Annotated in this window: 37 protein-coding genes (2 of these 37 cut by a window edge); 4 read left to right on the top strand and 33 right to left on the bottom strand. The window is 40.9% G+C overall.

What is annotated here, in order from left to right:
- The 21 genes from BQ7997_RS16260 to aroQ all read right to left on the bottom strand — a co-directional run.
- A protein-coding gene (locus tag BQ7997_RS16260; RefSeq protein WP_073347237.1) for a DUF4832 domain-containing protein crosses the window boundary here: on the bottom strand, positions 1-1,220 show its 5' portion. 382 nt of this gene lie to the left of the window's left edge; the window shows 1,220 of its 1,602 coding nt (coding positions 1-1,220); it begins with the start codon at positions 1,218-1,220; the stop codon falls past the left edge of the window.
- Between the two features lie 91 nt (positions 1,221-1,311).
- Positions 1,312-2,955 (bottom strand): SusE domain-containing protein, encoded by a 1,644-nt coding sequence (locus BQ7997_RS16255; RefSeq protein WP_073347236.1) that lies wholly within the window; start codon positions 2,953-2,955, stop codon positions 1,312-1,314.
- Between the two features lie 20 nt (positions 2,956-2,975).
- The gene (locus BQ7997_RS16250) at positions 2,976-4,700 is read right to left on the bottom strand and encodes a RagB/SusD family nutrient uptake outer membrane protein (RefSeq protein ID WP_073347235.1); all 1,725 of its coding nucleotides are present in this window, start codon (positions 4,698-4,700) and stop codon (positions 2,976-2,978) included.
- 17 nt (positions 4,701-4,717) lie between these two features.
- Complete coding sequence (locus tag BQ7997_RS16245) at positions 4,718-8,107, bottom strand: SusC/RagA family TonB-linked outer membrane protein (protein ID WP_073347234.1); 3,390 nt, start codon at positions 8,105-8,107, stop codon at positions 4,718-4,720.
- 56 nt (positions 8,108-8,163) lie between these two features.
- Positions 8,164-9,720, bottom strand: a complete 1,557-nt coding sequence (locus tag BQ7997_RS16240) for a DUF4832 domain-containing protein (protein WP_073347233.1) — start codon at positions 9,718-9,720, stop codon at positions 8,164-8,166.
- Between the two features lie 147 nt (positions 9,721-9,867).
- Entirely contained in the window at positions 9,868-10,794 is a 927-nt protein-coding gene (locus tag BQ7997_RS16235; protein WP_073347232.1) for a FecR family protein, read from the bottom strand.
- A gap of 147 nt (positions 10,795-10,941) precedes the next feature.
- The gene (locus tag BQ7997_RS16230) at positions 10,942-11,484 is read right to left on the bottom strand and encodes an RNA polymerase sigma factor (protein WP_022136872.1); all 543 of its coding nucleotides are present in this window, start codon (positions 11,482-11,484) and stop codon (positions 10,942-10,944) included.
- Between the two features lie 217 nt (positions 11,485-11,701).
- A complete protein-coding gene (locus tag BQ7997_RS16225; protein WP_073347231.1) occupies positions 11,702-12,814 on the bottom strand; it encodes a glycoside hydrolase family 88/105 protein in 1,113 nt (370 codons plus the stop codon).
- Positions 12,815-12,898: 84 nt separating this feature from the next.
- Positions 12,899-15,106 carry a glycoside hydrolase family 3 N-terminal domain-containing protein gene (locus tag BQ7997_RS16220; RefSeq protein ID WP_073347230.1) on the bottom strand — a complete coding sequence of 736 codons (2,208 nt, stop codon included), beginning with the start codon at positions 15,104-15,106 and terminating at the stop codon, positions 12,899-12,901.
- Positions 15,107-15,301: 195 nt separating this feature from the next.
- Positions 15,302-16,507: a DUF4886 domain-containing protein gene (locus BQ7997_RS16215; protein ID WP_083589267.1), complete on the bottom strand. Its 1,206-nt coding sequence runs from the start codon at positions 16,505-16,507 to the stop codon at positions 15,302-15,304.
- A 66-nt stretch (positions 16,508-16,573) separates the two neighbouring features.
- Positions 16,574-18,166 (bottom strand): DUF4832 domain-containing protein, encoded by a 1,593-nt coding sequence (locus BQ7997_RS16210; protein WP_073347478.1) that lies wholly within the window; start codon positions 18,164-18,166, stop codon positions 16,574-16,576.
- 117 nt (positions 18,167-18,283) lie between these two features.
- Complete coding sequence (locus BQ7997_RS16205) at positions 18,284-19,519, bottom strand: SusE domain-containing protein (protein ID WP_073347229.1); 1,236 nt, start codon at positions 19,517-19,519, stop codon at positions 18,284-18,286.
- Between the two features lie 24 nt (positions 19,520-19,543).
- A complete protein-coding gene (locus BQ7997_RS16200; protein ID WP_073347228.1) occupies positions 19,544-21,478 on the bottom strand; it encodes a RagB/SusD family nutrient uptake outer membrane protein in 1,935 nt (644 codons plus the stop codon).
- Positions 21,479-21,490: 12 nt separating this feature from the next.
- Positions 21,491-24,877: a TonB-dependent receptor gene (locus tag BQ7997_RS16195; protein WP_073347227.1), complete on the bottom strand. Its 3,387-nt coding sequence runs from the start codon at positions 24,875-24,877 to the stop codon at positions 21,491-21,493.
- A 158-nt stretch (positions 24,878-25,035) separates the two neighbouring features.
- Positions 25,036-26,151: a FecR family protein gene (locus BQ7997_RS16190; protein WP_022139160.1), complete on the bottom strand. Its 1,116-nt coding sequence runs from the start codon at positions 26,149-26,151 to the stop codon at positions 25,036-25,038.
- Between the two features lie 161 nt (positions 26,152-26,312).
- The gene (locus BQ7997_RS16185) at positions 26,313-26,861 is read right to left on the bottom strand and encodes an RNA polymerase sigma factor (RefSeq protein WP_073347226.1); all 549 of its coding nucleotides are present in this window, start codon (positions 26,859-26,861) and stop codon (positions 26,313-26,315) included.
- A gap of 124 nt (positions 26,862-26,985) precedes the next feature.
- Positions 26,986-28,212, bottom strand: coding sequence for an FtsX-like permease family protein (locus BQ7997_RS16180; RefSeq protein ID WP_073347225.1), 1,227 nt, complete (start codon positions 28,210-28,212; stop codon positions 26,986-26,988).
- A gap of 17 nt (positions 28,213-28,229) precedes the next feature.
- Positions 28,230-28,562 carry a 30S ribosome-binding factor RbfA gene (rbfA, locus tag BQ7997_RS16175; RefSeq protein WP_022139163.1) on the bottom strand — a complete coding sequence of 111 codons (333 nt, stop codon included), beginning with the start codon at positions 28,560-28,562 and terminating at the stop codon, positions 28,230-28,232.
- A gap of 12 nt (positions 28,563-28,574) precedes the next feature.
- Entirely contained in the window at positions 28,575-29,213 is a 639-nt protein-coding gene (locus BQ7997_RS16170; protein ID WP_022139164.1) for an O-methyltransferase, read from the bottom strand.
- 12 nt (positions 29,214-29,225) lie between these two features.
- Entirely contained in the window at positions 29,226-30,683 is a 1,458-nt protein-coding gene (gene pyk / locus BQ7997_RS16165) for a pyruvate kinase (protein WP_022139165.1), read from the bottom strand.
- Between the two features lie 29 nt (positions 30,684-30,712).
- The gene (gene aroQ / locus BQ7997_RS16160; protein ID WP_022139166.1) at positions 30,713-31,135 is read right to left on the bottom strand and encodes a type II 3-dehydroquinate dehydratase; all 423 of its coding nucleotides are present in this window, start codon (positions 31,133-31,135) and stop codon (positions 30,713-30,715) included.
- A gap of 72 nt (positions 31,136-31,207) precedes the next feature.
- Here aroQ and xerD point away from each other — a divergent pair, with 72 nt between their 5' ends.
- The 4 genes from xerD (at position 31,208) to BQ7997_RS16135 (ending at position 36,736) form a co-directional block, all read left to right on the top strand.
- Complete coding sequence (xerD, locus tag BQ7997_RS16150; protein WP_022139167.1) at positions 31,208-32,167, top strand: site-specific tyrosine recombinase XerD; 960 nt, start codon at positions 31,208-31,210, stop codon at positions 32,165-32,167.
- A 136-nt stretch (positions 32,168-32,303) separates the two neighbouring features.
- Positions 32,304-33,998 (top strand): tetratricopeptide repeat protein, encoded by a 1,695-nt coding sequence (locus tag BQ7997_RS16145; protein ID WP_022139168.1) that lies wholly within the window; start codon positions 32,304-32,306, stop codon positions 33,996-33,998.
- Between the two features lie 112 nt (positions 33,999-34,110).
- Positions 34,111-35,184: a DUF4369 domain-containing protein gene (locus BQ7997_RS16140; protein WP_073347223.1), complete on the top strand. Its 1,074-nt coding sequence runs from the start codon at positions 34,111-34,113 to the stop codon at positions 35,182-35,184.
- Positions 35,185-35,197: 13 nt separating this feature from the next.
- The gene (locus tag BQ7997_RS16135) at positions 35,198-36,736 is read left to right on the top strand and encodes a YifB family Mg chelatase-like AAA ATPase (RefSeq protein WP_073347222.1); all 1,539 of its coding nucleotides are present in this window, start codon (positions 35,198-35,200) and stop codon (positions 36,734-36,736) included.
- A 479-nt stretch (positions 36,737-37,215) separates the two neighbouring features.
- On the opposite strand, the gene BQ7997_RS16130 is transcribed toward BQ7997_RS16135, so the two are convergent.
- From BQ7997_RS16130 to BQ7997_RS16075, 12 genes are all read right to left on the bottom strand, one after another.
- On the bottom strand, positions 37,216-39,027 hold the full coding sequence (locus tag BQ7997_RS16130) for a glycoside hydrolase family 2 protein (RefSeq protein ID WP_073347221.1): 1,812 nt from the start codon (positions 39,025-39,027) through the stop codon (positions 37,216-37,218).
- A gap of 92 nt (positions 39,028-39,119) precedes the next feature.
- Positions 39,120-41,159 carry a glycoside hydrolase family protein gene (locus BQ7997_RS16125; protein WP_083589266.1) on the bottom strand — a complete coding sequence of 680 codons (2,040 nt, stop codon included), beginning with the start codon at positions 41,157-41,159 and terminating at the stop codon, positions 39,120-39,122.
- 44 nt (positions 41,160-41,203) lie between these two features.
- On the bottom strand, positions 41,204-43,102 hold the full coding sequence (locus tag BQ7997_RS16120) for a glycoside hydrolase family 127 protein (RefSeq protein WP_235817319.1): 1,899 nt from the start codon (positions 43,100-43,102) through the stop codon (positions 41,204-41,206).
- Positions 43,103-43,178: 76 nt separating this feature from the next.
- On the bottom strand, positions 43,179-44,156 hold the full coding sequence (locus BQ7997_RS16115; RefSeq protein ID WP_073347477.1) for a family 43 glycosylhydrolase: 978 nt from the start codon (positions 44,154-44,156) through the stop codon (positions 43,179-43,181).
- A gap of 4 nt (positions 44,157-44,160) precedes the next feature.
- Entirely contained in the window at positions 44,161-45,471 is a 1,311-nt protein-coding gene (locus BQ7997_RS16110) for a glycosyltransferase WbsX family protein (protein WP_073347218.1), read from the bottom strand.
- Positions 45,472-45,513: 42 nt separating this feature from the next.
- Complete coding sequence (locus BQ7997_RS16105) at positions 45,514-46,875, bottom strand: glycosyltransferase WbsX family protein (protein WP_235817309.1); 1,362 nt, start codon at positions 46,873-46,875, stop codon at positions 45,514-45,516.
- Between the two features lie 168 nt (positions 46,876-47,043).
- Entirely contained in the window at positions 47,044-48,537 is a 1,494-nt protein-coding gene (locus tag BQ7997_RS16100; RefSeq protein WP_235817308.1) for a sulfatase, read from the bottom strand.
- A gap of 22 nt (positions 48,538-48,559) precedes the next feature.
- The gene (locus BQ7997_RS16095) at positions 48,560-49,987 is read right to left on the bottom strand and encodes a family 43 glycosylhydrolase (protein WP_073347216.1); all 1,428 of its coding nucleotides are present in this window, start codon (positions 49,985-49,987) and stop codon (positions 48,560-48,562) included.
- An 82-nt stretch (positions 49,988-50,069) separates the two neighbouring features.
- A complete protein-coding gene (locus tag BQ7997_RS25790; RefSeq protein ID WP_083589265.1) occupies positions 50,070-51,908 on the bottom strand; it encodes a formylglycine-generating enzyme family protein in 1,839 nt (612 codons plus the stop codon).
- A gap of 22 nt (positions 51,909-51,930) precedes the next feature.
- Complete coding sequence (locus BQ7997_RS16085) at positions 51,931-53,748, bottom strand: RagB/SusD family nutrient uptake outer membrane protein (RefSeq protein WP_073347214.1); 1,818 nt, start codon at positions 53,746-53,748, stop codon at positions 51,931-51,933.
- Positions 53,749-53,760: 12 nt separating this feature from the next.
- A complete protein-coding gene (locus BQ7997_RS16080; protein ID WP_073347213.1) occupies positions 53,761-56,769 on the bottom strand; it encodes a SusC/RagA family TonB-linked outer membrane protein in 3,009 nt (1,002 codons plus the stop codon).
- Between the two features lie 34 nt (positions 56,770-56,803).
- Positions 56,804-57,671, bottom strand: partial view of a RagB/SusD family nutrient uptake outer membrane protein gene (locus tag BQ7997_RS16075; RefSeq protein WP_073347475.1) — the 3' portion only. 848 nt of this gene lie beyond the right edge of the window; the window shows 868 of its 1,716 coding nt (coding positions 849-1,716); its start codon lies off the right edge, out of view — the gene reads right to left on this strand; it ends in the stop codon at positions 56,804-56,806.

Genomic DNA, 57,671 nt, shown 5'->3' with positions numbered 1-57,671 from the left:
GACAGACGGTCGGGGTAGAGACGGTAACCGCCTTCGGATATAAATTCCTTTACCAGGTGGAAAGCGGTGTTAAACCAAGAGTGCGTTTCACCGGTGTTCACGTTGGTATCAAAGCGAAGGTCCATCATATTGACATAACCACCCTTAGCTTCATCATATTCTCCCTGACGTACTTCTGCAAAATTCTTGTAACCGTCGCCGGCAATAGAACCACCATGGGATGATTCCACCCAACCACCTTCCATAGTAACAGGTACGATACCACGATAAGTAGTAGCGATGCCACGCTCCCAATCCTTATAATATTGCTTCATACCAAAAGCATCATGACGCAGGCAGAAGCCTTTAGCTACGGCACGTTTCACCATATCAGCGGATATATCGGTATCAACATCACTAAACTCTTTGGTAGCAAGCAGGCATCGGTGATAGTTTATCATGATAGGCACTTTGGTGAAGAGACGTGACATTACGTCGGTAATCCATTCGAATACAGCTTGTCTGGGACTCTCATCCCCTGTAGAATATTTCAGTGTGTGAGTCTCACCCCATTTACCCAATCCAAAACCGCTTACAAATTGAGTGACATCGGGGTCATTGTATTTGGCTGCAAAAGCGGTGAGGAACGCTTCATACTCCCTCTGGAAAATGGGGTCGTCGGGATAAGGAGTCCATACGTCCACACTACCGGTAGTGGTGGTAAAGCCTTCGGCACCAGCTTCCTTTACATACTCGGGGCAGGCATTCTCATGCTTGTCACGGCTGTCGCACACAAAGGTGAAGGCAAGCTTCAAGTTGCGTTCTTTGGCGCCTTTCACCAGCATTTGGAAACGCTTCGCCGGTTCAGTCTGTAAAGTTTCATCCCATACATATTTACCTCTTTCAGGATTGAAATGACTCCAAAGTCCACGTACATAGAGGGTATTTCCATAGTCGGATACTTTCACGGTGCCTTCGGACGACTCGAAATTGTCGTAGAGTTCCCAGAAATCCATCATCATGCCACTTCCGATACCTGAGTAGATAACCCATCCACTCATAGGATTACGCAGCAGTTTGTAGCGTTCGGGCTTAATGCTGACGGTAGTGTTGCCTTCGATGTTCCAACTGTAGTCGGTTGTAAGGTCATCATCGTCTGAACAAGCAGTACCTATGAAAGCCGTAGCAGCCAGCAGGCACATCGACAAGGTCTTGATGCTGTTTTTTATTATTTTGTTCATAGAATATATGTCGTTAATTGTTATTGTTTAAAAGGTAGAATAAGAAGTGAAGTGATTGAAGCTTCACCCCTTATTCTGTTCAATTTTGGATTTATTTAATATCAAAGAGTACAGTGTTATTCTCTATATCCACTACTACATAGTTACAGCCTTCGGGGATGAGGAAATAAGCGTAGCGGTTATCAGCTTGACCTGTTACAGCCTTTTCTACCTTGCCTGCTATTACTTCAGTATATCCATTGTGATCATTACGTTTAGCGTCAGCTGTAGATCCAACAAACCATCCGTTATTAGCATATCGTAAAGTGCTGAAGTTCACCCAACCTCTATATGTCTTCTTATAATTATCTGTATATTCATTACGAGGCAATACATCACCTTTATAAACAAAGACTTTCGGATTGGCAAGACTCTGAATGAGATTATACTTCACTTGACAGTACCTATAAGCCTTTCCAGTCTCTTCGTCAGTACCCGCATCGTAAGCAAAGCTGTTGAAACCACCATACATGTGCAGTACATTGACATCTTGCTTCCATGGGTTTATCCCCAGTTCAGTATTATTGAACGATACGTTAAGCGGTTTCAAGTCAGTAGCAGCCGAATAGATAGCAATGGTCTTCTCCTCCTTATTCAGCACAATACGATAAGTGCCGTCAGCCGGAATAGTCCAATACTGCCTGTCTACTTTACTGATAAGTGCTTGCCCGAACGTTGCCAACTGACCATCTTCGATGTCATGGTTATCTGCTACTTCCGGCACAATAGCCATCGCTTGTTCTCCTTCGAAAGTAAGCGGTATGTAAAGGCTACCGGCTTTCAATTCACCGCGCCAAGCATAAAGTTGATCATTTTCGAGAGTTTGAGCTATCTCAATTTGCTCTTCACCTACAGCAGTACCCGCCAGGAACATTTGCTCGGCTTCAACTACCGCACCAGCTTCTACTATCTTCACAGTCTTTTTGCTCATATTCACAGTGACGCGATAGGTAGCGGCAGACGGAATCACCCACGAATTAGCTTCGGCACGGTCAAATATGACACCTGGCATCTCACCTGTGGTAATAGGAGTATCGGCAGTTTCCGGCCCGATGGCATTCAACTCATCGGCATAATCAACAGGGAAGTTTATCTTACCGGCTGCCAAAGCACCTTCGTAACTATAAATCTTGTTTATCTCGTCTTTCAACGTCAACTTGATATTGTCTTCGCCCACAGCGGAACCTCCGATATAGAGATTATCGGCTTTGTACTGTTTAGGACCATACGTTTTTATCTTTAATGTAGCTGTAGCAATATCAGGCACCATCAGACGGGGACCTTCAAAATTGGCTGTTACAGTAAACAGTACTTCGCCAATGGTACTGGTGGTGAGTCCGAAATGGTCAATCAGTATCTTCTGCATCTCCTCGTTGGTGTACGAGCGAAAGAATTCTCCATCGTCATCAAACTCCTTGATGTTCGTGGCCTCACTACCGATAAGCTGCATCTCATATTTATAAGTCGTGATATAATCTTCACCAAAATCGTGAGCGGTACTCCACTTCAGAGTGACAGCCGTTTCGTTGGGTTTGCTCTCATCGAGCCTAATAAATTCACCCGAAGGAGCCAGTTCAATCTCCGACTGATTGCGTGAGGCAGTATTGTCTATATCCTCTTCGCACGAGGTGGCAAGCATGCTCATCATTCCCACGGCCACCACACCAAGGCTTCTATATAAATGCATTGTTTTCATGTTCGTAATAGTTTATAGGATTAATAACCCGGATTGTTGGGCAATAAGTTGGGACACAATTCCACATCATGTGTAGGCAGCGGCCACAAGTATTCGCGTTCGGGGAAAATGCGCTTGGCACCCTGCGAGCAATAACCGGCATTAAAGAGAGCTGAAAAGTCTGCCAGACCATCTTCGTCGATTTGCGGGGTCATTCCCCAGAACCAGAGGTTCTTGTTCACTACATTGTTCAACAAATCCGTAGGATTGATTAGCATGATATAGTTGTAACCGTTCAATGCTTTTCCTGCCAATTTCCAACGCATCAAGTCTTGCAGACGTTGGTTCTCCATGGCAAACTCCATACGGCGTTCTATTCGCAGGGCACGGCGCAACTCTGTCTGGTCGGTAGTGGTCACGGCAGGATAGCTGTCGGTTGCCGTTACATTTACGCCATAAGCGCGGGCACGTACCATATTGATAGCTTTCAATACACTGTCGTCAATCCGGTTCAGTTCGATCATAGCTTCGGCATAAATCAACAGTACGTCTGCGTAGCGCATGATGATATAGTCTTGCTCTACCTTCTGGTCTACAGTCCAACTGGCATCAATACCTTTCTTCCATAGTAAGCCCGTATATGAGCTATATTGATTTACGATACGGGTATCCTGATTGCTCTGCGCCTTGCCTGTAGTGTAGTTCATCACAGTTTTAGCAGCGGGGCTGGGATCGTATTCGAAGCCACAGTGCTCGGTGTTGAACTCAACAATGGTCATCGCACAGCGGGGGTCGCGGTTCTTAAACGGATTGCGGGGGTCGAACAACTGAGACTCGTCGATAGGCAGTCCGTCGGTACAAAGGTATGAAGCGAAGAGATCCCATGAAGGATTATATGAACCATATCCTCCGGCATTACGGGGAAGACCGTTCTTCACAATCCAAGAGTCGAGTATCACACTGTTTTCAATAGAGCGAGGTATCACAAACACTTTCTCATCATTCAGTTTGGTGCTCTGCTTGAAAAGCTTGGCATAGTCGGGCTCCAAAGAATAAAGCTTGAGATCCATACAAGCTTTGGCAGCTTGGGCAGCTATTTCATAGTCACCCATATAGAGGGCAAAACGTGCTTTCATAGCCAGCGCCGCACCCTTGGTAGCATGTATATTCTCACCCTGTCCATAACTTTCGGGCAAACCGGCTATCGCTTTATCAAAATCAGCGTACACCAAAGGAATCACTTCTGCTTTAGGCTTGCGACCACGCTGCAAAGCTTCGGAAATGGTAATTGTTTCCTCTTGCCAGGGTACATCACCATAGAAGAAAATCAATTCGGCATATTTGCAGGCACGGCAGAAGTAAGCCTCACCGGCATAGCGGTCGTACACTTCCTGGGACACAGAGCCCTGTGCCTTGTGAATATTCTCGAGCATTGTGTTGGCGCGGGCAATGAGTTTGAATGATTGTTGCCACAAGGCATATACTTCGTACTGCTGGCCGTTCATGGTTCCATCAAGTATGGTTCCGCCACTTCCCGGATTACGGTTCGTCTGACGATAGGTAGTGTTATCCGACCATTGTTCGGACGAACTAAGAGGTTCTTGCCAATAACCCAAAATGTAAAAGTCATTGGAAGCCAGGCGCAATTCTGTTTCGGTCGTGTACCATGACTCGGTATTACCTTGTGATCTGGGTACCAGGTCCATGCTCTCACAAGCAGCAAGCCCCAGGCACATTCCGGCAAATAATAATATCTTTGTTTTCATATTCTACTCCTATTTATTTAAAAGTTAACTTGCAGACCCATTACTAAAGAAGTGGTAATCGGATAAGCTTTGTAGCTCATTTCAGGATCCCAACCATCGGGGAAATTACTCAGACAGAAAAGGTCACTACCGCTCACATAGAAACGGACACGATTTATGCCTGCCTTTTGCGTCCAAGTTTCAGGCAGGGTATAACCCAATGTGAGGTTTTTCAAACGGAAATATGAACCGTTGAACATCCAAAAGCTAGATGTGGCGTAGTTATTGTTCTTCGATACGTTCGAAAGGCGGGGATATTTGGCCGACAGATTCTCTTCAGCGGTATTGAAGGGACTCCAATAGTTACCTTCGAGAATTGACGGCACGTTACCAAAGTTATCACGCAAAGGTTGTACCATGGCAGTTGAAAGGTACGAATTCTGCTTGCCGATACCTTGGAAAGCAATGCTGAAGTCAATCCCCTTGTAGGAAGCATTGAATGTACCGCCATACTGGAAACGAGGAAGTGAGTTACCCAAGGGGACACGGTCGTACTCGGGGCTGATGATTCCATCGGGCACACCATCAGGACCACTGATATCACGATATTTCAAGTCACCCACCGTTACGGTAGTGCTGGTACGGGCCGAATTGTTCACTTCTTCCTGAGTCTGATAGATGCCATCGCACACATAACCATAATATTCATTGAAAAGAACACCGGCACGCTTAATCTTACCACCGCTGATTTGCTCGCCATCATTCATATAGTCAATTTTTGAGAGGAAGTCAGAGAAATTCACATTCACGCCATACTTGAAGTCTCCTATCCGGTCGTTCCATGCCAGTTCGATATCATAACCATGGGTAGACATCTTGCCCGCATTTGTACTGGGATTGTTGTATCCCATGAAGTAAGGGATCTCGATATTCAGCAACATATCCTTAGTCTGCTTCCAATAATAGTCAAAGTGGAACTGTAGACGGTTATTGAAGAAGTTGGCATCCAAACCGATGTCGGTACTGGTAGTGGTTTCCCAAGTAATATCTTCTACAGCCAACACGGCAGGGCGGGCTGTCTTATCAGAAACAACGCTTCCGTCGGCCATATAGAATAGTGAATTACCAAAACTCATCAAAGCAATGTAGGGGAAATAGTTATCACCGATACGTTCGTTACCTAACTTACCCCACGAGCCACGCAACTTCAAGAATGAAAGCCAGTCCCAATTGAGGTTCTTCATGAATTTTTCTTCGCTCATTACCCAACCTGCCGAGAATGAAGGAAAGGTACCCCAACGATAACCTTTGGCAAAACGTGAACTACCATCGTGGCGTACATTGGCCTGAAACAGGTAACGATCGGCGTATGAATAGATAACACGGCCGAAAACTGAATTAGAAGTATACTCATTGCCTTTACCGCTATTGGTCTGGAAATCTTCCGAACCGATATTGAGGTAAGGATAACCGGTAAGTTCGTATTTATCACGGGCAGCAGTCAATTCTTCGTCCTTCATGTAGTAGTTCTCAAAACCTGCCATCACTGTAAGATTATGCTTGCCAAAGGTTCCCATATAATTAGCAATAAGCTGGCTGGTAACGTGATAATTATCCTTACGGGTTTCCTCAAGCGAATTGGTAGTCCATGTGCTGCCGGAGTCGAAATAACCGCCAAAAGTTTCGGGGTCATCGGCGAGGGTATATCCGCATGAGTTTTTAAACGCTTTCTTCTTTTGATAATTGATGAAAGGAGATACTATACCCGAGATGCTTAATCCCTTGACAGGTTTGAAAGTCAGCGAACCCTTACCTGCCACCTGAGTACTGTGAGCTACCGAGTTACCACCGGCCACAAGCAACCCGTAGGGGTTTGAACCACTCTTACCCGAAGCCAGACGACCATCGTCCCAGGTAGCGGGATAGATAGCAGGCATCTTACGCATGGTATCGAAAGGATCAAAATTTTTAGTACTACTCTTAGCATGACGGATATTCACGTCTATTTGGGCACTGAGTTTGTCGTTGATATTAAAGTCGTTGTTCGAACGAAACATATAACGCTGGAATCCACGGCCATCGTAAAGTCCGTCCACCTCGTCATACGAAAGGGTAGCTACCGACTTTACCGCTTTGTTACCGCCCGATACGGAGAGAGTGTGAGTCATACGGGGTGCACTTGACTTCAAAATCAAGTCAGTCCAGTCGGTAATGGGGTAGTTGTTGGGATCGGTAGCATTATACTTTACCCAATTCTTTGTTTGGTCGGCCGTGTATTCCTGAAAAAAACCGCCGGTAGGATTATCATTATACTTCAACTCGTTGCTCATCTCCAAGTAGCGGGTGACTCCTACCATGTTGGGTTGTTTGGTAGGGATTTCCCAACCAAATTCGGCATTGTACTTCAAATTGATTTTACCGCTATCGTTACCGCGCTTGGTAGTAACCAAGATAACGCCGGCAGCAGCTTTCGAACCGTAAATACTGGCTGCGGCAGCATCTTTCAGTACTGAGATACTCTCGACATCGTTAGAGTTCACATAATCGAGCGAGCTTTGTACACCGTCTACAATTATCAACGGACTCGATTCACCCATAGTAGTAATACCACGCACACGGATAGAAGCGGCACCGGAACCGGGAGCCGAGTTATCACGCGTCACCATCACACCCGAAAGTGATCCTTGCAAGGCATTGGAAAGCATGGCTGTGCGTTTGTTCACCAACTCTTCCCCTTTCACGGCTGCCACCGCACCGGTGAGGTCTTTCTTCTTCACCGCACCGTAACCGATAACCACTACTTCATTAAGTGCTTTACTGGCTTCTTCCATAACGACAGCATACATATTCTTGCTGTCTATCCGCACGGTTTTGTCATTATAACCGACATAGCTGATGAGCAGTTCGCTACCCTCAGGAACATCTATCTGAAACTTACCGTCAAGGTCGGTAATGGTAGCCGCATCACTGCCTTTCACACGAACCGTAGCGCCAATCATCGGAAGATCGGTAGCATCGACCACCTGTCCCGAAATACGCTTCGCTTTTTTCACCTGAGTGGCAGCCCTTTTAGAAGGATTGGCAGTGATAGTCACCTGGCGGTTCTGGATGTGATACTTCAAATCAGCCAGCCGGCATACTTCCGTCAAAATAGAATCAATCGACTTTCCTTGCAATTCGATGTTTACTTTGTTGTTGAGACGATCTTTCACAGGTTGGTCATAGACAAAAACATATTGGCTATGTTTCTCAATGTAGTCGAACACTTGTTTTACTGTCGAATCTTCGGCTTTAAGGATATACATCCCATTTACCTTTTCGAACGAAACAGTCGACGCGCTAGAATAAGCGGGTACAGACAGTAGCCCAGCCAGGCAGAAAGCTTTTGCCAAGCTCGCCACCGTAGTTGTGATTGTTTTTCGATTCATAATATAAGATTAATAATTAATATTTATTGCATAACGATTTATGAGTAATCTGCCGGTTACTTGTTGATTTTAAGTTTGCCGACTTTGCACCATCCCTCAAACAGAAGATTCTTGTCGACCGCCATTTTCAAGCCCGGCTGGCATGCTTTGGTTGTATCAACCAGACCGACAAGCCAGGTATAGCTTCCCTTTTGAAGACCATCCAAATTGATAGTGGTAGTATAATGACCATCATGGCCTTGCACCCAAGTTGAGAGGTCGGCCTCATCTACAAGCTGTTTTTTCACAATGTTATGATGAGTATCCATCAAAGCGATGCAGACTTTATATTTTCCTTTCCATTGGGGAATATTGGTAGGACAGTATCCCCAACCCAGATTGCGCCAATTATGTTGTACATTCACCTGTTCGCCTGAACGGGCTTTATTTACGAAACTTACCTCAGTGGGGTAGAGCCGGTATCCTCCCTCACGCTCGAAACGTTTTACTAAATCGAAAGAGGTATTAAACCATGAAGCGACTTCATCACCAATGCGAAGATCCATCATATTGACATGGGCGTTGCGGCTTTCTTCGTACTCGCCTAAGCGTACATCCTCCGAATGACCTTCACGATACTTGCCGCTGGGATCAATCCAGTAACGGTGGTGTGCTCCGGTGATCCATCCTCCCTCCATAATGATGGGCAAGCGAAAGCGGTAAGCGCGGGCAAAATCTTTTTCCCACTGCTCGTAGTAGCCGGTCATCCCAAAAGCGTCGTGACGGATGGTGTATCCTTTGGCAATGGCTCTTTCAAGCAGCCTCTTACTATCAGGGTGTGGTTCCGCCCAACTGATGGTATCTCCGACCAGACGATGGTAGTTTATCACCAATGGCACACGTTTGAAGGCTTTTGCATAGGCATCGGTGATCCATTCAAATACTTCTTCTTTTTTTGAGTAATCATTATATTTCACACCGTGTGCTTCCCCCCATTTGCCAAGCCCATAGGCATCAATAAAATCCACTTTATCAGGATCGTCAAAAGCAACGGCAAAGGCTTGAAGGAATTTTTCGTATTTCTGTTGGAATACGGCATCGTCGGGATAAGGCGACCATATTTGGGAATTATTAGGATCTTGAAAACCTTTCGCACCGGCTTCCTTTACATAAAGAGGTGTGTTCTGTCCTTGGTCGCGGCTGTCTACATTGATACGGAAGGCCAAACGCATACCACGTTCGCGCACCGAAGCAAGCAATTTATAGATACGTGAGTCCGGATCGTTCCATACATACTTTCCCTCCTTATTCTCAAGCATGTTCCAATTGATTCGAATATAACATGTACCGGCGTAATCGCTCACACGAACAGTGGAATCCCCACCATTTACAGGCATAGCATCATAGCGTTGGGTCTGCCAAAAGTTTTCATCCCATGCACGTCCCAGGTACATCACCCAGCCCGTAAGGGGATTTTTGAGTACAGAGGTAGTATCAGGCTCAAAACATACTGTTTGTTCGGGCGCTTTTAGTCCTTTAGTTATAGATACTTGTGTATGTGCCGAAGACCATCCACAGAGTATCAGAGCTGCTATAAAAAGCATAAATGTGCGTAACAAAGTGTATCTTTTCATATTTTTCACTGGTATTAATAAAGCATAGCTTCTCCTTACGAGAAGGCGTATAAGTTTCCTCTACCTTGCTATGAAGGCATTATAAATTGGTTGATAATAAGTTCTTATGTAATTATTTCATTCAGTAGCAACTGACTACAAAAGCAGTTACTTCTTCACTAAGTAGATTGTATCACCACGAATTTCCATACGAGTCCGCGTCATGGTTTCAATGGCTTGCAAGGCTTCACTGACATGATCACCCAGCATTAATTTGCCATAAATTTTATCTGCCGACATCCCATCGTCAAACAAAATAGTCACTCCATAATAATGACTAAGCCGTTGAGCTACCGACTCCACACTTTCACCATCAAGGTTAATCATACCCTGCATCCAACAAGTGTATTCGTCCGTATTCACTGTCCGTTTCTCGGCAAAGCTTCCCTCCTGCAAATTCACCAATTCATTCGGCTTCATACGAACCCGGTCATTGTTTGTCGTTTTCAGTTCTACCGCTCCTTGAACCAACACCACTTGCGAATCCGAAGTATCGTAATTGTTCACATTAAATCTTGTCCCAAGTACCTTCACTCTAAAATTATCGGAATGAACCAGAAACGGATGCTCTGCATCGTGTGCCACATCGAAGTAGGCCTCACCTTTCACGTATACCTCACGGCACTCGCCATCAAAACGTTTGGGATAGCGGACAATCGTACGCGAGTTGGCTACGATCTTTGTGCCATCGGCTAACATCAGCGTCATCTTTTCACCGACAGGCACTTCCACTTCTTCATCATATGCGTCAGCCATCAATTCCGTAACTTCCATGTGGGACAGACCGCCCATTGCATCTTCTGTAACTATATATTTTATACCTATTAAAAAAAGCAGCGTAGCAGCTACTGAGCCGATATACATCAGAACGCGTCGCTGCCTGGTTTTACGTTCATGTTGATGCATTTTCAAAAAGGCTTTTTTCTTAATGCCGGAGATATCTATCTCGGCTGGGGCACTGTGTTCTACAAACGACTTCAATTTGATGTCGCCCGGCAAATCCCCATATGTATAATCATTAATATCTTTATCCATCTTCAATTCTTTTTATCCTTTCAATATCTTTTTCCCTTTTATAATCCTCTCATGAGAAGTTCCCTTCTATTTATAAAGACGCAAAGGTTAGATTTATCTATAGGTTGAAATTCTATTTTTTTTCTTTTAATGCTATTTTTTTATAAATCACCCGTCCACAAGTCTCTTTCTCAAAGCATTCATAGCATATCCTATATGGTAATTCACAGTAGGAAGCGAGATTTGCAACATACGCGCAATTTCCGCATAAGGCATTTGTTCCAATTTAGCCAAAAAGAATACATGCTTGCACTTGGGCGGCAAACTATTGATTGCTTCATTCAAGCATTGGAGTTCTTCATGCGAAAGCATATCATCCATTGGAGTTTGCATATCAGGAAAAGAGAAATCTTGAAGTTCCTCAAAAGATATCTCTTGATTACCCTTTGCCTCCTTGCGCAAATAAGAGATTGACTTACGATATACAATCGTATTCAACCAACTCAACATGCTGGCTATTTCCAAAAGCGTCTTACGTAGTTTCCACACTTCAAAGAAAACATCGCCTACCACTTCTTCAGCCATTTCCTTATTACTAAGAATACCAAAGGCATGATAGTATAACCTCTTTGAATATCGGTTCATGAAACTGTTAAAAGCCAGTTCATCCCCTTTGGAAATCAACAAAAGTTCTCTTTCCAAGTCTTCCATTTAATTAGATTACTATTTTATATATTTACAGGCGCAGAATTCTTGTATGTTATATAGGTGGAGCTATATAATATTAACTTTCTTTATCAATAACAGAAGGAGCCATATCATTACTTTGAAACGAAGTTTGATATAGCCCTTCTATACTCAACAGTTACAATCGGAACTGTATAAAGCAGGTATTCTATTTTTGGCATCCTCTCTATAAGGGAACTGATTATCTCGCCATTTTGTAAATTTCATTGCCTGCCATCAAAAAAGCACCAACTCCATAAACTTCCGTCATGTCACGAGTCACTTTTTTCGGGTCGGCACCGATTTGCTGCACATAACCCAGTTTCCCATTCGGTTCCACAGCCGAGACTAATGCATTCCAGCCTTTTATCAACACTGGAAGATAAATTTCCTTATCCAATAAACCTTCGTTTATTCCATAAGCAATGGAATAGACAATGAAAGTAGTACAACTCGTTTCCGGTGACGGATAAGAGGCAGGGTCCAAGAGACTGGCATGCCAGAAACCGTCCGGATGCTGCAATCCGGCAACACGTGTAGCCAGTTTTACAAACAATTCTTCATAAAATTGACGGTTCCTGTCTTTCTTGGGCAGTTCCTTTAATATTTCAACCAAGCCGCCAAGCACCCAACCGTTGCCACGTCCCCAAAAGACTTTCTTGCCATTGGCTTCACGCTTATCAAAATAACGCCAGTCACGGTAGAACAGGTTTTCTTCTTTATCGAACAGGTAATCATAAGTCGCCTTATATTCACGATTCATAAATTTGATATACTTTTTCTCTCCGGTCAGCATATACAGCTTGGCATATACAGGGGGAGCCATAAAGAGAGCGTCACACCAAGTCCAGCGTTCCAAGGTCTTTAAATCGCCCTCCACTAGTTTGAAACTGCCTTCGGACGGATGATTGACAATCCATTCCGTACGGGCAAGCGTAGGGATAATCATTGCTTCGTCTTTGTACTTGCGGTATAAATCCAAAAAGGACTGTGAAACAGCGATGTCATCAGCATGATAAAACCGTTTGTCCGGCTGCCAACAATTTCGCCGGCCTATACGGGTAAGCCACTTATAATAGGTATCATCACCGTCTTCTTTTTCAACTAATTCCGCCCAATCCACCATGCCGACATAAAGAGCGCCTTGCGGCCAGTTCAAGTCGTCATGTTCAGGAGCGGGATGTGGATTGGCAATCTGCCAATCCGCAACCTTTCGCATGATAGACTTTATTTCTGCTTTTTGAAAAGGAATCTCTGTTGCCATTATAAAAACGGAACATAACAGAGACACTCCCAATAAAAGTGTTTTTTTCATTATATATTTATTTGTTTATCATTCAGTATTATAACTAAGCCGTAGCCTTTAAAGGCATCTCCTTATTTTTCCCATTACCGGATTTTAGTCTACCAGCTCTATCTTTACTTTCTGGTCTTTTACCAGAATATAATATTCTCCGGTTTCTAGAAATCGTTTACCGTTCCCATCAACAAAACCAAAATCACGTTCCAAGTCAACATCAAAACGAAATACTTTCGTTTCACCAGCCTTGATTAGTTGCTTCTCAAAATGTTTCAATTCTTTCACCGGACGAGTAATAGAACAATAAGGGTCGGAGATAAACCAATGTACCGTTTCCAAGCCATCACGTTTTCCCGTATTCGAGACAGAAACTTCTACTGAAAGACTTCCATCACGTTTGACTGTCGTAACAGAAGGAGTAACAGTGCCATACTTGAATTCTGTATAGCTCAGTCCGTGACCGAACGGATACAACGGGTCACTTGTAATGTCCTTATAGAAGCCCTGATGTCCGCGACCGCTCTTACGACGGTTATAATAAATAGGAATCTGTCCTGTCGAATAAGGGAAAGTCATGGCAAGTTTGCCGGAAGGGTTAATACGCCCTGACAATATTCCCGCCATTGGAACCGCACCATTCACACCCGGCTGCCAAATTTCTAATATAGCATCAGAAATAGGTTCTAACCGGTTCAACTCTAACGGGCGTCCGTTCACCAATATCAATACGACTGGTTTACCGGCTTTCTTCAATTCTTTTGCCAGTTCTTCCTGAATCTGAGGCAATGCAATAGAGGAACGGGAAGCATTCTCACCACTCCAAGTCATCATCTCGCCCAGACAAAGAACAACTACGTCAGACCAACGGGCCGCTTCCAATGCCTCTTCAAAACCTTTGCGATTATTTCCTTGTGTGTTGCAACCTAATGCATAACGCAGTTCAGCTTTTCCTGCAAACTCAGTTACCAATCCATTATAAAGCATTGCTACATCCGTATCTTTCCCATGGCCGCACCAAGAGCCTAACAAATCCCAACCATTTTTTGCCATAGGTCCTATTACGGCAATCTTCTTTTTATTTACCAACGGCAGTAACCCGTTCTCGTTTTTCAGCAATACCATAGATTCTGCCGCAAGCTGGGCTGCGATATCCATACTCTGCGGACGAAAAAAACGTTCCTTCTCAGTTGTAGTCGGAGTATAAGGGCGCTCAAACAAGCCTAAACGGAATTTGACCCGCAAGACACGACGTACTGATTCATCAATCTGAGCCATTGTTATTTTTCCTTCTTCAACGAGCTCTTTCATATGGCGATCGTAAGCATGAGACATCATATCCATCTCAAGACCGGCATTAAAAGCATACACTGCCGCTTCTTTCTTGCTAGCTGCCAATCCCTGATTTTTCAGTTGCTCGATTGCTCCCCAATCGGAAACGATAAACCCATCATGTCCCCAACGTTCTTTCAGAATCTCCGTCATCGTATAGCGATTGGCTGATCCGGGAATTCCACTAATGTCATTAAAAGAGCTCATAAGAGTAGCTGCCCCTGCCTTCACTCCCATCTCATAAGGCGGCAGATAGGTATCCCAAAGAGTTTGCGCAGAGATTTCAGTATAAACATAATCACGTCCAGCTTCTGAAGCACCATAACCAATATAATGTTTCAGGCAAGCAGCTATACGGTCTTCGGACGACATATCATCTCCCTGATAACCACGCACCGAAGCAGCGGCAAATACTCCATTCGCATACGGGTCTTCACCGTATCCTTCGGCCACACGTCCCCAACGAGGGTCACGCGCCACGTCAATCATCGGTGAGAACGTCCAGTCCACTCCCGACATACGGGCTTCTTGCGCAGTAACGGCGCATGCTTTCTCTACCAGTTCAGGATTCCATGAACAAGCCTGCCCCAAAGAAATAGGATATATAGTACGGAATCCGTGAATGGCATCGTAACCAAAAATAATAGGAATGCCCAAACGAGACTCTTCCATAGCCTTCTTTTGCACATTATTACGCAAAGAAGGGTTCGTATCGTAATAAATCAATGAACCGATTTCTGCCGGCACTTTCTTAACCTCTTCTCCTATATTATTCACATTGTTATTCCGCCCCATGGTATATTGGTTCAGTTGCAGAATTTTTTCTTCCAGAGTCATACGTGTCAGCAAATCATCGACTCGTTCTTCAATTGGTACTTTAGCATCCTTATATATAGGGACACTCTTCTTATCTTTTGCCGAAAGAGTATATGCTACTCCGAACAGGCATAAACCGAAAATTAATGTTTTTCTTCTCATTACGTTTATGTCGGTTAGTTATTATTCTATTAATCCAATTTCTACTGGTCATATGGAAGATACATTCCCACGCGAAAAAGCCAGTAATCTCCTGATAGGCAGAAACGGGATAGAACTTATTTTATTTCATAATCATCCCAATTTATAGGAAAACAAGGCCATCAATCCGATGACCTTGCGCTATCTAAATCTGTCCTAATAAATAGGTGTTTTCAACCCACCCGATATAGTTTCCGGTTTTACAAAATCAACCATATCAGTAACTGCATCCGGTTTCACTACTGCCAGATGCGCCGCATTTTGAGCAATCTTGACTATTTGCGGATCAATAGTTTGAGGCGCATATGAATTTCCAACTACCGTTTGCCTAAAAATAGCCTCAAACCAAGTGCATGCCGCCGTATAGCGACCATAAGTTACTTCCAAATGATAACCATCCCTATTGAAGGAATCTCCCAAGAAAGAAGTACGTCCATTCTGAATAGCAGTTCCTGAAGGAATCAATATATTGAGTTCTGTATTATCTTGCATTGCTTGGTTGGCCGCCGACACAATCGCATTATACATAGTCATCTGATCCCTATTATAATCCGGAAAACTTTCATGTGTTGACGAAGAAGCGTAAGCCCATGTCTGATGCCACATCAACTTTGCTTTTGGACGAAATGTCTGTACTTCAGCTATCAAATCCGCTAGTGCGGCGTAAGTTTCATACTTACCCGACTTCCCGCTTGCCTGCTGCAAACTAATGTAATCCCATTTTTCATCAATCAAGGCATCAGACAAGCGATAATTACCTTTATTCACCTTCTTTCCATCTTTAACCTTTCTATATTCATAAGCTGCATTATCACCTTTCATATTATTCAGATGTTTGTCCAAATCACATCCACCTATATACATATTCCCAATGACAACTTCAATACCAGCCGCCTGAGCCAGGTCGTACAAATATTGTTCTACCGCATCCTGAGAAAAGCTATTACCTATTGCCAATATTCTTGTCGGACTTTGATTAACCGTCACGGAAATAGAAGCTGAAAGACGTTTTGTTTCTCCCGGACATTCTATCTTGATAGAAGCCTTTCCGGAAGAAATACCCGCTATAGTAATACTTCTATCATAGTTCTGAGTAACTGTAGCCACATCAGGATTAGAAGAAGTACAAACATACTCCAATTCACGTTCTTCATCTGAGCTAAATGTAATATTCACATTGGTTTCTTCGCCAGTCATTACAGTTACCTGTTCTGAGGCTACTATCATCCACTTATTGTTCAAATAAGGATAAGGTTTTTCATCATCTGAGCATGATGTAAATACATTTCCAAACGACAGGAATATATATAATAGAAGTAAACCACTCCATAGTGATTTGCTTTTCCAAAATAAAGTCTTCATAATAATTAATTTTAGTTACTACTCCGTCCAATCAAATGCAGGAAATAAATGAAATTATTCAATAAATCACTTTACAGTGACTTGCAGCAATTTCACCCAACCAGAATCTGTCAGATTCTTTGTTACAGCCATTTGCAAACCAATCTCATTATCCTTGGTTGTATCAACAAGTCCTACAGCCCAGTTGTAAACTCCAACAGAAACCCCTTTCATTGTTAAATCGAAGTTATATGTAGTCGGTTTTCCTTTTAGCCATGTAGACAAGTCTGTTTGCTCATCAACAAATACTTTTACCACTTTATCATTATTGTCCAACAATGCAAACGCAACTTTATACTTTTGATTCCACTGCGGTATATTCGTAGGGCAATATCCCCATCCCATATTATTCCAACGATGAACAATTGACACCTTCTGCCCACTTGTCGCATCTTTCGGCAAAGAAATCATATCGGGATATAAACGATATCCTCCTTCGGTAACAAAACGCTGTACCAAAGAAAAGCATTTGGTAAACCATGAATTTGTTTCATCTCCCACACGAAAATCCATCATATTTACATGTGCTTCAGCAGAAGCGTCAAATTCCCCCTGACGAACATCTTCCGGATGACCTTCTCTATATTTTCCACTCGGGTCAATCCAATAACGGTGCGTTCCTCCAGTAATCCAACCACCTTCCATTATTATAGGACGTTTATAATTCCATCTTTCAGCATACTGCTTTTCCCAATCCTGATAATAACCCGTCATACCAAAAGCATCATGACGTAGACTATATCCCTTATTTATTGCACTACTTAAAAGCTTTTCTGTATCCGAGGCTACCGCACCCCAACCTGAAGTATTATTGGCACCTACTAATCTATGATAATTGATGACCAAAGGAACTTTCTTAAAACAACGCGAATACAAGCTTGTAATCCATTCAAAAACTTTTTCCTTATTCGCATAATCTTTATAAATCATAGTATGTGCTTCTCCCCACTTACCTAATCCATAGGCATCAATAAAATCCACCTTATCCGGATCATCAAATTCTTTGGCAAACGCTTCAATAAAAGCAGCATATTTCTGCTGAAATATCTCGTCGTCAGGATAAGGCGATTTACGGCTTTCTCCATTATTTCCATTAGGATCCGCATAAGATGCAGCTCCTGCATCAAACACATATTGGGGAGTATTCAAGCCTTGATCACGCCCATCCACAACTATACGAAAAGACAATCGCATATTTCTATCCAATGCACTTTTCAACAATTTCGTCAATCGGGCATTCGGATCGTTCCAAATATAAACACCTTCGCTCGGATTTAAAGAACTCCAACTAGTACGAATATAACAAGTACTTGCATAGTCAGAAACCTTGACCGATTTTGCCAATTCCGGCACTTTCATATTATCGTATCCCTCGGTGGTCCAAAAGTTCTCATCCCAACCACGTCCCATATACATCACCCATCCGTTTAACGGATTACGAAGAACTGTCTTTTTATCTCCAGCAACTTTGACTGTTACATTCCCGGCAGGAAGCCCTTTATCGCCCTCGTCATTTACTTCATCATCACCACCTGAACAAGCAGACAAAGTCCCCGAACAAGAAAGTAAACAAACCAGCCCCCATAGTCTTACAACCGATAGCATCTTCTCTATTTTCATATATTCCAATCTTATTTAATTAAAAACTATTGCCGTATCTATCAAGAGATTCCTTTTGTATCTAAATCGCTATTCCGATACGGCAATAATCAATATGTCATTAATCACAAATACTTACTATTTTTTATCAAAACGCACTTCCATAGTTCGTAAATTAACGACTATAAAATTGATACCTGCAGTCGTTAAGTTATAATAAGCATTACGCTGAGCTCCATCACCTCCCATCAACTGCATATTAGAACCAATAGTTATTGGTAACGTTTGTGCAGTTCCGCTACTTGTCAACGGACAGCTATATGCATAAGCCTTAGTAGTATTAGCATCACCTGCCGCATATACCACAAACTTGATTGTACCGGACTTCAATGCTGCCCCTTTATACACGAATATCAACGGATCTGCCTGGCTAGGTGTAAGAATTGTAGTACAGGTATTGCTCCAACCATTCATACCTCCATAAGCATATAACTTCGTAACAGTAGTTTGAACAACCTGATCTTTATATTCTCCAGCATTACCAGTCCATTCTACAATTACAGGTTCTAACGGTTTATCAGGAGAATTAATCGTCACGGTCTTTTTCTCCATATTAACTACAATACGATATTCACCATCTTTTGGAATATTCCATGCAATAGGTTCTGCTCTCATCACAACATTTTCTTGTTCGCCATCTTGCAAAGTACCTTCTCCATCTGCCGGACAGATATAATTAGTTTCCCCTTCAAATTCTACAGGAATCTCCAATTCTCCTTGCCTCAAATCACCCAAGAAAGCATATTGATATTCATTCTCTATAGTCTTACTCATCGTTATTCTTCCTCCGGTCATTGCTGTTCCATCAAGGTAAACTCTATCTGCATCGAAAACAATCGGTTTATATGGTCGAACATTTACTGATACCGTACGGACTTCCGGTTTTACCCAACGAGTTCCACCGTCCCATTTAGCTATGACACGAAATTGAATCGTTGCAGATTTATTACTGGATTGCCCCCATTTCTCTGTCAACAAATTCTGTAATTCTGCTGTTGTGTAACTTTTACTAAACACACCTTCTTCTTCGTCATTACGCACACAAGAATTAAAATTACTTCCTTCAATATCTATTTTCGTCACATAGGAAACCATATATTCTTCCGGCATTTCCCGTGCCGGAGTCCAGTCAAAAGTCAACACTACATCATCCAGCCTGTCTCCATCCAATTCTATATCCGTAGTCGAAGCGATCAGTTCCAGACATTCTGTAACATCCGATTGATTATTATTCTTGTCATCATCATTACATGCGCTCAAGCATATTACAGCTGCTATCGGCAACCACTTATATAATGATCCTATTTTACTCATAATTATTGTTTTTAAGGTAAAACATTATTTCCACCATCCCGGCAATTGTCTCAAGTTTATATTCACATCCATCTCATCTTGAGGTATAGGCCACCAATAACTGATGAACTTTCTTGTTTGGTAAACAGTACGCTTATAATAAGAATCCCTATCCTCCTTCTTTGCCAGCATGTTCATTCCCCAAAATTTTCCGTTCAATGCAGTTTCAGCTTCCTTCCAACGGCGTAAATCATCAAAACGTAATCCTGCTTCACAATTCATTTCCACTCGTCTCTCTCTACGAATTAACTGACGCATCTCTTTCGGATCGGTCGGTGCTGTTATCTTTCCAGCTTCCGTACCTTCACTATACTGAGGAATACCTGCTCTCTCACGGATTTTATTGATATATTTCAATATTTCCTTCTTATTAGAATCATATGTCCCCATATCAATACTATATTCATTCAAAGACTCAGCATAACTCAGATAAGCTTCAGCCAAACGGTACAAACATCCTTGACGATTCTTATAATTACCACTACTTTCGGTGGGAATTGCAGAAGGATCGACACGCTTACGAATTAAATAACCAGCACATGGTGAATCATGAGAGGGACCTCCATCCTCACCACCATTAAAGAAGTTTGTAGCTTTCTTCTTGCCCCAATGATATTCTTCATTGTATAAGACTGATATATAGAAACGGGGTTCACGTCCACAATACATTTTATATGTATTAGCCGGTACAATCACATTCTGATCCTTTGCAGCATCTCCTTTCGCTGTACCATACATCCATCTTGTATTAAAAGATTCATCTGCCGTTGAGTATCCATTTTCGCTATATCCTGAAACCTCATTTATAATAGGACTTCCACCGTCATTCGTATATCCGGTAATAGGAATCAATCCATTCCTCATAAAGAAAGCATCAACCAATGACTGAGTAACCCCAATAGCACCAGCTCCACCCATACTACGCGGATTTGCCTGACGATCGAAATAACCTGCATCATCATAAGACCTAGGATATATTATCTCTAAATTACCTTGATTACGACGGAGCATCAATGCATTCTGATAAGAAAGGAACGGGTCGATATCTTCACCATTACTCAAATATTCAATATGTAACTTATGACCCGATTTCTCGGCTTCATCAATCACCAACTTATTAGCTTCAACAGCTTGTCTCCAACGATTTGAATCATGTTCAGGATTAAAAATTGGCGTACCATCACAATTCTTCATATTTACCATGTCAGTATCCTGATTCCCATTAACCAAATCGCTAGCGGCAAAAGTAAGCAGGCGAGCACGTATAGCCAAACAGGTAAGAGAAGTTATACGACCATATTTATTGTCATCATCATAGAACGGAGGTAATTCTTTTGAAGCCTCAAGCATTTCATTTGCAGCCCAATCTACTACTGTATAAAAAGGCTCTTGTTTTAACAACAAGCTTTCTCCTGTAGTTTCTTCAGCAGCTTCACGAATAATAGGAATAGCCCCATAAGTCATGACCATCATCGCATGAAATTGTGCAATAAGGAAGCGACATTCAGCCTTCATATAATTAACCTCTTTTTCCGAAACATCCGCAATTGCATGGGCATATTTTATAAAAGTATATGCCGAGCGAATAGCCCTTGGGAAAGTTGTCCAATAGCTAATTACTCCTCCACTATTCGCTGTCCAGTTTCCGTTCTGGTAGAAAATGGCTTTAAATCCCTGAGACTCCCATCCTACAGAAGGCGCTAATTCATCAGAAACAGCATCAGCACCATCATATGTATAAAATTTAGGAACTAAGCTATAAATATATGCCAACCAACGTTCCATATTGTTCTTATTCTCAAATACAGATTCCAATGTCAATTGATCATCCGGCTCTTTATCCAAATAGTCAGAACAAGAAGACATGGGAAACAAAGCTGTTATGCCTAATGCAATAAATATTATTATTTTATTTTTCATACTATTATATCTTTAGAATCTGATTTCAAAACCTGCGGATAATGATTTCATTACAGGATAAGCAGCACCCGTTTTATCTTTTACTTCAGGATCCCACAATTTAAAATTCGAGAAAGTTAACAAGTTAGTACCTCTGACAAAAATACGCGCACCAGAAATGAATATATTCTGCATCCATTTTTTAGGGAATGAATATCCTAATTCAATATTCTTCAGACGCATGAAACTCATATCTCGCAACCACCATGTAGAAGGCTGACTATTGTTAGAGTTGGTTCCATAGTCCAAACGAGGATAAAAGACATCCTGACTAGGATTATCAACGGTCCAACGATCATTATAATTAGTGAATATATTATAAGTAGTACCTTTGTTGGAAGCTGGTATAATGTTTCCTGAAAGAATATTCCAACTTCTCCCAATTCCTTGGAATAATACACCAAAATCAAGATCTTTCCACTTCATATTCAGCCCAAAACCATATACAATCTCGGGATCAATAGTGCCTCCTATCGGTGATTGGTCAAATGCATCAATCGCTCCATCCTTATTCACATCTACATATTTGATATCACCCGGTCGCACTTTAGCTGTAAAACTTTGTGTTGGAATACCTTCTTTTAATGTTCCTGTTGTCACATCTGCAAAATCATCTTCAGTAAAAAGCCTATCAGCGACATACCCAAACAATTGGTTGACCGGATGCCCCGTTTCAGCTCTATTTGTACCAATTACAGCTTGAGGTTCATCTTTTTCTATTATTTCATTATGAGCATAAGTAAAAGTACCCATCAAACTTATATACAAATTTTTATTAAACTGTTTGTTGACATTCAATGACAATTCAACACCACGGTTAGTTACTTTACCATAATTGCTCCATGGCTTTTTAATAAAACCGGCAGTCGCCGGTACAGTAGCACGTTCCATGAAGATATTGTGACGCCGTTCTTCAAAAACATCAACCTGTAAATCGACCAAACCTTTCAACAAGCCTAATTCTAAACCGATATTAGCTTTATTTACAATTTCCCATGTTAAGTCCGAAACCGCAAACTCTCCTTCTGCCATACCATTTTTTGAATATCCGGACTCTACTCCCCATTTATACAACTTCAAAGTCTCATAATCATCTAATATGGTAGAAAGATAAGCAAAACGACGTCCTGACAAGTTTGCATTACCTGTCTGTCCATAAGAAGCACGTAATTTCAACTTTGAAATAATATTTCTCATTGGCTGCATAAATGATTCTTCAGATACAATCCAACCAATTGCTCCCGATGGGAAAAAACCGTATCGCTTACCTTTAGCAAAATTTTCAGAACCATTATAACCAAAATTAAATTCAGCTATGTATTTTCCACCATAAGTATAAGAAGCACGTCCTGCCAATCCCTGAGTACGATATGGCAATTTCTCACCTTTATCGTAATTACGGCGATTAAATAAAAGCAAACCGGAAACTGCATGTTTTTCTGCAAATGTATGATCATACATCAGGCTTGCCTCCATATACACACTCTTATTCCCATAATCAGCAGATTTATCATAACCCAAGAAATTACTACCGTTTTGCTTTTTTGTCAGAACAAGTTCTCCTTCTTCGTTTCGGGATGTAGCAGCGTTATAATATTCCGGTGTTTTTGAACGTTTCACTGTACCACTTGAATAACGGTCAAAAGAAAATACACCTTTAACTTTTAAACCCGGTGTTATAAACTTCAAATCCTGTTCCAATGAAAACAATGTTTCAATTTTACTCGCACTTGTACGTTGATAGCCACTTTGAGTAGCCATTGCCCAAACATTACCTTCTTCCGTTCCAGCCATTTCTCCTGAAGAATACTGCGCAGGAAATGTAAAAGGAACAGCCCGGAATGCACGACTAAAAATCAAGCTAACATCTTGAGTAGTAGAATTACGGTCCTGTAAATAGCCACCAATATTAAAGCGCAATTGAGTGGTCGGAGAAAGTTTTAAATCAACATTTGAACGAACATTATATCGCTGTAATTTGATAGAAGGATCCCATTCTTGCTTCTTGTCTCGTTGCAAAATGCCCTGCTCATTAAAAACTGCTGCAACAAACGAATAGCGCAGACGCTCCGTACCTCCTGAGATATCGACACTCACGCGTTGATTAGATGCATTATCTTTAGAAATTGCATCAATCCAATCAACATCCGGATATAAATCAGGATCATATCCAGAACGAGTCTTTGCGATTCTATCAGCATACATAGGAGACTGTCCGGTATCAATCAAGGCATCATCCAATACTTGCATATAATCAGCTGCTCCAATATATTCAGGCAATTTAACCGGTTGAGTAAAAGAAAATTCACTCTTTACCACAACACGCGGCTTACCAACCTGCCCACGTTTCGTGTTAATAAGCACTACACCATTAGCACCGCGCACACCATAAACAGCACTTGCAGCAGCATCCTTCAATACAGAAAAAGATTCAATCTCCTCTGGATCAATATTATTCAAATCACGCTCAATACCATCCACTAAGACCAAAGGGTCTCCACCTGCTTTCCCAAATGTACTGATACCACGAATCCAAAAGGTAGAGTTATCATAGCCCGGCTCACCGGAACGCTGTACAGCAAGCACACCTGAAACAACACCGGCTAAATTATTACTCAATGAACGACTTGTAGAAACTTTCAACTTCTCAGGCGCCAATGTAGTAATAGAACCGACCACCGATTCTTTTTTTTGTGCACCGTAAGCAACCACTACTACTTCATCTAACTGACCTACATCCTCTACCATCTGTACGTTAACAACTTTCCGGTTATCAACAATTTCTTCTTTTGGTACAAAACCAATATAACGGAAAGAGAGTACTGACTTTCTCATAGGAACAATAATACTGTAATTACCATTCATATCTGTTAATGAATGCACTGTAGAATCATTCTTCAAAATGATTGTTACACCAATTAACGGCTCGCCTTTTTCATCTGAAACGTTACCTGTTACCTTTATACCTTTCTGTTGTGTAGTCTGCTGTACCTTAGGAGCTTCTGGAACTGAAATTGTAATCTGTCTTCCTGACACTTTATAACTCAGTCCTGTCTCAGAAAACAATTCTTTTAAGACAACATCTATTTTCTTATTGGAAACTGAAATGGAGACTTTATTATTCAGATTTCTTTGAACATTAGCAGAGTAAATAAAAATATACTTACTATGTTTTTCAATATAATCTAGAATATCTTTAACTGTAGCATTCTCATATTGTACCGAGAATAGATCTTCTTCGGAATTCCAACGAATAGAATTAGTACCGAATGAGGAAAATGGAATTATAAAAAAGACATTTATAATGCAAAAAAGCTTAAGTCTTTTCTTCAAGTGTAAAAAAATACTTTTCTTTACCATAAAAATTTCTTTTTAGGTTAACAATTTTGGATTTATTGATTTAACTAAGGAATTAATATCGGGTAAATACGGCAATATTTATCCGATTTTTTTTGTGTGTCATAATGGCTATCTGTTCTTCATAGGCAAGCATATTTAAAAGATTAATTAAAAAATTATTATTTATTCAAGTATATACTAGTATCTCTTTTTTCTATCGTGAATGGCAATGTTTGCTGGATACATTCAATCACCTCATCTATATCGTCTTTCAAATCAAGTTTCCCATAGACCTTTTCACTACCTACAAGTGGATCACATTGTATGGATATACCATAATAAATACTCAGTTTTTGGATTATCTGTGACAAATCATTGCCATTTAATAGCATAATTCCATCTACCCAACTAATATATTCAGCTACATCGACTTGCTTTTGACTGGTAATTGCACCACCAGCTATATTCAATAAATCACGTGGAGCCAATTGTGCTTTCTTCTCATTTCTATCAGTTACTTCCACTGCTCCTTCTACCAATACGATATTGGTCGCACTTCCTTTATAATTAGAAATATTAAACTTTGTACCAAGTACTCGCAAATTAAAATCCTCAGATTCGACAATAAAAGGATGCTTTTTATCATGAGCAACCTCTAAGAAAACTTCCCCCTGAGCATATATCTTACGAATGTTACCTTTAAAACGACGAGGATAAACGACTTTAGACTGAGAATTTACTACTAAACGAGTCCCATCTGACAACTCTATTCTTGCTCTCTTTCCAGGAGGGACAAGCAACTGATTATATTCTTGTTCATCCCTTGCCTTTTCCCCTTCTTCTTTAATAACCTGAGAATTAACCGCAACCTTTCCTTCTTTTGAATATTTGATAAAGGCATCTTCGTCTAAGTTCAATTGTTCTTTAGCAGTTATAAGAGTTACTTCATCAACAGCCTGGCTATCCATTCCTTCTGCAATAGCCTGCAAATCAACATCAACAATAGTTGTTTGATTCAGAAAATAAATTGTTGATATACAAATCAAAACAGAAGCAGCAATAGAAGCGGAAGTTATCAATAAATAGTTCCGTCTGCGTTTCTTTTCACCTTCTCGTATTTTTATGCGCGTTTTCTCTATAATGGAAGAAGCATTAATTTTTTCTTGTTCGCAGCTTTCCCAAAAGAATCTCAACGTCTCACCTTCAGGCGTAGTGGTAAAATCATCCTCAAGTTTCTCCTGAGAATTCAATTTACCAAATAAATTTGCAAGGCGAAAGTATTCTTTCAAGTTCATAATCTTTTTAATGTTGTTCTATTATTAAAGACGCAACTTAAAAAAGAATCTCCCAGTTAAAAATGAACTTTTTTCATTTTCCGCAAGAAAAAAAGTTTGAAACAAGTTTACTTCATTAATAGTTCATTGATATACAGAATAGTAACTAAGAAATAAAAATATCATTTACGAGAGCGGATATTCAATTTTACTGCAATTTCGCTCAACGCAAAAGCTATATGATTATTGATAGTTTTCACAGATATATCTAATAATTTAGCAATCTCTTTATAAGGTAGTCCCTCTATCTTCGCCAAGAAAAAGACATGCTTACATTTAGGCGGTAGTTTTTGGATAGCATCATTTATTTTTTCCATCTCCTCCTTACTTATCATTTCCTCGTCCGGCGATTGAATCGGAGCGAATATAAAGTCTCCTATATCATCAAGCAAGACTTCAGCTTTTCCTGTTTCTTTCCTTAGATAAGAAATAGCCTTCCGGTAAGTTATTGTTTGTATCCAAGCATTCATGTTTTCTATTTCAGCCAAACCACTTCTGTTTTTCCAAACCTCATAGAAAACATCACTTACAACCTCCTCGGCCGGCTCCTTTTGACCAATCAAAGCAAAAACATAATGATATAGACGTGAAGAATAACGTTCCATAAAACGATAGAAAGCCGCTTCATCACCGTTTACAATTCTGTCTATGTCATTACTTTCAGGTCTCACGGAAGTGTTTTACAGATTATTTCTAATTAACAAAATTGGGCCAAATATAGCAGTATATTAGGAGATATAAAAATAAATACCGAATTAAAAGTTATCAATTATAGAAAAGTTTCTACAATAAATACTATAGGAGTCTCTTACTTAAATAACGCACCGGATACCACACAGAAAGGAAACCGACAGCTAGAACTGTCACAAAAACAAGTACTACATCCCAAGCGTGAACGCTGACAGGATAGGCATCTACGACAAAAGTGCCGCCACCGCCGCCGAGTGAGATTACACCAAATTTCTGTTGAATTAGACATAAGATCAGACCTAGAATAATTCCGGAAACGGCACCAAAAAGAGAAATAAGCCGACCTTCAAATAAAAAGATACGGGAAATAAGTTTGTCGTCAGCTCCAAGACTGCGTAAAGTCGCAACATCATCTTTCTTGTCCAAAATCAACATGGAAAGAGAACCAATCACGTTGAAGCAGGCAATCATTAAGATGAAGGTGAGGAATAAGTAGGAAATCAGTTTTTCTATCTCCATAATACGAAAGACGTCCGCTTGTTGCTGATAGCGGTTCTGAACAACGAAAGCATCCCCCAGTATTTTTTCTATTTTAGATTGCACGGATGAAACATTTGCATCAGGCTTCAGCTTCAATTCCATAGCGGAGACTTCTGTTGTATAGTCCAGTAGTTGACGGAGGAAATCAAGAGAAGTCAGAATATATTTCCCGTCGTATTCCTGTTGGTTTACTACAAACACAACGCCGGGAGAATAGAGGTAATCCTGATTGAAGGAAGCACCGGGATTCGCCATATTCACTTTGGCATTTCGTTTGGGAAGATATACTTGAAGAGGATCCACGAATTGCAGTCCCGTACCTAAGGTTGCTACCAATTCGACTCCCATTATCCCATAATTTACAATCGAATCATGGAGAAGGAATTCACCGGCACCATAGAGGATGCTATCAATGGCAGTCAGTTTCTCAAAATTATCTTCCACTCCCTTCAGCACAACCATAGCCTGACGGTCTTTATATTGTACCATCGCATTCTCTTCAAGCGTTTCCGTAAATACCTCAATTTCAGGAAGCGCACAGACGGCACGGATCCGTTCATCCTGCCCGTCAAAGACTTTACCCTCACGGACAGTAATTTTCAGTTGCGGATCGAATGCCGTAAAGAAACTAGCCACCATATCCTGAAATCCATTAAAAACGGAAAGTGTACAGACCAATGCAAGTGTAGCAAGAGCTACTCCGCACACGGAAATGCCGGATATGATATTAATAGCATTATGCTTCTTTTTTGAGAAAAGATAACGCTTGGCTATATAGAAGGGAAAATTCACCTCTGTAATGAACTATTTCACTTCAACAATGAATCAATCTTCTCGATATAATCCAATGAGTCATCCACGAAGAATTTCAGTTCGGGGATAATACGCAATTGATGACGGACACGGGTGCCCAGTTCATAACGGATAGACTTCATGTTATCATTGATATTCTTCACCATTTCTTCCGCTTTCTCAGACGGAAAGACACTGAGATAAACACGGGCAATACTCATATCAGGGCTGATACGAACTGTACTAACAGATACCAATATACCCGGCATTGCTTTTGTCTGAAGCAGGAATATCTCGCTTAGCTCCTTTTGCAACAGGCGGGCGATCTTATTCTGTCTTGTTGTTTCCATAAATCTACTCCTTTATTTTTTTCTTATAATTGTTAACCCATCACGCAAGGGTAATATCACTTTCTCCACTCGTTTATCTTCTGCAACAAGATCATTGAAAGCCTTTATTCCAATTGTCTGGGCATCGTTGCTACGAGGCTGTTCCAACACATGACCATCCCAAAGCGTGTTATCGGCAATGATATACCCACCTTCGGAAAGATGTGCCAGCGTCATTTCGTAATATTCGATATACTTGCGTTTATCACCATCGATAAAAGCCATATCAAAGGTAACACCCAAGTCCGGAACAAGTTCTAAGGCATCACCAATATAAAAACGGATTTTGTCGGCATACGGTGATTTTTCCAGCCACGGACGGGTAAAGTCCTCTTGTTCATCATTTATCTCGAACGTATGCAACATTCCACTTTCCGGCAAACCTTCTGCCAGACAAAGAGCGGAATATCCGCTATACGTTCCGATTTCCAATATCTGGCGAGGCCGAATCATCTCTACAAACATCTTCAACATCCGCCCCTGCAAATGCCCTGAAGCCATACGGGGACGGAGCAGCTTTACATGCGTATCCCGGTAAAGTGACTTTAAATAGTCACTTTCGGGATCAATATGTTGCAGAATATATTCGTCAATAGATTCAGTCTCTTGCATAAAATCCAGCTTTTACAGATAACGGTTATTATTAGGCAATACGGTTTCATCCGCATGTTTCAATGCGTCCTCTACCACATTGATTTCCAAGAATGAAGTCTTTGTACCCGCTTTACCACTACTCAAATATCCTACCATGTCAGTTGGCTGCAGGCGTCCTTCTTTCAACAATCGGCGCAATGCAGCGAAATAATATTCCTGCCCGTTTGCCAATTCCGGCATATAGATAGCTTCCACTCCGTAAGAAAGAGCCAGATGGCGCATCGTTTTTTCCTTATAACAGATAGCCAACACCGGATATTTTCCACGGAAAGCAGCCAGATTACGGGCAGTACGCCCACTATAACTGTCAGTTATGATAGCACGTATCTTCAATTTAGAGGTAGCTTTCACAGCCTGCTTGGCAAGGAACGCCGTTACATCATTGCTATTCTCATCCAATGGGATACGGATATCATTCTCTTCCAGTTTATCCTTTTCAGCCTGAGCAGCGATTTTAGTCATTGTTTTTACAGCATCCACCGGATATTTACCGTAGGCAGTCTCACCGCTCAACATCAAAGCGTCTGTACGATAATAAATTGCGTTCGCAATATCAGTAACCTCCGCACGAGTCGGACGAGGGTTGTTTATCATTGTATGAAGCATCTGTGTGGCAACAATCACCGGCTTCTTGGCAAGGATACATTTACGAATCAGCACGCGTTGGATTCCCGGGATACGTTCCTGTGGAACTTCGATGCCCAAGTCACCACGGGCAACCATCACACCATCAGCCACTTCAAGAATCTCGTCAATATTATCCACACCTTCCTGATTCTCTATTTTAGCAATAATCCTGATATCACTGTTGTGAGCATCCAGGATTGCACGAATATCAAGTACATCCTGACGGTTGCGCACGAATGAGTGGGCGATAAAATCTATGTCCTTCTCAATCGCATAAAGGATATTATTGCGGTCTTTCTCTGTTAATGAAGGAAGATTGATACGAACACCCGGTACATTCACGCTCTTACGGCTTCCCAAAGTAGCTTCGTTCTTCACTTCACAAAGCAGGTAATCTGCAGTTTTATCAATGACTTCCAGTTCCAAGTCACCATCGTCAATCAGAATCGTACCGCCAATATTCAGGTCATGTACGAAATCCGGATATGAAACGGCAATACACTCACGAGTGGTTTCAAGTTCAGGATTGCCAACAATCTTCACTTTCTCACCTATCTTATATGGAATCGGTTCAGCATTAGCTGTCGTGCGAACCTCAGGCCCTTTTGTATCCATCAGAATCGCAATACGGTTGGATACCGTACGCACATTTGCAATCAAAGCTTCAAAACCTTCACGGCTAGCATGCGCAGTATTCATACGCACCACATTCATCCCAGCTTCAAACAACTGTTTTATAAAATCTACATCGCAACGTCTATCCGAGATGGAAGCCACAATTTTAGTCTGTTTCAATAACATAGTCTTTCTACCTATTTATATATTATACCTTATTTATTCTCCAGCAATGCTTCCAAAGCCAAACGATACGAGTTCAGCCCGAAGCCACAAATAACTCCCTTGCAAGCGCAGGCAATCATAGAAACATGCCTGAAATCCTCACGGCTATGCACATTGGATATATGCACCTCGATCACCGGAGCTGTCACCGCACGAATCGCATCCTGCAAAGCAATGGAAGTATGCGTATATGCACCCGCATTCATAATAATGCCGTCCACATCAAATCCTACCTGCTGAATGCAGTCTATCATTTCTCCCTCAATGTTCGATTGAAAATAGTCGATCTCCACGTCAGCGTATCTTTTGCGAAGTTCAGCCAGATAATCTTCAAATGTAACGCTTCCGTAAATGGAAGGTTCACGCTTACCCAACAGATTAATATTCGGGCCATTAATAATTTGTATCTTCATCGCGCAATCCTGTTTTTTTATACCTTTGTATCCAAAGAACAATATTTCAGGCTACAAAGGTAGAAAAAAGAAATGGAAATCAACGAAAAAAAGAAGAAGAAGGAGCAACGGGACTTGATAATCAGGAAGTACCAGCAGTATCTCAAACTCGAAAAGTCCTTGTCTCCCAACACGCTGGATGCCTATCTCACGGATCTGGACAAATTGATGAGTTTTCTAATGTTAGAAGAGATAGACGTCCTGGACGTATGCCTCGCTGACCTTCAACGTTTTGCAGCCGGACTGCACGACATCGGCATCCACCCCCGTTCACAAGCCCGCATCTTATCGGGAATCAAATCATTCTTCCGTTTTCTCATCATGGCAGATTATCTGGAAGCAGACCCCAGCGAGCTACTGGAAAGTCCTAAGCTCGGCTTCAAACTCCCCGAAGTACTCACAGTGGAAGAAATTGACCGGATCATCTCCGCCGTTGACCGCAGCAAAACCGAAGGGCAACGCAACAGGGCTATTCTGGAAACACTATACAGTTGCGGACTTCGTGTTTCTGAACTTGTCAACCTCAAATTGTCCGATCTTTATTTCGACGAAGGCTTCATCAAAGTAGAAGGGAAGGGAAGCAAACAACGCCTTGTCCCCATCTCCCCGCGAGCGATTAACGAAATAAAACTTTACATCACAGACCGCAACCAAATAGAAGTGAAGAAAGGGCACGAAGATTTCGTTTTCGTCAGCCAGCGGAGAGGCAAAGGACTTTCCCGGATCATGATCTTCCACATGATAAAAGAATTAGCGCAAAAGGCGGGCATTACCAAGAATATCAGTCCGCACACATTCCGGCACTCCTTTGCCACTCATTTACTGGAAGGTGGCGCCAATTTGCGGGCCATCCAATGCATGCTCGGACATGAGTCCATCGCAACTACCGAAATTTATACGCACATCGACCGTAATATGCTTCGCAGTGAGATTATTGAGCATCATCCCCGAAATATCAAGTATCGGAAAGAAAAAGAGTCGTTATTTCATTAAATTATGATAAAATCGCCCCTCTATCTATATAATTATATTAAGAATTAATATCTTTGCGTTACTTTTTCCGTGCTGAACAGAAAGAGGTTTGCGAATAGGCGAAATTTCAATTACAAACATTTAATTTATACCTAAAATGACTAAGAAGTTGTACTTGCCTTTACTCATGGCAATGATTGTTGCATTATTCTCTTCTTGCAACAAAAAAATGGGTCCACTGTCAGCTGATTACTTCACTGTTACTCCGCAAGTGTTGGAAGCAGTAGGAGGTAAAGTTCCTGCTACCATCAATGGTAAATTTCCTGAAAAGTATTTCAACAAGAAAGCTGTTGTAGAAGTTACTCCGGTTTTGAAATGGAATGGCGGCGAAGCTAAAGGCCAGCCAGCTACTTTCCAAGGCGAAAAAGTAGAAGGTAACGACCAGTCTATCTCTTACAAGATGGGTGGTAGCTACACAATGAAAACTTCTTTCGACTATGTTCCTGAAATGGCTAAGTCAGAATTGTACCTCGAATTTAAAGCTACTATCGGTAAGAAAGTGGTTACTATCCCTGCTGTGAAAGTAGCTGATGGTGTAATTTCTACTTCTGAGTTGGTGAACAATACATTAGGTAACGCAAACCCTGCACTGGGCGAAGACGCTTTCCAACGTATCATCAAAGAAAAGCACGATGCTAACATCATGTTCTTGATCCAACAGGCTAACATCCGTTCAAGCGAGTTGAAGACTGCTAAAGAATTCAACAAAGAAGTGGCTAACGTAAACGAAGCTGCCAACAAGAAGATCAGCAACATCGAAGTATCTTCATATGCTTCTCCTGATGGTGGTGTAAGCTTGAATACTACTCTTGCTGAAAACCGTGAAAGCAACACAACCAAGATGTTGAACAAAGACCTGAAGAAAGCAAAAATCGACGCTCCGGTTGACGCTAAATATACTGCACAGGACTGGGAAGGTTTCCAAGAACTGGTTTCTAAATCCAACATCCAGGACAAAGAGTTGATTCTCCGCGTATTGTCAATGTACCAGGATCCTGCACAGAGAGAACAGGAAATCAAAAACATTTCTTCTGTTTACAAGACTTTGGCTGACGAAATCCTTCCTCAGTTGCGTCGTTCCCGTTTGACTTTGAACTACGAAATCATCGGCAAGTCTGACGAAGAAATCTCTAAACTGGCTTCTTCCAATCCTTCTGAACTGAACGTTGAAGAGTTGCTGTACGCTGCTACACTGACTAACGATCCTGCTAAGCAAGAAGCTATCTATGCTCAAGCTACAAAACAATTCCCGAACGATTACCGTGCTTACAACAACTTGGGTAAATTAGCTTACCAAGCCGGTAACTACGACAAAGCAGAATCTTACTTCAAGAAAGCTGCCAGCGTAAACGCTACTCCTGAAGTTAACATGAACTTAGGTTTGATCGCTTTGATGAAGGGTGATAAAGCTGCTGCTGAAGCATCATTCGGTAAAGCTGCCGGAACTAAAGAACTTGGCGAATCTATGGGTAACCTGTACATCGCTCAAGGTCAATATGAAAGAGCAGTCAACTCATTCGGTGACTCTAAGACTAACAGTGCTGCTTTGGCTCAGATCCTTGCTAAGGACTACAACAAAGCTAAAAACACTTTGGCTAACGTAGAAAGACCGGATGCTTACACAGACTACCTGATGGCAGTTTTGGGTGCTAGAACTAACAATTCTTCTATGGTAACAAGCAGCTTGAAGAGCGCAGTTGCCAAAGATTCTTCATTAGCTAAGAAAGCAGCTACTGACCTGGAATTTGCAAAATACTTCACAAATGCAGATTTCATGAGCATCGTTAAATAATAGAAATACCACTCTATTTTAAATATTAAGAATTGCCTGTCATTATAAATGACGGGCAATTCTTTTTTTTTATCCGTAAAAACCGTACTTTCGCAGAAAAGAAATCAAAACAATGAAAAAGAGCAGCATTTTAATCCTCATAGCCATCTGCTTGTTCGGTTGTGGCAAGACTTCCCAAAAAGAAGTGAGCATAACCGGAGAAATCAAAGGATTGGGTACAGATACGCTTTACCTATATGGAATGGACGAAATCCGCGACCGTATAGATACTATTTTGGTGAAAGACGACAAATTCTCTTATTCAGCCCCGATAGATACTATCACCTCAGCTTTTCTTCTCATCAGGAACCAGACTGAATACCCAATATTCCTTGATAAAGGAAACAAAATCAAGATTAAAGGGAATATTAGTAACCCTGAAGTCCTGACAATTGACGGAAACATATATAATGAAGAGTTTACAGCCTTTCAGAAGGAACTGGATGCCCTCGGTAGTCCATCCGAACAAGCCATGGAAGAAAAGGCGGAAGAGTTCATACAAACGCATCATTCGTCATTTGTCAGTCTCTACCTGTTAGATAAATATTTTGTCCAAAAGGAATCTCCTGATTTCAATAAGATAAAGAAGCTGATTGAAGTCATGACTGGTATATTACAAGATAAACTTTATATTGAACGGCTGAATGAAAGCATATCACAAGCCGAGAAAACGGAAATCGGCAAATATGCGCCGTTCTTCAGCCTGCCCAATACAAAAGGAATAAAGATCACCCGTTCATCCGAAGATTTCAAGAAGAAAAATCTGCTAATCAACTTTTGGGCTTCCTGGAGTGACAGCATTTCCAATCATCGCAGTAACAGCGAACTGAAAGCCCTTTATAAGAAGTATAAAAAGAATAAGCATATAGCTATGCTTGGTATCTCTTTCGATATGGACAAAGAGCAGTGGAAAGATGCCATCAAACGCGATACGCTGGACTGGGAACAAGTATGCGACTTCGGCGGACTTAATTCCGAAACTGCCAAACAATATTCCATCAAACAAATACCTGCCAACATTCTTTTGTCAGCAGACGGTAAGATTCTCGCCAAGAATCTCACAGGAGAAGAATTGAAAAAGAAAATCGAGGAAGTCGTTTCCGCAGCGGAAGAAAAAGAAAAGCAAAACAATAAAAAGAAAAAATAACCAGTAACCAAACGTGTTAATAAAAGTATTCGGAGCGGCTGTTCAAGGTATTGATGCAACACTCATCACAATCGAAGTAAACAGCTCGCGCGGCTGTATGTTCTATCTCGTCGGCCTTCCGGATTCTGCGGTCAAGGAAAGCCATCAGCGTATCATTTCCGCACTTCAAGTCAATGGTTACAAAATGCCGACCAGTAACCTGGTAGTCAACATGGCGCCGGCAGATATCCGCAAAGAAGGGTCAGCCTACGACTTGCCCCTTGCCATCGGTCTGCTGGGTGCGAATGAAACCATCTCCGCTGAAAAATTCCCCCGCTACCTGTTAATGGGCGAACTAAGTCTCGATGGAAGCATACAACCCATCAAAGGGGCACTCCCTATTGCCATCAAAGCCCGTGAAGATGGATTTGAAGGATTAATCATCCCGCAACAAAATGCGCGGGAGGCTGCTGTCGTCAATCAGTTGAAAGTTTATGGTGTCAGCAATATCAAAGAAGTCATTGAATTTTTCAATAACGAACGGGAATTAGAACCGACCATCGTCAATACACGGGAAGAATTCTACACCCGACAAAGCAACTTTGAATTTGATTTCGCTGATGTAAAAGGGCAGGAGAATGTAAAAAGGGCATTGGAAGTAGCCGCAGCCGGCGGACATAATATAATTATGGTGGGTGCCCCGGGAAGCGGGAAATCAATGATGGCCAAACGATTACCATCTATCCTTCCCCCACTCTCTCTGGGAGAAAGCCTTGAAACGACCAAAATACACTCGGTAGCCGGAAAATTGAACCGGAACTCTTCGCTAATAACCCAACGTCCGTTCCAATCTCCCCACCACACCATCTCACAATCTGCAATGGTGGGCGGTGGCAGCTTTCCCCAACCGGGAGAGATAAGCCTGGCTCATAATGGCATTTTATTTCTAGACGAACTCCCAGAGTTTTCGAAAAATGTACTTGAAGTACTACGTCAACCACTGGAAGACAGACGAATAACCATCTCACGTGTAAAAAGTAGCGTAGACTATCCTGCCAGTTTCACATTAGTGGCATCTATGAACCCTTGCCCCTGCGGCTACTACAATCATCCGACCAAAGCATGCGTTTGCAGCCCCGGACAGGTACAAAAATACTTGAATAAGATTTCAGGCCCTTTGCTCGACAGGATTGATATTCAGATTGAGATTATTCCTGTTCCTTTTGATAAGATTTCCGACCAACGAAGAGGAGAGTCCAGCGCATCCATCCGTGAACGGGTCATTAAAGCCCGACAGATACAAGAAAAACGCTATGCCGGATTCCCCGGTATCTATTGCAATGCGCAGATGAACAGCAAATTACTGTCACTATTTGCCCGACCGGATGACAAAGGGCTCGCCTTATTAAAAAATGCAATGGATCGGCTCAATTTATCCGCCCGCGCCTATGACAGGATATTGAAAGTATCACGCACCATTGCCGATCTCGAAGGAAGTGAGCAAATTCTTTCCGGACATTTAGCGGAAGCGATCAGTTATAGAAATCTGGATAGGGAGAACTGGGCGGGATAACAAGCCGTCTTCCGCTCCATCTTGTAAAAGTAAGATACCACACTATTTGTGTACTATAATTACCTCAAACCCGAGAGATACCACACTAAGGGAAACGTTCTCGCAAAAATCGTTACAGTTTAGCACATAAATGTATGGTACATTTATAATAAATTCTTGAGCAGTTTATTAAAAACGGTATCCAAGTTTATTATAAACTCTCAAATTGTAAATCCGAATTTTATCGTCTATTTTTTACAACAAAAAAGGCTGCGAATTCCATAAAATCCGCAGCCTTAGCCTATATCAAATACTCTATCTTCTGGTATAACCCAAGAAGAAAGAGGCTAATTGTCACTATATTATACTACTTCTATATTCATTTTTATCTAATTTTTCATTTATTATCAGGCAGAAATCCATTTCCTTGAACTACAAAGATACAACATTAAAATGCATTTGTCAAGTGCTTCATGATTTTCTGTTTAGAAAAAGGGAAACTACTTCAATACATTACATATTTCCGTATTTACCTTTTTCAATCGCTGTTCATCCATCTTAACCACCTTACGGTCATATGTCATCAACCCGTTAACTTCTACCTCAACGTCTGTAGTCTGTGTATAAACAGCGGCAGAGAATCCTCGTCCAATCATACCTTTCAACATGTCAGCATACTTCAAATATTCATCTGTAGCTTCTTTAGAAGTATTAAACTGAACGTACCCCCAATTGCGGTTCGGCTCCCAGATATGGTCTTTCAGTACCAATCCGATACCACCATACTCCCCAAGTACCGTTGCACGCTGCGCATCATATATATACATTTCCGGTCCCGGATAGTTATGTAAGTCAAGCATATCACCACACGTATAATGATTGCCACCACTGGCAGGGTTCACTAAACGCGACGAGTCATACTGCTTTGTCCATTCTGCAATCTCAGTGGTTTTGAATTGCCCCCATGCTTCATTAAAAGGAACCCATGTGCCGATGCAAGGATAAGAGTAAAGACAGTCAATAATTTCTTTCCATTCTTTGCGAAAGATAGCTTCTGATTCGACAGAGCGCTTTAATTCTGTTCCCTCAAAATATTTACGGTTCTGCCATTCCGGGTTCTTATCCCCACTTGGCATATCCTGCCACACTATTATGCCCAAACGGTCACAATGCGTATACCAACGTGCAGGCTCTACCTTTATATGTTTACGGATCATGTTATACCCTAAATCCTTCGTCTTCTGAATATCATAAACCAAAGCCTCATCCGAAGGGGCAGTATATAAGCCATCGGGCCACCAACCTTGATCCAAAGGTCCAAACTGGAATACATCTTTATTATTCAATTGTAGACGTACAATGCCGTTTTCATCCCGCTTTGTGGAATATTTACGCATAGCAGCATAACTTTCAACCTTATCTACCAACTTATTCCCTGTATACAGACAAATTTCCATACCATATAAAGTTGGAGAATCCGGTGACCACAACTTCACATCAGCAGGCATCGTTATCTCAACTGCCACACCATTAATCGAACTGCCCTTAGCTACCAACTGCTTTCCTTCGAACACTTTCACTTCCACTTTATCCGAAGCGCCCTTCTCATTCGTTACTACTTCTACAGTCAATTTATTTGCATCAATGTCAGGTGTTGTTCTGATATTTACGATAGCCTTTGCAGGCACAGGTTCTAACCATACCGTCTGCCAAATGCCACTGACCGGCGTGTACCAAATACCTCCCGGTCTACTCACCTGCTTTCCCCTAGGTTGAGGTCCTTTATCTGTAGGGTCCCACACTTTTACCACCAATTCGTTCTCCCCATTTCGCAAAGCCGGAGTTATATCGAACGAAAAAGGAGTAAAACCACCTGTGTGCTGACCTATCTTTATTTGATTCACCCATATATCCGTTTTCCAGTCAACAGCCCCAAAATGTAATAATATCCGTTCTCCGTTCCATTTTGCAGGAACTGTAAACTTACGCTGATACCACAATTCATTCTTATCTCCTAATATTTTTCCAACACCGGACAAACTGGATTCAACGGCAAAAGGAACTAAAATCTGACCGTCATACTCCTGCGGAGCCGCTTGCCCCAGCGGAGAAATAGCATAATTCCATAATCCGTTCAGATTCATCCAATCCGGACGCTCCATAATAGGGCGCGGATACTCGGGTAATACGTTCCCGACGTTTATTTTAGATGCCCATTCTGTCTGAATCCGTTCTCCTGCCGGCTTCCACTGCGCAAACAGACACGAACAATTAAATAATACTACTAAAAAGAAAATCAAATGCTTTATCATGATATTTATATTAAAGTTTCGATGCAAAACTAGTAGAGTTTCCTAGTTCTGTAGGAAATCAGCAGGTCAATAAACAATAGATTCTGTTCTATTTAATCAAGCAAGAACCTTTCCGCACGTCCCGGAGTCAACAGTTCCCATAAAGAAGCAACAGTCCATCCCGGCGCAAAGATATCATTATAATACCCCTTCCCGTTCTTACCATAATCCCAATTAGTATGCTGAACCACCTCCGGATAGAAACCGGATTTTGCTACTCCACACAAATGTCCTTCGTATGGTAACAACTGACGCATAGATGTAGATATCACTTCCGCAAAATCAGCCATACGAGGTTCTGCATATTCTTTCGACAACCATTGAAGGACAGAAGCAAATTCAAAAACAAAAACATCAATATGGTTATTCTCTACAGAAACATTTCCCCAGCCACGGGTTTTAAGACCTACATCACCCAACATCTGTCCCGGGGCGAAAGGAACGTCCCATAAATAATACCAGGACAGAGCAAAATAAGCAGCTTTTTTTGCCAAATCAGCATAATGCTTATGTTCCTTTCCTTTCGTTATTAACGAAAGATAGTAAGTAGCAGTAGCAGCATAAAGCGAAGCTTCTTTATCTTCACAGTTCGCATCCAACGTAGATGAAAAATAATCGGCATTTGAAATCAACTCTTTCTCCAAATAATCAGCTGTCCGTTTTGCACTGGCCAAGTAACGCTTATCTTTAAAATATTTGTACCCCATTACCAATGGCAACGTAGCAGAAGGCGTACTTCCCCCACTGGAATCGACGACCGTGAAATCATCACGAAACTTACGGGGAAAACTACCGTCTGCACTTTGCAACCGTAAAAACATATCCAGCATCCCCTTTATTTTCTGTTCCCACTCTGGATGGCGACGACCATTCTCCTTCTCATAGGCCAAGAAATGGAATATGGCATATATCCCCTCCGACTGCCGCCGAATGCTATGAACTGGCTCCTCGTATCCCTTATCAAAATTGACAGATTCCTTGAAGAACCCGACTGGTGTAAAACCATTCTTCAAATAACTATTAAATATTTTAGTGCTATTCGCCTTCAGTTCTTCTCGGTTCGATTGCCAGCCATACTCCCATGCATTAAACGCGTTAAGAAGTACCCGACCGACAAAACCGACCTCAGCCTGCCCGTTTTTCTCACAGTCGCCCGTCTTGAGATGTATGCCGGAATTATAAACCAGCGGCTGATTCTCGACCAAACTATTTACAAAAAAACAGCTAAGTTTCTGTTTCATATCCGCTATCGAATATGAACTTTCCACTGGTTTAGGAGCATAAGTATCATAACAATACTCCCATGTATACTGAACGAAATCTGAGAAATTATCCGCACTACTCTCCATTATTTCCCATGTCAATAATACCGACTCGCCCTTCTTTATCAGTTGGAAGGCTTCCACCTTGGGTGCCAATGTCAATTTACGGATATAACTTTTAGGGGCTTCCCGATAAGGAAAGCCAAAAGAAATCATAGATATGCCTTGACAATTTTCAAATCCGGTAAAGCCCAAAGAGGTCTTCCCTGAAAGAATTATCTCACCTTCTTTATGTGTAGTCAGAGCATCCATAGAAAAGTCATCTAAACGGTTTACTATCATAAACCGCTTTTCTTTCTCGTAAAAGATCCCTGTAAGCGGTGCACTCAATCTATCTTCGCGAACCAGCCAACTATCTGATGTATGAAACGAGGGAGCTTCCTTAGGAGAACGCAGATTGCGACGATACCAAAATCCGGGCATATAAAACTGACAGTTATCATGACGATAACCTGTATTCATCCATTGGTGATAGTTGAAGTAGACGTCCTCTGCGGCAGTAAGTTGCACCGTCAACCGCGTACGTCCTTGCCGCTCTTCCACCTTATGAAAGACCGTCATCGGAAGTTTGCCTTCCGAACGCCATTCATAATCAAAATAACTATTCTCCAACTTGTCCGGATACAGTTTGTAATCCACAGCATCATTACCCGGAACCTTTAAAGATAGCTCTACCTTCACATTTTCAGGAACATACCTTACCGCTCCCATGCAGACAGTACCAAATAAGACTGCTGCACAACCTACAAATGTCCTTAATATCATTCTCATACCTATTATATATGTTCTATTATACTTCCATTCCCATTCAAAACCTAATGAACTATCGGCCAGTATACCGCATAACGTTCAAAATGAACTTTATAAAAAGGTTCCAGCACTATATTCTCAAAACCTTTCATGTTTATGCCGAACTTCAATGTATTTCCTTCAAGAACAGCCTTTACATGAGCCGGAATCTGCCCGGCAGATTCTCTGAAAGCCGGAATCTTTGCCATGTCTATCTCGTTCATTGCCGTATTATTCATCTTTCCCCAAAAAGTAGCGGGCATATTTTCCGTTCCCATACGTCCGGCAAGCACGTAAGGCCCATATAGCAACGCGACATAACGGTCGGTGCCTATTAAATTTTCTGTGTATATATGCATCGGAAGCCGCAATGTTATCACATTCTTCCGTTCCCATACTCTGTCTATTATCCAATATCCATCACTGCCAAGCAGGGGCTCTTCTTCCTTTCCATTAATCATGAAAGTGGCTTTATCAGTCCAATCCGGTTTGCGAACGCGCAAAACCAGTTTCTGCTTTTTCTTTAAATTTAATGCAAAGTCAACCTGTTCGGACTCCGGAATCCGATTTCGCTGAATAAGTTCAACTCCACCTTCGTGCCAGGAAAGAACTGAAGGGATGAACAGATTCACTCTAATTTCTTTCTCTTCATGAACATCCGTCACTCTATGACTGTAAATAAACTTACCCAATTTTGCCGGACTTTCCAGTCCGGTATGTCCACAACACCAGAAGGAACTGTCGCGTGAAGCATAGATACGATAATGCCCCGGCCGCATGGAAGTAAAATAACAGCACATGCCTTTCACCGGATCATATGCCGACAAAATATGATTGAACAAGGTTCTTTCATAGTATGCCGCTTTAGTCGCATCCGGTTGCTGACTGAACAGAGATTCAGTCAGACGCAACATATTTACAGAATTGCACGTTTCCGGCCCGCTAATATGGAGCATTCTCTCTATAAACTCTTTCTTGGAGAAGAAATGCTCTCCGGTACTGTTTCCACCTATCACCCAGGTATGATTCTGCTTCACGATATCCCAAAAATTAGTAGCTGCGGCAAGAAAGCGCTGATCGCCGGTAAACATATAGTACTTATGAAAACCTGTAAATTTCGGAATCTGCGTATTGGCGTGCCAACCAAATAAAATATCTTTTCCCTCGGACAAAGGAACCCACATAGCCCGATCATTCAAACGAAGAGCCCAATCAAGAAAGCGCTTCTGCCCTGTCAACTCATAAGCCTCGACATAAGATTCATTAATCGAGCCATGCTCACAAACTAATAATTGTTGAATCTGTTCATCCGTCAATTTGTCTAATACTTGATAGCCAAACCAATCGGCCAGCCGAATCAATATCGGTAGCGCTTCTTTCAAGTCACATTGGGTATATGCGGCAGCAAGTCCAAGCAACATCTTATTAATCAGATAAACAGGAGCCCAAACACCATTGACCGTAGGATTACTGGTCTTTATCTTCCCCGATGCTACTTCCCGGAATAGTTTTCTACCATCTTTTACCCCTAACAAAAAACCGTCTTTGCCGGTTTCCTGACAGAGTTCTAATTCTTTCAACACATATTTCAATCGTCTTAGCAGTTCTTTATCACCTGTCGACTGATACATCATCGATACTGAAGAAAGATAAAATCCGAGAAATCCTCCCCGTAGAGGACCTGCTCCCCATACATCCTGCGATTCCCAGCCGGCATAAGCCTCAGCTTTTGACGGCAACCCCGCTTCTATCCGATAGAAATGAAGCAAAGAATCTGGATTTAGCCAAAGAAGATATTCTTTTCCTTTCTGTTGAAGAGTCTGGAAAGGGCTATCCAACAGACGAACTTCCTTCATTGGGAAATAAGCTTCCTTCTGTACAATCGCCGTCGGTTGATTCTGGGAGAACGCCAATGTCCCTCCCATCACCCAGCCCGACAATACCATAAACAATCTTTTTACCATTCTGTTATGATTAACCCTATCCATTTCAAACCCTTCTTTATAATTTTGGTCTCTTAGATTCGATAGAAGTAGAATTACCTTTCACCACAGGCCATCCACTTTTCCAATCAACTCTATCTAACAATAATACTCTTCCATGAGGATTGGCAACACTCACCCCATGATACAGAATCCAATCATTACCAGCTTTATCCGTCACTAATTCTGCATTGTGTCCTACACCGACAAAACTCTTATTTTTATGAATCAGGATTTCGTGGTTATTTTCCAGCATAGACTTCCCTTGCTTGTCCTGATAAGGTCCCCATAAGGATTTAGAACGTCCTATCACTGTCTGATAAGTACTCTTCAGTCCCTCACAACAAGTTCCGGTAGAAGCAAACATATAGTAATAATCCTTCCTTTTATGAATATAAGTTCCTTCATAAGCGGTTCCGGCTATTTGCTTCTTCTCCGCACCCGGTTTTACCGCTAATCCATCCTCCGTCAGTTCCACCCCATAGATTCCACGGAAACTTCCCAAAAACAGATATTTCTTCCCTCCATCCTCTATATAGAAAGGATCAATCGAGTTCTTGACTCCGATTTCATTGCTCCTGAACATCATTCCGTGATCCTTAAAAGGGCCTTTCGGACTATCGGCCACGGCTACACCAATCCCGCAAGTCCATTCCCCTCCCCAACGGGACATTGAATAATAAAGCACATATTTATTGCCTATCTTATTTATATCGGGAGCCCACAAATTTCCTTTCGGTTCGAAGGTAGGACGCGTATCAGAGGTAAAAGCGGTACCAACAGACTCCCAACTAACCAAATCCTTAGAGCGGTGAATCGGTAAGTTCCGGATATCTTCCGTTGCATACAGATAGAAATAGCCATCATCTCCCTTAATCACACTAGGATCAGGCAGACTATAATTCACCACCGGATTCTTATAAGTCTTAGCAGGCCCTCCTGCCATAAGCGAAAGGCTTATGGCAAGAAGCGCTTCTATCAAAACCAATTTTTTCATATATTTATTTTCCATGTTTCCGATGGTTGCTTTCCTTACCCAATGCTTCTCCAAGCGCATCCAACATTCCATAACCAAAACGGTTATCCGGCAACAAGTAGTGTCCCTCAGACCATTCATTAAAACAAGCGATAGTCAATATACGTGGTACTTCAGGATGCTTGTTCAAATACACGAAAGAAGACTGCACGAATGCCTTAAACGAAGCAGGATTCTCATTCTTAAAAATAGTACATGCAGGCCATTGGCTGCGATTCGGCTTTTCAGGACGATTGGCAGGAGCAATATATCGCGGTGTAGAGTCCCAGCCAGGAGCTACTGCCGGAATATAAGGAATGTCAAACTGACCATGATGCTCGTCCCAAAGTTTGAACGCTACATCAGCTGCAACAGTGCCGTAATCAGGCAATTCGATTTCTTTCGGTTGAAAACGACCGGCAATCCAGTCCATCGGATTGTAAGAACCCACAGTATCATAACCCTCTTCCTTCATATTCCCACAACTGAAACCTGTTACATGGAAATGCAGCCCTTTATGTCCCAATTTCTTAGCATAATCTGTCAGTTCTGCAAATAATTGTTTCACTCCGGAAACGCCTAATTTAGACTCCAAACGACGGGCATCCCAAATACAGATAACAGGTTTACCATCAATTCGCCAATAATTATCCAAATGACAATAGCGAGAAATCATATAAGAAAGGCTTTTCCAACATTCTTCCTTAGAGAAATCAGGAGCATCATAACTAGGAGGATAAGCATTACTACCGTCAGTACGTTTCGTAGGATACAATACATACCAAGGATGGTTGGTCCACATACAAGCGAACTTTACGTCTTTTGTATTACTAGCTTCCAAAAAACCATTCTCCAACGCTTCATGTAAACAAGGCTTACCATCATACCAATACCAGTCCCAAATCAAGACATCAATACCACTTTGCTTACAAAGCTTATTATAAGTTTCCCAAGTAGAAGGTTTACTTTCATCCAATTCTCCCAATAAAGGAGTACGTGGCTGTTGATGTCCCTCAAACCAAGGACGGGCACTTCTAATCAGATTATATTCCGTCCAACCCTGCGAATATATTTTATTATGCAAGGCAGAAGCATGATAATTGGGGAAAGCGTAAGCAGCAACTGTTAATCCTGCAGGCTTCTTCAATAAAGAAGGGTCACCCGCCAGTGCTTCCAAATCATCCGGCAGACGATTTACTTTTTCTTTTCCTTTTTTCTGCGCATAAGCAGGAAGTAATCCTACAATTAACAGCAAAACAATTAGTTTTCCTATACGATTCACTAAATTTCTATTCATACATTTTCATTATTATATATTATACATTTCAAATCTCATACATTACTCACCCATTACCTCTTTCACTACATCCAAATAAGCCGTTCCATGTACCATGTCAGGCTCTAAATAACTACCTTCTGTCCACTCATTCCAACAATTGATATTCAAGATATTGGGAGAATCCGGATTATTCAGTAAAACCTCTTTGGTCATTTGCAATGCTTTTCTAAAATTCTCCGGAGTATTATTGCCAATAATATTGGTATAAGGATACATCTGGTTTCCTTTCCATGGTTTATCTTGATTAGTTCGTGGCGTAGGATCCCACCCCATTGTTACATTCGGATAATATGGAACATTATAGGTTTTTCTTGCTTTTTCCCAATGAGCAAAATACTGGTCTCTCACATAATTATAATCTGTTTGTGGTTTGTCCAACCACGCATGATGAATCCAGACATAAGAAGTAGCAGAGTCAAAGCCTAAGACCTTAATCAAAGAAGGGATATCTTTGGGGGCATCCTGCGCTGAAAGAATTGGCATTCCCCAAGCAATCAAATTCCAATGAACACCATTCAACCCTGCTTTCACGGCTTTTTCACGAAGTTGATCCATATTCTTACGTGTAGCTTCCAAAGAGCCAAAACCTTCTATAAACTTCTGAATATCATAAATTGAGAAGTATGCCTTCCCATCTATTTTCCAATAATTAGGCTGCGTAAAATAGTTTCTGATTAGTTCATCTCCAATCTTATCGAAACTTTCAGAGGTTACTTTCCCTGAATATAACCAATCCGGTTCCTCACCTAACGTATATGGATATAAATCTTGCCAATCATGATTAGCCCACATAAGAGCAAATTTTATTCTCTGACAGTTTTTCGCATGTAGAAAACCTTCATCCAAACAACGATTTAGAAAAGGCTTTCCATTGTAATTATACCAATCAAAAATAAAGACATCAATGCCATGTTCCACAGCCACTTGTATTTTTTTCTTCATTACTTTCGGATCCTTTTCATCAGTATATCCCCATGCCGGAACATTCGGTTGATGATGTCCTTCAAACCGAGGTTTAGCTCGCTTTACCAACTCCCATTCTGACCAGTTTTCCCAATGCTGATTACTAATACGAGGATCATCCTTACTTCTTGTATGATAATTCGGAAAATAATAACATGCAACCTCTATATCTTTCAAACCATTAACTTTTCCTACAACAGCTTCTTCCTTTTGAGCAAAAAGGAACAAAACATTTAGTAACACTGCCAAAAAGAAAAATAATCGTTTTATCATATTATCCACATTAAGATTAATGACGCAAAAATAAGCCCCTTTTATCACATAAGATAAGATAAATATCCCAATAAATAAAAAAAACGTCTCAAGAATTCCTTTTTTACAATAGTATTCACCTTTCAAATGAGGTTGTGTCAAAATGCTGGCACAACCTCTAACTAAATCTACAAATAGTCTTTAACAAAGGAATATGCATATCTCAAATGATTCTTACATAACTACTACATTTATTCGTCTTATTCCCAATAACTATTTCTTTATGTAGTAATAAAATGTAACAAAAAAATAGATTCATCTCCTAATAGAGTCACAAGCAAGGTCCCATGTACATCCTTTCTCCCAAATTCCCATCAATTTCTTGACAACACTTTTCCTCTCTGTATCAAATATATTCTTTTTCTCTAATTTATCCACATGATAATTATATAATTCAGAAACATACTTCCTCTCATGCCAATAACGTGTCAATCTATACTTTGGAGTTCTCACAGTAATACCATTATTAAAATAACTATAGGCAGCCTCTTGCCACGAACTCTCTTTGGGATCATTCAGCAGTTTCACTAAACTATGTCCATCCAAACCATTTGGAACAGAGATTCCACAAAGATCCATTAAAGTTGGATAAATATCAATCGAGCTTACAATACGACGATTCTTAACAGCCTTACATAAATGAGGTGCTTTTATTATCAATGTACTACATAATGAGGCTTCCATTAATGTATGTTTTCCCCATACCCGCTGTTCACCCAAATGCCAGCCATGATCCCCCCATACTATTATAATAGTATTATTCATTTCTCCAAGCCGTTCCAACTCATCCAATATTTTTCCAACTTGAGCATCAATATAACTGACACATGCAAAATAAGCGTGACGCAACTTCCGGCTATAAGTATCCGAAGCAGTCTTATCCAAAGATACTTTTTCATCACCCTTTAAATACCCATTAAACTCATTACTATTATGCAAAGCAAAGCGATGAGTTCCTTCAGGTATTTGGGGAACAGCAGCAAGAGGTAGTGTATCCTCATCATATAAATCCCAATATTTCTTAGGAGCAGTAAATGGTAGATGTGGTTTGAAAAAACCTACAGCCAAACAAAAAGTCTTTTCTTGTTTAGAAAGCTCCCTCAATTTCTCAACAGCCAAATTCGTCGTTAATCCATCCGGATAACCCTCGTCCGACACATCCGCACACTCATAAGGCGGAACTTGCCTATTACGGCTTTGTCGATTGCTACCATCCGCGTATCCAAAAAATGCATTCCAACCAGTCCCCCATTTTCCCGCATCAAAAAGCATCTCATCCCAACTATAAGCCAATTCCAGACGATCACTTTTAGGATGCATATAACCATACAGATAGCCATCAGCATAATGACTGATCTTACCTATTCCTACCGTATAATAACCATTACGACGCAAATGATGAAACATTGTCTCTGGCTGTTCCTCTTCTCCTTTATTCGAAAGATTTAATTGGCAAGCCTCATTCGACAAATCCTGTTTTTTTTTAGGCAACTGACCGGTCAACATACTTGCACGCGAAGCGCCACTAGTCGGGACCTGAACATAATGATGAAAAAAAAGACTTCCTCTATCTGCTAATTTATCTAAGTTCGGAGTCTGTGCCACAGAACCATAACATCCCAGTTCCTGCCTTAAATCATCTATACAAATAAATAACACATTAGGATTCTTATGTGGTATATCTGCTAAAACGGATTGGCTTAATAAAGGTAAACTGCTTAGCATGAAAGTTATTCTTCTTTTCATCATATGTCAATTCCAGGTTTTATCATTATTCCCCCGAAGGCACGACGACCGGCTCTCCCCAGCCTACAGGAGTTCCAAAATTTGGAGTTCCATCTGTATTCCATGTAAATCTTTGAATAAAAGTAGAGCGTCCGGTTTCATAACTTCCATGATTCCGATTCTTTACATGATACACGATCCAGTCTTCTGTTCCATCAGGAGATTTCGTAAAACTACAATGCCCCACTCCATTTACACCATCCTCATCTACTGTGTCATCGCACCGATAAAAGACATCATTCGGAGATTTCTTCCAATTTGACGGATTCATCGGATCATCACCAATATTTAACACGAGGTATCCTAAACGATAATATTTTGTCCATGAGCCATTACAAGAATACACTACAAACAATTTACCATCACGTTGCAAAAAAGCCGGACCTTCATTCACCTTCGCTGATGACTCTATCAACTCCCATGGTTGATCAGGTTTGGAGATTTCGACACGATTAGAACAAATAGTCCACGGATTACTCATTTCTGCAATATAAATACGCTGATCACCACCTGATTCTTTATTGATTGTACCTGACCATATTGCATATAACTTACCATCTATCTTCACTACCCCCATATCGATAGCATAACAAGTATTATCTACCGTAGGCACTATACCCGGAACATACTCATCACCAGTATAAATCATTCCCATATCTTCATATTCTCCCATTGGATCCACGGTCTTTGAACGAAGCACCCCTGTACGTTGCATTTTGTAACTACCACTTTCTGATGATGGACGCCCTGCTGCATAATACACATACCATTTCCCATCTATAAAATGAAGTTCCGGAGCCCATACGTGTGAAGTATTCCATGGTTTCATTATGCCATTATCCTTAGGAGCTTCCCAAATAGCTTTTGTCGAACTGATAACAGTCAACTTCTCCGATTTAGACACATTTATTCCATTACCATGCGCTTTACATGTATAATACGCGCCCTGATGCTGTACGATCCATGGATCAGGTATACCAGCTATCGGATTAGTAAAAGTTTTATCACTTTGAACTATCTCCACTATTGCCTCATATACTACATCATTCATCCCTTTAGCTGAAAACATAATTTTAGCCTTACGGGAAGATGTTACATCAGTATTAGCTGCATATTTTATCTCAAGTACTTCTTTCCCTCCTTGCAATTCAGAACAGGGGTCTCCTTCTTCATTAAGAAACCAAATCCATTCATCCTCAGTAGATGCATTCCAAATAAGATTTGTCGCAATATTCAGTTTGAATGTTCCGGCAAAGTTCCCAACTTGCACTGTTGCCGGTAATACAGACAAATAATCTTTGCCAGTTAATGTCTGAAAGTTTTCTTTCAAATCCTGTGAACTGTCCGCTTCGTCACAAGACAGCATCAAAAAAAAGAAGAAAAATAAGTATGGGATATATAATAATCGATTCATAGTCTTCATTATTAAAAAGGTTACAAATAAGAAGGTAGCACTATATATACCATTAGTGCTCCTTCTTCATCAATTCACTCATTTATAAACCAACAGGAAGTTTCTCCATTACAAAACGGAAACCATTATGATTACCGGCATCTCCTTTGTTTTGATTACAACCACGTGTATAAACTTTTAAATAAGCCGGATGTCTAAAACTTCCTCCACGCACAATCATTTTACCATCTGCAGTCAGTTTACCTGCATTTACAGGATCTACAGCTATTTCACCAGCATGCACCCCATAAAAATTCCAATCAAAGAAATCTCTACAATATTCCATTGCATTACCTGTCATATCATAAAGCCCAAGCTCATTCGGCTTCTTAGTTCCCACTGGGGCAGTACTATTATTAGTAGAAACAGAGACTTCACTAGAATTATTACTTCCACTATACATATATCCTTGGCTCTTATTACCACCACGAGCAGCATATTCCCACTCTGCCTCACTCGGTAAACGTACCTTTACGCCCAATTCCGCAGACAACCATTCACAATATTGTTCGACAGCAGGCCAAGTTACATTAACAACTGGATTTCTATTCTTTCCTGCACGAGGTTTATATACCAAATTCGGAGCCGTTCCCGTATACTCAAAACTCCAAGCATTAGTACTACTATTATGCAATGCTTTAACAGGTTGTGTCCGACTATTTCTACTCTGATATACATTCAGAAATACACACATCTGTTCTACCGTTAACTCATATCTACACATATAGAAATCCTTTGATATTTGCACTTTATGTACAGGTTCCTTACCCATTGTTTTATTATCAATCGGCGAAGCTTCTGTATCAGTGTTCGGGTTACCCATATCAAAAACACCATTTTCAACCAAAACCATATCTTCCAAAGTCATACCTGGAACAATATCTCCGGTACGAGTCGTAAACTCCACAGGAAGACCATAAAAAACTCCATCAGAATTTTTTGCATAGGCACGGACATAATACGTATGACCTTTTTCCAGTCCACCAACGATAGAATAATATGAGCCAACACCTTTATCTATCTTTTTAAAAGAATCACTCTCAATAGTTGGTGTCGGAGTGGAGCCCCAACAAACACCACGTTCTATTGTTGCAGAACCTGCATCCATCAAAACCTCACCATATAAATAAGCACTTTGATAACCAGGGAATACATCTCCGGTTTTAACAAAATTCATTGTTGTAAACCACACAGTCTCACCATACACAAGGCTTTCTTCTGTTTTGAAATAAGGCCGAACTAAATAATGCGTATTCTGAGAAAGATTCTCCAAAAGTGCATCAAAAGCATATCCACCTGCGTCAGCAACAACTGTTTTTCCATCAATTGTCGGCTCGTTATCTACAGGAGGTATCGGCTCAGTATCCGTTGCGGTATAACACACTCCATATTCCAAAACCTCAGAACCGCCATTATCCGCAATTTGCATTAATGCGGTTGCTGTAGTCGGAGTTATTTTGGTAATGCCATCAATCACACACCATCCATCACCAGGAATATCTTTCGTCGTAAACTGCAATTCGTTTCCATAGTAAATAGAGTTACCATCACTCACATAAGCCCTCACATAATATTCAGTTGTAGGCTCCAGTCCCAGCAATTGTAACATATATCCATTTTCATCTGTAACTTTCGATGTTTCCACTTTATTATCCTCTATAGTAGGAGAAGAAGACTCACTCCAACAAAAGCCTCTCACCATACCTTCAGACAGAGTACCCTTCACTATATATCCACTCACAAAGGCCGTAGTTTGCCCGATCTGAGCAAATCCCTGTGTGGTCACTTGTATTGATGATTCTACAATTTCATCCTCCTTGCATGAAGTAACAAACAAAGTTATCAGCGTGACCATCAAAAATAAAAATATTCTATTTTTCATATCATTTCATCCTTTAAATTAATTACTCTACCACACGCGGTGACCACCCCCAGTTCTGAATCAGATTCTTATTCTTATTTATTTCTGATTGTGGAATAGGTAGCACATTCATGAAGTCTTCATAACTACGTTTTTCCATTTCCCTGACATCATATTCTTTCGTTTTATCATCATCTTTTAAAACAATATCCTGTTCATGAACCACTCTTTGTGTTTCCGGACCAATCATCCAACGACGCACATCCCAAAAACGATGTTCCTCAAATGCAAACTCCACACGACGCTCGTTCCGAATTAATTTACGTATATTGTCCTGCGTCAATTCCCAACCACGATTTGCAAAAGTGGTACGCACATCCGGCATCCCAGCCCGAGCACGCACTTCTGATATAGCCCAACAAATCGCATCATCAGGAGCTAAACCAGGTTCGTCATAATACTCATTCAGCGCTTCTGCATATAACAACAAGATATCGGCATAACGAATGATTGGATAAGAGTTAGGAACAGTTACATTATTAGTTGGATTCAAATCTTTATCCATAAACTTCTTTAAGAAAAAGCCAGTACGGGAATATCCACGAATATAATCTTTTCCCCATGGTTTATCTGAGTCGATATCACGTCTCCATGTCTGAAATTCTATACCACAGAAAGTCGCTTCATCATACCATATCGTAGCATCCAAACGTGGATCACGTCCGGAAAATGGATGTAATGGACGAAAACCAGAACCTTCTTGCTCAGGCAACATACCATTTTTCATTTCATATGCTGCCACTAAGTCTTGAGTAGGTAAGTTATAACAAACCGGACTTCCTTTACCACGGACAAGCATAAAATTAAAGGGCAGATTATTATAATATACATCAATCGAAGGTCCCTTCAGAAAGGGGAATATGGACTCCTCTACTGTATTGCGGGTTACGAAATAGGTCTCATAAGCTGATTTTGTCCCATTTGTCTTCTTATACAAACTATAACGCCCCATATCTATCACGGCTTTTAATGCTTTAGCTGCATCATTCCAACGCTCTTTATTATACTCCTCATAGCGCCATAGCTTTCTATTAGAATCCTTAGAATCATAATCTGGATAATCCGAAGGCCGATTATATAATGGACTAGCCGCTAAAACAAGCACCTTAGCTTTCAAGGCTAATGCTACACCATCATTAGCACGCCCGAAGTTATTGCCAGCCCAATCTTGATTCACACTTTTAAATATTGCAATAGCAACATCACACTCCTCCAATATGTATTTTACACATTGGTCAAAAGTGGCCCGTTCTGCCTGTTGCAACTCGGGAGAGCCAAAGTGCAATGTGTGGTCCAAAATAGGTACCCCACCAAAATGCTTCAGCAACTCCGCATAAAAAAATGCACGTAAGAAAATTACCTGCCCGCGCAAATACTCCAAATCTACCCTAGTTGCTACCCCCGGCCTTTCTTCGATATAATCATAATTCTCTAAAAACTTATTACATGCACGAATAGCTGCATAATATTTAGACCAGATACTCCCTAAAGGTACACCTTCAGCATTCCAGTTTCCATTGTTGAACCGTTGCGCATCAGAATCTAACGAACGAGCTTCCCCATTATCTGTTGCACAATCCAAATATGCCCCTCCCCATGAACCGGGAACTTCAGCACCTTTAGGTAGCGAATAATAAATATCATTTACAAAATAACGTGCATATGTAGGATCTTTAAATACATCCTTCTCATATAAATCTCCTACATCTTCTTTATCCATCAAGGAAGAGGCGTCTAAACATGAACTCAGAACCAACATGAAAAGAGTCAAGCCTAATATCGTATAAAGTTTTATTTTCATATTTGACAAGTTTTAAAATTTAAGATTCAATCCCACACTATAATTTCTCATCTGTGGATAAGAAGTATTTCCTCCGTCATTAGACTCTGGATCATATTCTTTGAACCCTACAAATGTAAACAAATTTGTTCCACTCACATAAATACGAGCTGATGTTATCTTAGCTTTCTTTGTCCAAACAGAAGGTAATGTATAACCTATCTGCACATTCTTTAAACGAAGATAATTCCCATTCTTCAACCAAAATGTAGATAGCCTGTGATTCTGTTTAGAAGTAGTCGGAGATAAACTTGGATAAGTAGCATGTTCCTTATTCTCCGGTGTCCATCTTCCTAAATGATGTTTCATCACACTCCCTGTATTAGTGAATTCCCAATACCCGTATCCATTAACATAAAGATCAGTAATAGCAGCACCCTGAAAGAATAATTGCCAATCAATACCTTTCCAGTTACCACCCAAAGTCAATCCATACATTATCTCAGGCAAACGAGTTTTTCCAATCGGAGCTACATCATAACTATTAATCATGCCATCACCATTTACATCACGATATTTCAAGTCTCCTAGTTTCAAATTACTGGAAAAACTAGATGGCAAAGCATCAATTTCTTCTTGAGTATTATAAAAGCCATCAACAATCATACCAAAACGCTGATTGACCTTACGACCAATCCCGGAAGTCCATGAATAAGTTTGAGGTTCTTCACCTTTCTTCAATACCTTATTACGTGCAAACGACACATTTCCTTTGATATAATAAGCAACCTTTCCTATCTTATCATTAAATGAGGCATCAAATTCAAATCCAGAATTACGAACTTCTCCCAAATTCTGAGGAGGAAATCCCTTAGTACCATCAGTAGCTCCCAGCATACCATAAATAGTTGATATTGAACGATCGTAATCAAGGATATTCACTCTTTTTTCTGTAAAGGCATCTATAGTCACTGCTAATTTACTATTAAAGAAACGCATATCAATACCCACATTCAATTTACGAGCACGTTCCCAAGTTACATCTACATTTCCTTCTTTTCCTTCATAAATACGGTTTTCCGGATTATTATCAATGCCAAACGAAGGGCGATTGGAAGTCAGCATAGGGTATGTTTGCAAATAATAATATTTTTCAGATCCTATTTTATCATTACCGACTTCACCATAAGCACCACGAATTTTCATGTAATTGAAAATCTTGCTGTCTTTATTCCAAAATTTCTCTTCTGAAACGACCCAACCCAAAGAAAAAGCAGGGAAGAAACCATATCGTTTACCTTCAGCAAACTGAACCGATCCATTATAACCAGCATTAAACTCGGCCAAGTACTTATTTTTATAACCATAAGTGATGCGCCCTACATAGTTTATATATCCCGTAGGCAACGCTGCATTATTATATTGGCTCAATTGATTAAACGCTAACAATCCTGTAATAGCATGAGAACCAAATTTCCTGTCATAGTTAACTGCAAATTCTGTTGTTATATTCCTCCGATGAGGTCCAGCTGAAGTATCTATCCTAATTGGAGTTTCCTCACTTACAATCACATATTGTCCATCTTTGGTATATTCCCACAATTCCGGACGTTCTGTTAAATCTCTTCGAGATGCCATAGTAGATACAAAACCAAACATAGCTCTTGCCGAAAGTCCCTTAGTGACAAAATCCAAATTCTGTTTCAGCTTTATCACTGCCTCGAACACATTGCGTTTCGAGTGATTATAACCATATCGGGATAATGCTGCATAAGGATTTACCACATTCAGTTTACCACCATAAGTTCCATCCGGATTCACATAATTCAAATAATTCGGCGGCAAACGAACCATAGATTCATATAAACCTTTTTCAGCATCATTATCATGTCTTTCTTCCAATCTTCCAGAAAGATCTACCCCAAATACAGTAGTCTTCGTTACATTAAAGTCCAAATTGGTACGCATACCATAACGTTTGAAATATACATTCGAATTATAATCATTGTTGTCAAACGTTTTATAAATACCTTGTTCATCCACATAATTAGCTGACACATAATAGCGGACAAAAGGAGTTCCACCACGCACTGTCAGATTATATTGTTGTTTTGTACTAACATTCTTCAACAAATCACCAATATAATCATTATCCGGATGCGTATAAGGACTAGCTCCTGTACGATACATATCTAAATCATGAGCACTATATTCCGGAACTTCACCTACATTCATCAATGCTTCGTTTTTTAAACGTGCAAAATCATAAGAGCCCAACTTTTCAGGTAAATTAATTGGAGTATTCATTGTGAACGATGCCCTCAAGTCAACCACAGGTTTACTTGCCTCACCACGTTTAGTCGTGATCAATATAACTCCATTAGCTCCACGCACACCAAATACAGCCGTAGCAGAAGCATCTTTTAAAACAGAAAAACTTTCAATATCTTCCGGATCAATCTGCGAGTAATCACGTTCCACTCCGTCAACCAGCACCAATGGAGATGAAGTACCGGAATTATAACTAGCAACACCACGGATATACACAGATGCGTCATCATCCCCCGGGCGTCCACCTGGAGATCTGGAGATTACTCCAGCTATTCGACCTCCGATAGCCTGTGTCAGGTTAGTAGTTCCAGTACTTTGCAATTCTTTTGCATCAGCAGTAGAAATAGCGCCTACAACAGAAGCCTTCTTTTGTGAACCATATCCTACTACCACTACCTCTTCCAAACTAACGCCGGACTCCAGCATTTTTACATTTAACTTCCTCTGTTTACCTATTGTTATTTCCTGATTCTCGTATCCTATAAAAGAAAAAACCAGAATACTTTTAGGACTTGATACAGTAATTCTAAAATTACCATTTACATCACTAATAGCACCATTTGTAGTGCCTGTTTCCACAATGTTCACTCCCGGCATAGTTTCATCGTTCATATCAACAATTGTACCCGTAACCGTAAATGATTGAGCGTATAACGAGCTGAATACCCCGCTCGCTATTGCTACTATTAAGGTTAATAAAAACTTCTTCATGAATTTGTTTTTCATTTAATTCTACAATACTGAATTACCAACCAGGGTTTTGAATTAACGCCATATTCTTGTTCATTTCGCTCTGAGGAATCGGATAATAATAACACCGTTCAGGGAAAATCCGATCTTCCACTTCAATTGGATTACTATAAACAAACTCTCCCTTATTGTCATCCTTTATAATTTGTACACCATGAACAGGACGATTCAATACAGTTTCAGCTTCTCTCCAACGACGTAAATCAAAATATCGTATATCCTCAAAAGCTAATTCAACAGTACGCTCTCGACGAATAATAGTACGCATTTCTCCTTTCGTCTTATTCTCGACTGGAGGTAAGCCTGCTCTTGAACGTACCAAATTAACATAGGTATATATCAATTCATCATCTACCATTTCATCATCAGATGTTGTATAATATTCATTTGCCGCTTCTGCATAACTCAGCAAAATTTCAGCAAAGCGTAATATAGGCCAATCATGGTAAGTATTCTTTTCGACACCTGAAATTCGAACTTCCGGATCCAAATGTTTACGCAAAGTATATCCGGTAACACATCCCTTTGCTGTAGAATTTAATGCTGTATAGTCTTTTCCTCCAACATATGTTTCAACTTCATTGTCCCACCATGAACTACCATTATAAAGAACAGATGCTTTAAACCGCTCACATCTGTTTTCCCACGGTTTCTGTGGATCGTAAGCAGGATCATCTTTGGGTAATTTTCCACTCTTCAATTCAAACATATCGATAAATTCTTGCGTCAAACTAGTATTTCCCGTAGCTCCTGGATAGCCTGCAGGACCATTACGTTTCTCTACATTATTAGTCATTCCTTGCATCCTCATGATAAGCAATTCACGGTTTCCTTCACGAGTGAAAAAAAGTCGTTCATAAGAA

Origin of the sequence: Bacteroides congonensis, assembly GCF_900130125.1 — a bacterium.
Lineage (GTDB): Bacteria > Bacteroidota > Bacteroidia > Bacteroidales > Bacteroidaceae > Bacteroides > Bacteroides congonensis.
The sequence above is the reverse complement of the archived record's forward strand: the minus strand, read 5'-3'. Positions and strand labels throughout refer to the sequence as shown.

What these genes read in the sequence shown, in the direction of transcription:
- BQ7997_RS16255 (WP_073347236.1), bottom strand. Translation starts at nt 2,955, where the DNA reads ATGAAAACAATGCATTTATATAGAAGCCTTGGTGTGGTGGCCGTGGGA.
- BQ7997_RS16250 (WP_073347235.1), bottom strand. Translation starts at nt 4,700, where the DNA reads ATGAAAACAAAGATATTATTATTTGCCGGAATGTGCCTGGGGCTTGCT.
- BQ7997_RS16245 (WP_073347234.1), bottom strand. Translation starts at nt 8,107, where the DNA reads ATGAATCGAAAAACAATCACAACTACGGTGGCGAGCTTGGCAAAAGCT.
- BQ7997_RS16240 (WP_073347233.1), bottom strand. Translation starts at nt 9,720, where the DNA reads ATGAAAAGATACACTTTGTTACGCACATTTATGCTTTTTATAGCAGCT.
- BQ7997_RS16235 (WP_073347232.1), bottom strand. Translation starts at nt 10,794, where the DNA reads ATGGATAAAGATATTAATGATTATACATATGGGGATTTGCCGGGCGAC.
- BQ7997_RS16230 (WP_022136872.1), bottom strand. Translation starts at nt 11,484, where the DNA reads ATGGAAGACTTGGAAAGAGAACTTTTGTTGATTTCCAAAGGGGATGAA.
- BQ7997_RS16225 (WP_073347231.1), bottom strand. Translation starts at nt 12,814, where the DNA reads ATGAAAAAAACACTTTTATTGGGAGTGTCTCTGTTATGTTCCGTTTTT.
- BQ7997_RS16220 (WP_073347230.1), bottom strand. Translation starts at nt 15,106, where the DNA reads ATGAGAAGAAAAACATTAATTTTCGGTTTATGCCTGTTCGGAGTAGCA.
- BQ7997_RS16215 (WP_083589267.1), bottom strand. Translation starts at nt 16,507, where the DNA reads ATGAAGACTTTATTTTGGAAAAGCAAATCACTATGGAGTGGTTTACTT.
- BQ7997_RS16210 (WP_073347478.1), bottom strand. Translation starts at nt 18,166, where the DNA reads ATGAAAATAGAGAAGATGCTATCGGTTGTAAGACTATGGGGGCTGGTT.
- BQ7997_RS16205 (WP_073347229.1), bottom strand. Translation starts at nt 19,519, where the DNA reads ATGAGTAAAATAGGATCATTATATAAGTGGTTGCCGATAGCAGCTGTA.
- BQ7997_RS16200 (WP_073347228.1), bottom strand. Translation starts at nt 21,478, where the DNA reads ATGAAAAATAAAATAATAATATTTATTGCATTAGGCATAACAGCTTTG.
- BQ7997_RS16195 (WP_073347227.1), bottom strand. Translation starts at nt 24,877, where the DNA reads ATGGTAAAGAAAAGTATTTTTTTACACTTGAAGAAAAGACTTAAGCTT.
- BQ7997_RS16190 (WP_022139160.1), bottom strand. Translation starts at nt 26,151, where the DNA reads ATGAACTTGAAAGAATACTTTCGCCTTGCAAATTTATTTGGTAAATTG.
- rbfA (WP_022139163.1), bottom strand. Translation starts at nt 28,562, where the DNA reads ATGGAAACAACAAGACAGAATAAGATCGCCCGCCTGTTGCAAAAGGAG.
- BQ7997_RS16170 (WP_022139164.1), bottom strand. Translation starts at nt 29,213, where the DNA reads ATGCAAGAGACTGAATCTATTGACGAATATATTCTGCAACATATTGAT.
- pyk (WP_022139165.1), bottom strand. Translation starts at nt 30,683, where the DNA reads ATGTTATTGAAACAGACTAAAATTGTGGCTTCCATCTCGGATAGACGT.
- aroQ (WP_022139166.1), bottom strand. Translation starts at nt 31,135, where the DNA reads ATGAAGATACAAATTATTAATGGCCCGAATATTAATCTGTTGGGTAAG.
- xerD (WP_022139167.1), top strand. Translation starts at nt 31,208, where the DNA reads ATGGAAATCAACGAAAAAAAGAAGAAGAAGGAGCAACGGGACTTGATA.
- BQ7997_RS16145 (WP_022139168.1), top strand. Translation starts at nt 32,304, where the DNA reads ATGACTAAGAAGTTGTACTTGCCTTTACTCATGGCAATGATTGTTGCA.
- BQ7997_RS16140 (WP_073347223.1), top strand. Translation starts at nt 34,111, where the DNA reads ATGAAAAAGAGCAGCATTTTAATCCTCATAGCCATCTGCTTGTTCGGT.
- BQ7997_RS16130 (WP_073347221.1), bottom strand. Translation starts at nt 39,027, where the DNA reads ATGATAAAGCATTTGATTTTCTTTTTAGTAGTATTATTTAATTGTTCG.
- BQ7997_RS16125 (WP_083589266.1), bottom strand. Translation starts at nt 41,159, where the DNA reads ATGAGAATGATATTAAGGACATTTGTAGGTTGTGCAGCAGTCTTATTT.
- BQ7997_RS16120 (WP_235817319.1), bottom strand. Translation starts at nt 43,102, where the DNA reads ATGGGAGGGACATTGGCGTTCTCCCAGAATCAACCGACGGCGATTGTA.
- BQ7997_RS16115 (WP_073347477.1), bottom strand. Translation starts at nt 44,156, where the DNA reads ATGAAAAAATTGGTTTTGATAGAAGCGCTTCTTGCCATAAGCCTTTCG.
- BQ7997_RS16110 (WP_073347218.1), bottom strand. Translation starts at nt 45,471, where the DNA reads ATGAATAGAAATTTAGTGAATCGTATAGGAAAACTAATTGTTTTGCTG.
- BQ7997_RS16100 (WP_235817308.1), bottom strand. Translation starts at nt 48,537, where the DNA reads ATGATGAAAAGAAGAATAACTTTCATGCTAAGCAGTTTACCTTTATTA.
- BQ7997_RS16095 (WP_073347216.1), bottom strand. Translation starts at nt 49,987, where the DNA reads ATGAATCGATTATTATATATCCCATACTTATTTTTCTTCTTTTTTTTG.
- BQ7997_RS25790 (WP_083589265.1), bottom strand. Translation starts at nt 51,908, where the DNA reads ATGAAAAATAGAATATTTTTATTTTTGATGGTCACGCTGATAACTTTG.
- BQ7997_RS16085 (WP_073347214.1), bottom strand. Translation starts at nt 53,748, where the DNA reads ATGAAAATAAAACTTTATACGATATTAGGCTTGACTCTTTTCATGTTG.
- BQ7997_RS16080 (WP_073347213.1), bottom strand. Translation starts at nt 56,769, where the DNA reads ATGAAGAAGTTTTTATTAACCTTAATAGTAGCAATAGCGAGCGGGGTA.